The organism is bacterium (assembly GCA_035945995.1).
GTDB lineage: Bacteria > Sysuimicrobiota > Sysuimicrobiia > Sysuimicrobiales > Segetimicrobiaceae > DASSJF01.
In genome coordinates, this window is the sequence record DASYZR010000023.1 from 1 (window position 1) to 52775 (window position 52775).

The 52775-nt window shown below is 71.5% G+C and carries 53 protein-coding genes and 1 rRNA gene; 45 read left to right on the forward strand and 9 right to left on the reverse strand.

Going from position 1 to position 52775, the window contains the following annotated elements; genetic code table 11:
- The first annotated feature begins 325 nt into the window (after window positions 1-325).
- From VGZ23_02020 to pxpB, 17 genes are all read left to right on the forward strand, one after another.
- Window positions 326-838 carry a helix-turn-helix domain-containing protein gene (locus VGZ23_02020; GenBank protein HEV2356377.1) on the forward strand — a complete coding sequence of 171 codons (513 nt, stop codon included), beginning with the start codon at window positions 326-328 and terminating at the stop codon, window positions 836-838.
- Window positions 835-1176: a HepT-like ribonuclease domain-containing protein gene (locus VGZ23_02025; protein ID HEV2356378.1), complete on the forward strand. Its 342-nt coding sequence runs from the start codon at window positions 835-837 to the stop codon at window positions 1174-1176. Before VGZ23_02020 ends, VGZ23_02025 begins: the two co-directional genes overlap by 4 nt.
- 97 nt (window positions 1177-1273) lie before the next feature.
- The gene (gene rplM, locus VGZ23_02030; GenBank protein HEV2356379.1) at window positions 1274-1726 is read left to right on the forward strand and encodes a 50S ribosomal protein L13; all 453 of its coding nucleotides are present in this window, start codon (window positions 1274-1276) and stop codon (window positions 1724-1726) included.
- A 23-nt stretch (window positions 1727-1749) separates the two neighbouring features.
- A complete protein-coding gene (rpsI, locus tag VGZ23_02035; protein ID HEV2356380.1) occupies window positions 1750-2124 on the forward strand; it encodes a 30S ribosomal protein S9 in 375 nt (124 codons plus the stop codon).
- A 172-nt stretch (window positions 2125-2296) separates the two neighbouring features.
- Window positions 2297-3343, forward strand: a complete 1047-nt coding sequence (locus VGZ23_02040; GenBank protein ID HEV2356381.1) for an NlpC/P60 family protein — start codon at window positions 2297-2299, stop codon at window positions 3341-3343.
- A 71-nt stretch (window positions 3344-3414) separates the two neighbouring features.
- Complete coding sequence (gene argF / locus VGZ23_02045; GenBank protein ID HEV2356382.1) at window positions 3415-4341, forward strand: ornithine carbamoyltransferase; 927 nt, start codon at window positions 3415-3417, stop codon at window positions 4339-4341.
- Between the two features lie 41 nt (window positions 4342-4382).
- Window positions 4383-5258: a diadenylate cyclase CdaA gene (cdaA, locus tag VGZ23_02050; GenBank protein ID HEV2356383.1), complete on the forward strand. Its 876-nt coding sequence runs from the start codon at window positions 4383-4385 to the stop codon at window positions 5256-5258.
- Window positions 5255-6442 carry a CdaR family protein gene (locus VGZ23_02055; GenBank protein HEV2356384.1) on the forward strand — a complete coding sequence of 396 codons (1188 nt, stop codon included), beginning with the start codon at window positions 5255-5257 and terminating at the stop codon, window positions 6440-6442. The genes cdaA and VGZ23_02055 overlap by 4 nt, the downstream gene beginning before the upstream one ends.
- Window positions 6443-6446: 4 nt before the next feature.
- Window positions 6447-7820, forward strand: coding sequence for a phosphoglucosamine mutase (gene glmM, locus VGZ23_02060; GenBank protein ID HEV2356385.1), 1374 nt, complete (start codon window positions 6447-6449; stop codon window positions 7818-7820).
- A 514-nt stretch (window positions 7821-8334) separates the two neighbouring features.
- A complete protein-coding gene (glmS, locus tag VGZ23_02065) occupies window positions 8335-10164 on the forward strand; it encodes a glutamine--fructose-6-phosphate transaminase (isomerizing) (protein ID HEV2356386.1) in 1830 nt (609 codons plus the stop codon).
- Complete coding sequence (locus VGZ23_02070; GenBank protein HEV2356387.1) at window positions 10161-11108, forward strand: NAD-dependent epimerase/dehydratase family protein; 948 nt, start codon at window positions 10161-10163, stop codon at window positions 11106-11108. The genes glmS and VGZ23_02070 overlap by 4 nt, the downstream gene beginning before the upstream one ends.
- A 12-nt stretch (window positions 11109-11120) precedes the next feature.
- Window positions 11121-11309 (forward strand): Trm112 family protein, encoded by a 189-nt coding sequence (locus VGZ23_02075; protein ID HEV2356388.1) that lies wholly within the window; start codon window positions 11121-11123, stop codon window positions 11307-11309.
- 32 nt (window positions 11310-11341) lie between these two features.
- The gene (gene acpS, locus VGZ23_02080; GenBank protein ID HEV2356389.1) at window positions 11342-11713 is read left to right on the forward strand and encodes a holo-ACP synthase; all 372 of its coding nucleotides are present in this window, start codon (window positions 11342-11344) and stop codon (window positions 11711-11713) included.
- Between the two features lie 10 nt (window positions 11714-11723).
- Complete coding sequence (locus VGZ23_02085; GenBank protein ID HEV2356390.1) at window positions 11724-13304, forward strand: NAD(P)H-hydrate dehydratase; 1581 nt, start codon at window positions 11724-11726, stop codon at window positions 13302-13304.
- Window positions 13294-14487, forward strand: coding sequence for an alanine racemase (alr, locus tag VGZ23_02090; GenBank protein HEV2356391.1), 1194 nt, complete (start codon window positions 13294-13296; stop codon window positions 14485-14487). The genes VGZ23_02085 and alr overlap by 11 nt, the downstream gene beginning before the upstream one ends.
- A 73-nt stretch (window positions 14488-14560) precedes the next feature.
- A complete protein-coding gene (gene pheA, locus VGZ23_02095) occupies window positions 14561-15388 on the forward strand; it encodes a prephenate dehydratase (GenBank protein ID HEV2356392.1) in 828 nt (275 codons plus the stop codon).
- The gene (pxpB, locus tag VGZ23_02100) at window positions 15385-17046 is read left to right on the forward strand and encodes a 5-oxoprolinase subunit PxpB (GenBank protein HEV2356393.1); all 1662 of its coding nucleotides are present in this window, start codon (window positions 15385-15387) and stop codon (window positions 17044-17046) included. Before pheA ends, pxpB begins: the two co-directional genes overlap by 4 nt.
- Window positions 17047-17107: 61 nt before the next feature.
- Here pxpB and VGZ23_02105 read toward each other — a convergent pair whose 3' ends face one another.
- Both VGZ23_02105 and VGZ23_02110 read right to left on the reverse strand, forming a co-directional pair.
- A complete protein-coding gene (locus VGZ23_02105; GenBank protein HEV2356394.1) occupies window positions 17108-17527 on the reverse strand; it encodes a PIN domain-containing protein in 420 nt (139 codons plus the stop codon).
- Window positions 17524-17787 (reverse strand): ribbon-helix-helix protein, CopG family, encoded by a 264-nt coding sequence (locus VGZ23_02110; GenBank protein ID HEV2356395.1) that lies wholly within the window; start codon window positions 17785-17787, stop codon window positions 17524-17526. The genes VGZ23_02105 and VGZ23_02110 overlap by 4 nt, the downstream gene beginning before the upstream one ends.
- 182 nt (window positions 17788-17969) lie before the next feature.
- Between VGZ23_02110 and VGZ23_02115 the strand changes: the two genes are divergently transcribed.
- From VGZ23_02115 to VGZ23_02170, 12 genes are all read left to right on the forward strand, one after another.
- Complete coding sequence (locus tag VGZ23_02115) at window positions 17970-18818, forward strand: gamma-glutamyl-gamma-aminobutyrate hydrolase family protein (GenBank protein HEV2356396.1); 849 nt, start codon at window positions 17970-17972, stop codon at window positions 18816-18818.
- Window positions 18808-19863 carry an asparaginase gene (locus VGZ23_02120; protein ID HEV2356397.1) on the forward strand — a complete coding sequence of 352 codons (1056 nt, stop codon included), beginning with the start codon at window positions 18808-18810 and terminating at the stop codon, window positions 19861-19863. The genes VGZ23_02115 and VGZ23_02120 overlap by 11 nt, the downstream gene beginning before the upstream one ends.
- On the forward strand, window positions 19860-20681 hold the full coding sequence (locus VGZ23_02125; protein HEV2356398.1) for a M55 family metallopeptidase: 822 nt from the start codon (window positions 19860-19862) through the stop codon (window positions 20679-20681). Before VGZ23_02120 ends, VGZ23_02125 begins: the two co-directional genes overlap by 4 nt.
- A gap of 41 nt (window positions 20682-20722) precedes the next feature.
- Window positions 20723-22090 (forward strand): nodulation protein NfeD, encoded by a 1368-nt coding sequence (locus tag VGZ23_02130; GenBank protein ID HEV2356399.1) that lies wholly within the window; start codon window positions 20723-20725, stop codon window positions 22088-22090.
- A complete protein-coding gene (locus VGZ23_02135) occupies window positions 22087-22872 on the forward strand; it encodes a slipin family protein (GenBank protein HEV2356400.1) in 786 nt (261 codons plus the stop codon). The genes VGZ23_02130 and VGZ23_02135 overlap by 4 nt, the downstream gene beginning before the upstream one ends.
- Window positions 22873-22909: 37 nt before the next feature.
- Complete coding sequence (gene tsaE, locus VGZ23_02140; protein ID HEV2356401.1) at window positions 22910-23380, forward strand: tRNA (adenosine(37)-N6)-threonylcarbamoyltransferase complex ATPase subunit type 1 TsaE; 471 nt, start codon at window positions 22910-22912, stop codon at window positions 23378-23380.
- Window positions 23362-24105, forward strand: coding sequence for a tRNA (adenosine(37)-N6)-threonylcarbamoyltransferase complex dimerization subunit type 1 TsaB (gene tsaB, locus VGZ23_02145; protein ID HEV2356402.1), 744 nt, complete (start codon window positions 23362-23364; stop codon window positions 24103-24105). The genes tsaE and tsaB overlap by 19 nt, the downstream gene beginning before the upstream one ends.
- Window positions 24102-24650 carry a ribosomal protein S18-alanine N-acetyltransferase gene (gene rimI, locus VGZ23_02150; GenBank protein HEV2356403.1) on the forward strand — a complete coding sequence of 183 codons (549 nt, stop codon included), beginning with the start codon at window positions 24102-24104 and terminating at the stop codon, window positions 24648-24650. The genes tsaB and rimI overlap by 4 nt, the downstream gene beginning before the upstream one ends.
- Window positions 24628-25716: a tRNA (adenosine(37)-N6)-threonylcarbamoyltransferase complex transferase subunit TsaD gene (gene tsaD / locus VGZ23_02155; protein HEV2356404.1), complete on the forward strand. Its 1089-nt coding sequence runs from the start codon at window positions 24628-24630 to the stop codon at window positions 25714-25716. Before rimI ends, tsaD begins: the two co-directional genes overlap by 23 nt.
- Before the next feature lie 193 nt (window positions 25717-25909).
- Window positions 25910-26221, forward strand: coding sequence for a co-chaperone GroES (groES, locus tag VGZ23_02160; protein HEV2356405.1), 312 nt, complete (start codon window positions 25910-25912; stop codon window positions 26219-26221).
- A gap of 21 nt (window positions 26222-26242) precedes the next feature.
- A complete protein-coding gene (gene groL / locus VGZ23_02165) occupies window positions 26243-27856 on the forward strand; it encodes a chaperonin GroEL (protein ID HEV2356406.1) in 1614 nt (537 codons plus the stop codon).
- A 124-nt stretch (window positions 27857-27980) separates the two neighbouring features.
- Complete coding sequence (locus VGZ23_02170) at window positions 27981-29441, forward strand: hypothetical protein (protein ID HEV2356407.1); 1461 nt, start codon at window positions 27981-27983, stop codon at window positions 29439-29441.
- 105 nt (window positions 29442-29546) lie between these two features.
- Here the strand turns inward: VGZ23_02170 and VGZ23_02175 are convergent, their stop codons facing one another.
- The 6 genes from VGZ23_02175 to fabF form a co-directional block, all read right to left on the reverse strand.
- Window positions 29547-30602 (reverse strand): phosphate--acyl-ACP acyltransferase, encoded by a 1056-nt coding sequence (locus VGZ23_02175; GenBank protein ID HEV2356408.1) that lies wholly within the window; start codon window positions 30600-30602, stop codon window positions 29547-29549.
- 14 nt (window positions 30603-30616) lie between these two features.
- Window positions 30617-31381: an SDR family NAD(P)-dependent oxidoreductase gene (locus tag VGZ23_02180; protein ID HEV2356409.1), complete on the reverse strand. Its 765-nt coding sequence runs from the start codon at window positions 31379-31381 to the stop codon at window positions 30617-30619.
- A gap of 91 nt (window positions 31382-31472) precedes the next feature.
- Window positions 31473-32318 carry a CoA-transferase gene (locus VGZ23_02185; protein HEV2356410.1) on the reverse strand — a complete coding sequence of 282 codons (846 nt, stop codon included), beginning with the start codon at window positions 32316-32318 and terminating at the stop codon, window positions 31473-31475.
- 121 nt (window positions 32319-32439) lie between these two features.
- Window positions 32440-33303 carry a CoA-transferase gene (locus VGZ23_02190; GenBank protein HEV2356411.1) on the reverse strand — a complete coding sequence of 288 codons (864 nt, stop codon included), beginning with the start codon at window positions 33301-33303 and terminating at the stop codon, window positions 32440-32442.
- A gap of 11 nt (window positions 33304-33314) precedes the next feature.
- The gene (locus tag VGZ23_02195; GenBank protein ID HEV2356412.1) at window positions 33315-34133 is read right to left on the reverse strand and encodes an SDR family oxidoreductase; all 819 of its coding nucleotides are present in this window, start codon (window positions 34131-34133) and stop codon (window positions 33315-33317) included.
- 24 nt (window positions 34134-34157) lie between these two features.
- A complete protein-coding gene (gene fabF / locus VGZ23_02200; GenBank protein ID HEV2356413.1) occupies window positions 34158-35435 on the reverse strand; it encodes a beta-ketoacyl-ACP synthase II in 1278 nt (425 codons plus the stop codon).
- A 253-nt stretch (window positions 35436-35688) separates the two neighbouring features.
- Here fabF and purD point away from each other — a divergent pair, with 253 nt between their 5' ends.
- The 15 genes from purD to VGZ23_02275 all read left to right on the forward strand — a co-directional run bounded on the left by purD (window position 35689) and on the right by VGZ23_02275 (window position 51500).
- Window positions 35689-36978: a phosphoribosylamine--glycine ligase gene (purD, locus tag VGZ23_02205; protein ID HEV2356414.1), complete on the forward strand. Its 1290-nt coding sequence runs from the start codon at window positions 35689-35691 to the stop codon at window positions 36976-36978.
- Window positions 36975-37577 carry a 5-(carboxyamino)imidazole ribonucleotide mutase gene (gene purE / locus VGZ23_02210; protein ID HEV2356415.1) on the forward strand — a complete coding sequence of 201 codons (603 nt, stop codon included), beginning with the start codon at window positions 36975-36977 and terminating at the stop codon, window positions 37575-37577. Before purD ends, purE begins: the two co-directional genes overlap by 4 nt.
- 1 nt (window position 37578) lies before the next feature.
- The gene (locus tag VGZ23_02215; GenBank protein ID HEV2356416.1) at window positions 37579-38865 is read left to right on the forward strand and encodes an adenylosuccinate synthase; all 1287 of its coding nucleotides are present in this window, start codon (window positions 37579-37581) and stop codon (window positions 38863-38865) included.
- Window positions 38862-40202, forward strand: coding sequence for an adenylosuccinate lyase (gene purB, locus VGZ23_02220; GenBank protein ID HEV2356417.1), 1341 nt, complete (start codon window positions 38862-38864; stop codon window positions 40200-40202). Before VGZ23_02215 ends, purB begins: the two co-directional genes overlap by 4 nt.
- On the forward strand, window positions 40195-41139 hold the full coding sequence (locus VGZ23_02225; GenBank protein ID HEV2356418.1) for a phosphoribosylaminoimidazolesuccinocarboxamide synthase: 945 nt from the start codon (window positions 40195-40197) through the stop codon (window positions 41137-41139). Before purB ends, VGZ23_02225 begins: the two co-directional genes overlap by 8 nt.
- Complete coding sequence (gene purS, locus VGZ23_02230; protein HEV2356419.1) at window positions 41139-41396, forward strand: phosphoribosylformylglycinamidine synthase subunit PurS; 258 nt, start codon at window positions 41139-41141, stop codon at window positions 41394-41396. The genes VGZ23_02225 and purS overlap by 1 nt, the downstream gene beginning before the upstream one ends.
- A gap of 43 nt (window positions 41397-41439) precedes the next feature.
- Window positions 41440-42186 (forward strand): phosphoribosylformylglycinamidine synthase subunit PurQ, encoded by a 747-nt coding sequence (gene purQ, locus VGZ23_02235; protein ID HEV2356420.1) that lies wholly within the window; start codon window positions 41440-41442, stop codon window positions 42184-42186.
- Between the two features lie 2 nt (window positions 42187-42188).
- Window positions 42189-44399: a phosphoribosylformylglycinamidine synthase subunit PurL gene (gene purL, locus VGZ23_02240; GenBank protein ID HEV2356421.1), complete on the forward strand. Its 2211-nt coding sequence runs from the start codon at window positions 42189-42191 to the stop codon at window positions 44397-44399.
- Entirely contained in the window at window positions 44396-45844 is a 1449-nt protein-coding gene (gene purF, locus VGZ23_02245) for an amidophosphoribosyltransferase (GenBank protein HEV2356422.1), read from the forward strand. Before purL ends, purF begins: the two co-directional genes overlap by 4 nt.
- Before the next feature lie 7 nt (window positions 45845-45851).
- Complete coding sequence (gene purM, locus VGZ23_02250) at window positions 45852-46988, forward strand: phosphoribosylformylglycinamidine cyclo-ligase (GenBank protein HEV2356423.1); 1137 nt, start codon at window positions 45852-45854, stop codon at window positions 46986-46988.
- Complete coding sequence (gene purN, locus VGZ23_02255; GenBank protein ID HEV2356424.1) at window positions 46981-47691, forward strand: phosphoribosylglycinamide formyltransferase; 711 nt, start codon at window positions 46981-46983, stop codon at window positions 47689-47691. Before purM ends, purN begins: the two co-directional genes overlap by 8 nt.
- Entirely contained in the window at window positions 47688-49295 is a 1608-nt protein-coding gene (gene purH / locus VGZ23_02260) for a bifunctional phosphoribosylaminoimidazolecarboxamide formyltransferase/IMP cyclohydrolase (GenBank protein ID HEV2356425.1), read from the forward strand. The genes purN and purH overlap by 4 nt, the downstream gene beginning before the upstream one ends.
- A gap of 49 nt (window positions 49296-49344) precedes the next feature.
- The gene (locus tag VGZ23_02265; GenBank protein ID HEV2356426.1) at window positions 49345-49938 is read left to right on the forward strand and encodes an HAD family hydrolase; all 594 of its coding nucleotides are present in this window, start codon (window positions 49345-49347) and stop codon (window positions 49936-49938) included.
- 353 nt (window positions 49939-50291) lie between these two features.
- Window positions 50292-50834 carry a GNAT family N-acetyltransferase gene (locus VGZ23_02270; protein HEV2356427.1) on the forward strand — a complete coding sequence of 181 codons (543 nt, stop codon included), beginning with the start codon at window positions 50292-50294 and terminating at the stop codon, window positions 50832-50834.
- Between the two features lie 36 nt (window positions 50835-50870).
- A complete protein-coding gene (locus VGZ23_02275; GenBank protein ID HEV2356428.1) occupies window positions 50871-51500 on the forward strand; it encodes a cation transporter in 630 nt (209 codons plus the stop codon).
- Here the strand turns inward: VGZ23_02275 and VGZ23_02280 are convergent.
- Complete coding sequence (locus VGZ23_02280) at window positions 51489-52235, reverse strand: DUF92 domain-containing protein (GenBank protein HEV2356429.1); 747 nt, start codon at window positions 52233-52235, stop codon at window positions 51489-51491. The genes VGZ23_02275 and VGZ23_02280 overlap by 12 nt on opposite strands.
- A gap of 403 nt (window positions 52236-52638) precedes the next feature.
- Here VGZ23_02280 and VGZ23_02285 point away from each other — a divergent pair.
- A 16S ribosomal RNA gene (locus VGZ23_02285) occupies window positions 52639-52775 on the forward strand; the annotation flags it as partial.

Consider the following 52775-nt stretch of genomic DNA (forward strand, 5'->3'; position numbering starts at 1 on the left):
TGCGCGCGTTGACCGTGTCGAGGGACGCGTAGACCACCTCGAGGGGCGTGTGGGTCGCGTTGACGCGCGTGTCGACATGGCTCTCTATGGTCTTGTCGTCGCGATCCTGGTGCCGATCTTCCTGCGGGTGTTCTTCCATTAGCGCCGGGCCCGCCCGTTAACGCGCGCGGCCGGGGGAGACACAGACCACCGTACACTACCTGTTTCAGTGCGCGGCCATCCCCCTACATAGCATCTATGCTATACTGAAGACGGGATAATTATGGGGCACGGACGCAGCCGAACGACGACAGCATCGACGGAGACAGCCCGGACCGGTTCGAGGTTGCGTGACTCCTTTCGTCGTGCACTCGCCGAGGCGCGCCGCGCGGCCGGTCTGACACAAGCTGAGCTCGCCGCCAGGCTCGGCACCACGCAGTCGGCCATCGCCCGGCTTGAGCGCGGCGAAGTGGTCCCGAGTGTCACAACCCTCGCGAAACTCGCGGACGCTCTCGGCATCGAATTCGAAGTCCGTCCCCGGTCCGGTGTCGTCATTCGCGAGCCGTCATCGGCGTTGAGGCTCGTCGACCTCCGCGCCCGCCGAGAAGAGCTGCTTGCCATAGCGGCAAGATACGGAGCACGGAACGTTCGAGTGTTTGGTTCGGTGGCCCGAGGAGACGCACGGCCCGATAGCGATGTTGACTTTCTCGTCGAGCTGGAACCCGACCGGACGGTCCTTGATCTCAGCGGTCTCGTCCTCGATCTCGAGGAAGCACTGGGTCGCAAGGTCCATGTGGTCGAGGTACACCGCCCATCAGATGCCGCCCAGCGAATCGACCATGAGGCCGTTTCTTTGTGATTCATGATTCACGGGAGCACGCTCGGCTCCGGTACATTCGCGAGTGCATCACCCTTATCGAACAGTACACACGCGGCGGTCGCAGGGCGTTCTTCGCCGAGACAATTATTCAGGACGCTGTGCTCCGTCGCCTCGAGACGCTGACGGACGCCATCGGTAAGCTCTCCAACACCCTCAGGGCGCGGCATCCGACGATTCCATGGCGGCAGGTCTACGGCTTTCGAAACATCGCGGCCCACGCGTATGCGGAGATTGACCTGACACGGGTGTGGGAGATTGTTGAGGACTATGCGCCGATGCTCAAATCGGTTGTCGACCGGGAACTCGACACCCGGTAGTGGGTCAGTGGACCCAGTGCCCGACACCCCGGGCCGTTGACGGGTCGCTCCCGCGCCCCGTATAATGAACCCCTGCCTTGCTCGAGGAGGGCATTGAATGCGCACCGAGGTGGTTATTTCCGGCGTCCCGAAGCGGTGGTTTCTGGTTGACGCCAAAGGCCAGGTGCTGGGCCGCCTGGCGAGCCAGGTGGCGGCCGTGCTCAAGGGCAAGAACCGGCCGACGTACGCGCCGTCGACGACAGGGGACTACGTCGTGATCGTGAACGCCGACAAGATCCGGCTGACCGGCCGCAAGGCGCAACAGAAGATCTATTACCGGCACTCCGGCTATCCGGGAGGCCTCCGGGCCACGGCGGCCGGCACGATGCTGCAGCGGCGTCCGGAGTACGTGATCCGCGAAGCGGTGCGGGGCATGCTGCCCAAGAACGTGCTGGGGCGCGCGTGCCTGCGCAAGCTCCGGATCTACCGCGGCGACGGGCACCGGCACGCGGGGCAACAGCCGGCGGCGCTCGCGCTCGCCGGACGCACAGCGAAGGGACGTGACGCGTGATGATGCAGACAGGCCCCGCGGTCATGGCGTCCGGAGGGCGAAAGACGTCGGAGGCTCGGGTGCGTCTCGTGCCGGGGACCGGCGCGATTACCGTCAACGACCGGCCGCTCGAGCAGCACCTTCCCAGGGGACCGTTGCTGACCATCGTCCGCCAGCCCCTGGCCGTCGCCAGCGCCGAGGGGCGGTTCGACGTGATCGTGAGCGTCACGGGCGGCGGCGTCGTCGGTCAGGCCGGCGCGATCCGGCTCGGCATCGCGCGGGCGCTCGTCGCGATCGACCCGGAACTGCGCTCGCCCATGCGGAAGGCCGGGTTTCTCACCCGTGACCCGCGGAAGAAGGAACGGAAGAAGTACGGCCACAAGCGGGCCCGGAAGGGCTTCCAGTACTCCAAGCGTTAGATCGGCGCACCGGGTAGGCCGCGCCGGCCGGGAGGCCGGCGCGACGCAACTCTTACCGTAGGCACAGCACGGGTCGTCGCAGCAGAGGTCGTCGTAGCGCGGCTCCAGTCTGAAGGGCGTTTCTCCCGGGCATACAGTCTGTCGCCTGAGTGAAACGCCGGGGGGGCGGAGCGTGCACCTCGTCGGAGCAATTGTCGTCGCATTGATGCTCGCGCTGGCCGCAGCCGGTCCGGCCGCGGCGGCGGTGCGCTATACCGTGGCGCCGCACGACACCCTTTACAGCATCGCCCGCCGCTTCGAGGTGCCCCTCGCCCTCCTGGTCCGCGCGAACGGGATTCAGGATCCATGGCACATCCGCGTGGGCGAGGTCCTCGTGATCCCCGACCGGCCGGCCGGCACGACGGCGAGGGGAGCCGTGACGAGGCCGGCCGCGCCCCCTGACGCGGGCAGGCCGGCGGCCGCTGCCCCGCCGATGCCCGCTGCGCCGATGCCCGCCGCACCCCCTGACGAGGGCAGGCCGGCATCCCTTTCGTCCCCGCGGGGGGCCTCCGGCGAGATTGCCTGGGCCGGGGGTGCGGGCGGGGAGTCGTACATCGTGCAGCCGGGCGACACACTCTACCACCTCGCCCGCGTGCACGGCACGACGGTGGGGGCGCTCCAGGCGGCCAACGGCCTCGGCTCCACGGCGCTCATCACCGGCCAGGTCCTCCGCTTTCCCGCACCCGGCCCGGGGACGGCGCTCCCCGCGATCCCCCAGTCCGGTGAGAACGCCGTCCGGGGCCTCCCGGTGCCCGGCCCATGGGCGCCTGCCGCCGGGCGCGACCGCCTCAACGGGGCGACACGCCGCGCAGACCTCGCCGCGCGTATCACGGCCTCGGCCCTGCGGTACATCGGCACGCCGTACGTGTGGGGCGGTACCAGCGCCTCGGGCGTCGATTGCTCGGGCCTGGTGGTGCTGGTGTACTCGCCGTACGTGCCCGATCTGCCCCGCCGGTCCTACGATCAGTGGGCGGCCGGCGCGGCGGTCGATGTCGCCGATCTTGCGCCGGGCGATCTCGTCTTCTTCAACACGGACGGTACCGGCGCATCGCACGTCGGCATCTACATCGGCGACGGCCGGTTCGTGCACCCGGCCGCCGGCGCTCAGCGCGTCACCGTCGATCGCCTCGACGCCCCGTACTACGCCGCGCACTATCTGGGGGCGCGGCGCGTCTTATAGCGCGATCCGCCGCGCCTCTTCTGCGGCCGGCCGCAAGGGGCGGGCCGGCCGGCCCCGAAGCGTCCTACAGCATGGGTCTGCGTGGACGGGACTTCACCGGCATTCTGGACCTCAGCGCGGACGAAATCCGTACGCTGATCGAGGCGTCCGTGGACCTGAAGGTCCGCGCGCGGGCGGGAGACCGCCCGCCGCTGCTCGCCGGCAAGGTGCTGGCCCTCGTCTTCGAAAAGCCGTCGCTGCGCACCCACGTCACGTTCGCGACCGGGATGCTGCAGCTCGGCGGGCACGCCGTCTACCTCGGTCCCCGGGACATCGAGATGGGCAGCCGTGAGTCACCCTCCGACGTCGCCGCGAACCTCGAGCGGTGGGTGGACGGGATCGCCGCCCGGACCTTCGCGCACGAGACCATTCTGGAATTGGCCCGCGGCGCGCGCGTGCCGGTCATCAACGCGCTCTCGGACTTCGAGCACCCCTGCCAGACGCTCGCGACGCTGCTCACGGTGCGCGAGCGCTGGGGGCGCCTCAGCGACGTCCGGATCACCTGGGTGGGGGACGGCAACAACGTCCTGCGCTCGCTCGCGTTCGCCGTGGGGAAATTGGGGCTGTCGCTGACGATCGCGAGCCCGCAGCCCTACGGGCTCGATCCGGACAGCCTCGCGCGGGCCCGGGCCGATGCCGCGCGGACCCATGCCACCATCGACGTGACGGACGATCCCGGCAAGGCCGTCGCGGCGGCCGACCTCATCCTCACGGACGTTTGGACGAGCATGGGCCAGGAGCAGGAAGCCGTCGCCCGCCGGCGGGCGTTCGCGCCGTTTCAGGTCAACCCGGCGCTGCTCGCCGCATCCCCGCCCGGGGCGGTCGTGTCGCACTGCCTGCCCGCGCACCGCGGCGAGGAGATCACGGACGAGGTGATGGACGGGCCGCGGTGCGTGGCGTTCGACGAGGCGGAGAACCGGCTTCATTCGCAGAAGGCCCTTCTCGCAGCGATCCTGTAAAGGCACCCGGTCCGCCGGGTGCGCTTGCCCGAGGTGACGGCGTGGCGTGGCCGTTCCCGTTTAGGATCTGGGATCTCGTCGACATCCTCGTCGTCGCGTTTGTCGTCTATCAGATCCTCATGCTCATCCGCGGAACGCGGGCGGTCCAGCTGGTCACGGGCCTGGGGCTGCTCTTTCTGGCCTACGTCGTCAGCCGGTGGCTCGGCCTCTACACCCTGCAGTGGCTGTTGAGTTACGTCGGCCTGGTCGTCCCAATCGCCCTCCTCGTGCTCTTCCAACCGGAGCTCCGCCGGATGCTCGAACAGTTGGGCCGCGGCAGCGTGCTCCTGGTCGGGTTTACGCCGCACGGACTGGACCGCGAGGCGGCGATCCGGCTCATCAACGACGTCGCCCGGGCGGCCCGGATCCTCGGCTCCCGCAAGATCGGCGCGCTGATCGTGCTGGAGCGCCTCGTCGGGCTGGAAGATTTCATCGAGACGGGGATCCGGGTCGACGCCGTCGTCACCGTGCAGCTCCTGATCAACGTCTTCTACCCGAACACGCCCCTGCACGACGGGGCCGTGATCATCCGCGGCAACCGGCTTGTCGCCGCGGGGTGTCTCCTGCCGTTGAGCGAGCGGCCCGGCATCGCCCGGCCGCTCGGAACCCGGCACCGCGCCGCGATCGGCCTCTCCGAGGTGACGGACGCGCTGGCCGTGGTCGTCTCGGAGGAAACCGGCACGCTCTCGCTCGCGGTGGAAGGCCGCCTGGAGCGCGGGCTCACGGAGGAAGAGTTGAAGGCCCGGCTGCTCACGCTGGCCGCGCTGCCGGGCGCCGGCGGCCGCAACCTCCACGTGCCGGTGGTTCGGGTGCCGCCGCTGCGGGTGCCGGCTGCGTGGGCGCGCCGGCCCGCGCCCACCCGAGGGCGCGAGACATGAATCCGCGCGAGCGCCTTCTCTACATGATCCTCTCGCTGGCCGTGGCCGCCGTGGCGTGGCTCTACGTGGCCACCGCGCAGAACCCGGTCGTCGAGCGGTCCATGACCGTCGATCTCCACGTCCGGGGACTCAGCACCAACCAGGTCCTGGTCCAGCCGCCCCCGTCGCGGGCGCAGGTCCGCCTCTCCGGTCCGCGGTCGGCCGTTGCGCTGCTGTCCCCCGCGCTGCTGGACGCCTCCATCGACCTGAGCGGCCTCCGTCCGGGCGAGCACCGGGTCCCGGTCGTCGTGGCCGCGCCCCCGGAAGTGCGGGCGGTGGCGCAGACACCGCAGGAAGTGCTGGTCGTCCTCGACGCCGTGTCGCGTCAACGGCTGCCGGTGGAGGTCAGCCTGATCGGGAACCTCCCCCAGGGCGTGACCGTCGGGACGCCGCATATCACCCCGCGGTACGTGACCGTCACCGGCGCCGCGACCCAGCTCGACGAGATCCGGCACGCAATCGTGACCGTCGATACAACGAACCTGCGCCAGCAACTCTCGACCTCGCTGCAGGTCCATCTCGTGGATGCGAACGGCCAGGAGATTCGCGGTCCCACCGTCGAGCCGCCCCTCATCACGGCGGAGCTGGCGGTGCGGGAAGGCGTCATCACGAAGGTCGTTCCGGTGGTGCCGGCGATCATGGGCACGCCGGCGCCACCGCTGGCCGTCACGGGGATTTCCACGGATCCGGCGACCGCGACGCTGCGGGGTCCCAGCCTCGCGCTGCAGGACGTCACCGCGGTGCCCACCGCCCCGATCGATTTGCGCCTGGCGCGGGGCGATGTTCAGGAGCAGGTGGCCCTGCAAATCCCCGCCGGCGTGACGTCGTCCGTCGCCCGCGTCCGCGTGGCGGTGTCGATCGGCGGCGGTTCGTTGAGCACGATCTTTCGCGGGGTGCCGGTGCACGTCGTCGGCCTCCGTCCGGGTGTTCGGCCGCGCGTCGAGCCGCCGGCGATCGACGTGCAGATCGAGGGCCCGACGAACGTCGTCGCGCGGCTGACCCCGCAGTCGATCCACGTGGTCGTGGACGCCGGCGGCCGTGGCGCGGGGCGGTATCAGGTCACGCCGCGGGCACAGCTGCCCAGCGGCGTCCGGATCCTGAACTTCCATCCGACGCTGGTCCTCGTGATCCTCACGACCTCGTAGCCCCGTGGGACGTCTCTTCGGCACCGACGGCATCCGGGGCGTGGCGAACGCCGATCTGTCGACAGAACTCGTCGACCGCGTCGCCCGCGCCGCCGTGCACGTGCTGGCCCCCGGGCGCCGGGGCCGGATCGCGATCGGCCGGGACCCGCGGATCTCGGGAGATCTGCTCGAGGCGCAGTTCGCCGCCGGGCTGTGCTCCGCCGGCGCCGACGCGATCCGGCTCGGGGTGCTGCCGACCCCCGGCGTGGCGCTGCTGGCGCGCCGGCTCGGCGTGGATGCCGGCGTCGTGATCTCCGCCTCCCACAACCCGGTCGAGGACAACGGGATCAAATTCTTCGCGCCGACCGGCTTCAAGCTGCCCGACGCCGTCGAAGACGAGATCGAACGGCTGATGGAGAGCGCGGCGGGCCTGACGCGGCCCTCGGGGACGGCGGTCGGCCGGATCACCGACGTCCCCGACGCGCCGGAGCAGTATCTCGAGTTTCTCGCCGGGCACGCGCACGCCCGTCTGGACGGCTGGCGGGTCGTCGTCGACTGCGCGAACGGCGCGACGAGCGCGCTCGCGCCCGGCTTATGGGAGCGGCTCGGCGCCACCGTCACGGCCATCTGCGCCCGGCCGGACGGCACCAACATCAACGCGGGCTGCGGCTCGACCCATCCCGAGGTCGTGGCGGAGGCGGTGGTGCGGGCCGGCGCGGACCTCGGATTTGCACACGACGGGGACGGGGACCGGGCCATCGCCGCGGACCGTCACGGCCACGTCGTGGATGGTGATGCGATCATGGGCATCGCGGCCCTGCATCGCGACGCGCGAGGCGCCCTGCCCGGCCGCGCGATCGTCGCGACCGTGATGACGAACCTCGGCCTCGAGGTGGTCCTGCGGGGCGCCGGCATCCGCATCGAACGCGCGCGCGTGGGCGACCGGTACGTCCTCGAGCGGATGCTCGAGACCGGCCTGACTCTCGGCGGGGAACAGAGCGGGCACGTCATCTTCCTCGATCATGCGACCACCGGCGACGGGCTGCTCACGGCCGTACAGATCGCCAACGTGATGCTGGAGACGGGGCGCAGCCTCGACGACCTCGCGGCGCGGTTCCACCGCTACCCCCAGGTGCTCCTCAACGTCCGGGTGCAGGCGCCGGACCGGTGGGTGGACGATCCGGAAATCCTCGCCGCCGTCGCGCGCGCGGACCGTCACCTCGGAGAGCGGGGCCGCGTGCTGGTGCGCGCGTCGGGGACCGAACGCCTCGTGCGGGTGATGACCGAATGCGAGACCGCGACCGAGGCCGAATCCCTGGCACGGGAACTGGCGGATCTGGTGGCGGCCCGCCTCGGCGGGGCGGTGGTCGTGCGGTCGGGCGTCCTCGAGGCAAAATGACGCCTGCGGCTCAGGCTGGCATGCCCGGGGGCGCTGTGGGATAATCCGACACAGGCGGCCGGCCCGCAGGCTCGGCCGGCCGCCGGGCTCGCCAAAGGGGGGTGCGGGGGCGCACACGGTACGCGAAGCGCCGGAACTCGCCGGCCGGGCGTCACGACACGCGGCGAGTTGACGAGGTAGGGGATCTCGAGCAGCGGAGCGGGGATGCACGATTCACGGATCCGGTCGGGCGTCGCGCTCCCATTCGGCGGGTGACCCTAGGTCTGGTCCGGACCTGTTTGAACGCCGCCAAAACCCGGAGGCGACTCGGGGGACAAAAGGCGTTCAGGACGCACACCTCAGGCAGCGGGCGGTACGCGGGGCGCCCCGCCCCCGTACGGCCGGAGACGCGCGGGCGCGGCCCGCCGCTGTCCGAACCCCGGTCCCGAAGGGTCGTGACAACCCGGTCGCGTCCCCGCGGCGCGTGGCCCCGCGGGCGTCGCCGCATCCCGACCCGGGACCTCCGGAGGCATGTATGTGCGGGATCATGGGCTATATCGGGGACCGGCCGGCGGTGCCGGTCCTCTTGGACGGGTTACGCCGGCTCGAGTACCGCGGGTACGATTCCGCCGGCCTTGCCGTGATGAACGGCGGCGGCATCGTCATCCGCAAGGCCGCCGGCAAGATCACGCGGCTGGCGGAGCTCATCGCGCGCTCGCCCGTCGACGGGATCGTCGGCATCGGCCACACCCGGTGGGCGACGCACGGCCATCCCTCGGATGAAAACGCGCATCCGCACGCGGACTGCCGCGGCCGGATCGTGGTGATTCACAACGGGATCATCGAAAACTTCCTCGACCTCCGCGCCGCCCTCGCCGCGCGCGGCCACACGTTCCAATCCGACACCGACACGGAGGTGCTCGCGCACCTGATCGAGGAGGCGTACGAGGGCGACCTGCCGGCGGCGGTCGAGCGCGCCGTGTCGCAGGCCACCGGCGCCTACGCACTGGTGGTGCTGGCCGCGGACGAGCCCGACAAGATCGTGGCGGTACGGATGATCAGCCCCCTCGTCGTCGGGTTGGGACAGAACGAGATGCTCCTCGCCTCGGACGTAACGGCGCTGCTTCCGTACACGCGGGACGTCGTGATCGTGGAGGACGGCGAGCTCGCCGTGATCACGCGCGGCGGCGTGCGGCTCGCGCGGATCGGCGGCGGGGCCGTCGCGCGGGCGCCCATGCGCATCACGTGGGACGCCGCGGCCGCGGAGAAGGGCGGCTACACCCACTTCATGCTGAAGGAGATCCACGAGCAGCCCCGGGCGCTGCAGGAAACGATGATGGGCCGGCTGCCCGACCACCGGCACATCGTGCTCGACGGGGTTGCGCTCACGCCGGAGGCCGCCGGCGCGGTCGACAAGGTATGGCTCCTCGCCTGCGGCACCGCCTATCACGCCGGGCTGGTCGGCCGGATCCTGATCGAGCAGCTCGCGCGCGTCCCCGCGGAGGCGGATCTCGCGAGCGAGTTCCGGTACCGCGACCCGCTCGCCGGCCCTCGCACGCTCGCGCTGGCCGTCAGCCAGTCGGGCGAGACCGCGGACACGATCGCGGCGGCGCGCGAAGCCGCGGCCCGCGGCGCCCCGACCGTGGCCGTCGCGAACGTCGTCGGCAGCACGCTGGCCCGCGAGGCGTCGCACGTCCTCTACACCCGCGCCGGTCCCGAGATCGCCGTGTGCTCCACGAAGGCGTACGTGACGCAGCTCGCGGCCATGGCGATGTTCGCCGCGGCCCTCGGCGACGCGCGCGGGACGCTCGCCGCGCCGGCCGTCACGTCGCTCATCCGGGGCCTGCGCGCGCTGCCGGCCCAGGCCCAGGCCGTGCTGCGGCTCGAGCCGGAGCTCATCCGGCTCGCGGAGCGCCTGCACGCGATCGAGGACGTCTTCTTCATCGGCCGCGGCCTCGACTACCCCGTGGCCATGGAGGGCTCCCTCAAATTCAAGGAGATCAGCTACATCCACTCGGAGGCGCTGGCCGGCGGGGAGCTCAAGCACGGCACGCTCGCGCTGGTCGTCCCGGGCGTCCTCATCGTCGCCCTGGCGACGCAGCCCGCGCTCGTGGACAAGATGGTCAGCAACATCCAGCAGGTGCGGGCCCGCGGGGCCGACGTCGTCGGCGTCGCGACGGCCGCGACGGCCGGTGCGGTGCGGCCGCACGTCGACACGCTCCTCGAACTGCCGGCGACCGAGCCGCTCCTCGCGCCGGTGTTGAGCGTGATTCCGCTGCAACTCTTCGCCTATCACGTGGCGCGGCTGCGGGGCAACGACGTCGACCAGCCCCGCAACCTCGCGAAGAGCGTGACCGTCGAGTGAAGATCCTCGTGACCGGCGGCGCCGGGTTCATCGGCTCGCACGTGGCCGAGACCTACCGCGCCGCCGGGCACGACGTTGCCGTGGTCGATATCGTGACCGGGCTCGATCGCACGCCCCCCGGCATCCGGTGTCACCGCGTAGACATCGCCCGCCCCGAGCTCGACGCGGTGTTCGCGGGCGAGCACCCCGACGCGGTCTCGCACCATGCCGCGCAGGCGAACGTCCGGCGGTCCCTCGCCGATCCGGCCGCCGACGCCGCGACGAACGTGCTGGGGACGCTGCGCGTGCTGGAGGCCTCGGTCCGGCACGGGGTCCGCCAGGTCGTCTTCTCCTCGACCGCCGGCGCGCTCTACGGCGACCCGCGCCGGCTGCCGGTCCGCGAAGACGATCCCGTGCTGCCGACGTCGCCCTATGGGCTGCACAAGTATCTCGGCGAGCAGTACATGGCGTACTATCGCCGGATCCACGGGCTCAACACGACGGTGCTGCGCTACGCCAACGTCTACGGACCGCGCCAGGACCCGTCGAGCGAAGCCGGAGTCGTGGCCATTTTCAGCGAGGCGATGCTCCGGGGCCGGCGGGCCACGATCTTCGGCGACGGGACCCAGGTGCGGGACTTCGTGTACGTGGGCGACGTCGCGGACGCCAACCTCCGGGTCCTCGGGCGCGCGCTCCAAGAGCCGCTCCACGTCGGCTCGGGGGCGGGCACGTCGGTGAACGACCTCGCGGATCGGCTCCGGGCGCTCACCGGATCGGACGCGGCACCCGGCTACGGGGCGGCGATTCCCGGCGAAGTCCACCGGATTTTCCTCGACATCGGTCGGATCCGCGAGACGCTCGGGTGGGAGCCGCGCGTCTCGCTGGAGGACGGGCTCCGGCGTACCGTTGAGTGGTTCCGGGCGCGGGTGCCGGAGGGGGCACCGGCGGACCGTCGAACACCGTAGGAGGCCCACGCCATGCCGCGTCAAGGAGCCGTGCCGATGATCGACCAGGAACTGCTCGACATTCTCGCGTGTCCGGTCTGCAAGACGCCGGTGCGACAGGAGGGCGACCGGCTCGTCTGCGTACAGTGCGGGCGCCGCTATCCGATCCGGGACGGCATCCCGGTCATGCTCATCGACGAGGCGGAGCCGCGCCCGGCCTAGGCGGCGACGGGCGTCTCTTTCCGGCGGGTACGATGATTCGCGGCATCGGCATCGACATCATCGAGGTGGACCGCATCCGGCGCGCCACCGTCCGGTGGGGTGATGTGTTTCTCTCCCGGGTCTTCACGCCGCGCGAGCGCGGGTACGCTGGCGCGTCGCGCTCCGCCGCGGAACGTCTGGCCGGACGGTTCGCGGCGAAAGAGGCGGTGATGAAGGCCCTCGGGCTCGGCTTGCGCCGCATGGCGTGGCGCGAAATCGAGATCGAAGGCGATCCCCTCGGACGCCCCGTGGTCCGGCTGTCGGGTGGAGCGGCCGAGGCCGCGGCCCGGCTCGGGGTCCAGGCGTGGTTCGTGTCGATTTCCCACACGCGAGACCTGGCCGTCGCGCACGCCGTAGCGGAGTGACGCGGGCGGGATGAAACTCCCGACGCCGCAGGAGATGGCGGCGCTCGATCAGCGCACGCAGGAGACCGGCGTGCCCATTGCCGTGCTGATGGAGCACGCGGGCGCCCGGACGGCCGACGTCGCGCGGCGGCTGCTGGAGGGCCGAGGCGGCCGTCGCGTCGTGGTGCTGGCCGGCAAGGGGAACAACGGCGGCGACGGGCTCGTCGCCGCCCGCGATCTCGCCGGGGACACCCGGGTGACCGCGCTCCTCGCCGGGCCCGCCGCCGAGTTCGGCGGCGGGCCCGCGGCACATCTGGCGTCTCTTCGGCAGCGTCACATCCCGGTCGTCGAGGCCGCGGGTGTGACGCCGTCCGACATCGAGGCCGCCCTTCGCGACTGCGATCTCATCGTGGACGCGCTCTTCGGCACGGGCTTTCACGGGCCGGCCCGCGGCGTGCCCGCGGCCCTGATCGACGCGGCGAACCGGTCCGGGACGCCGATCCTCGCGGTCGACGTGCCGTCGGGCATCGACGCCGCGACGGGCCGCGCCGATCCACCGGTGATCCGGGCGGCGGCGACCGTCACGATGGGACTCCCCAAACTCGGGCTCGTGCAGTACCCCGCCGCCGCGTGCGCCGGCCGGCTCTTCGTCGCGGACATCGGCATTCCCGAAGCGGTGATCGATGCGGCGCCGATCCGCGCCGAGCTCATCCGCGCGGCGTGGGTCGACCGGATGGTTCCGCGCCGCGGTCCGGACAGCCACAAGGGCACGCACGGCCACGTCTTTGTCGTGGCCGGCGCGCGAGGGTTCGCGGGGGCCGCGGTGCTGACCGCCCGGGGCGCGATCCGCGGCGGCGCCGGGCTCGTGACGATCGCGATGCCGTCGTCGCTCGGCGCCGTCCCGACCACGTCCCTGCCGGAGGCGATGACGCTGCCGCTGCCGGAGACGGGCGCGGGCGCGCTCGGGGCGGCCGCAGAGGCCGTGATCCGCGACGCGGCCGCGGCGGCGGGCGGCACGCACACCGTCGTCGCCATCGGCCCGGGCCTCACGACCCATTCCGAGGCGGCCGCAGTCGTGCGGCGTCTCGTGCCGTCGCTGGCCTGTCCCCTCGTCGCGGACGCGGACGCGCTTAACGCCCTGGCGGAGGACGCCTCCCCCCTGCGCGACGCGCGGGGCCCCGTCGTCATTACGCCGCATCCGGGAGAACTGGCCCGGCTGATGGGCTCGTCGGTCGGCGAGATCCAGCGCGATCGCGTCGCGGCGGCGCGGTCCGCGGCGTCGTCGTTTGGGGCGGTGACCGTGCTCAAGGGCGCCCGGACGGTCGTGGCGGCGCCGGACGGCCGCGCCGGCATTATTCCGAGTGGCAACGGCGCGATGGCGACAGGTGGAATGGGCGACGTGCTGACCGGTGTGGTGGCGGCGCTCCTCGCACAACATCTGCCGCCGTGGGAGGCCGCGGCGTGCGCGGCATACCTGCACGGTCTGGCCGGCGATCTCGCCGCGCCCGGGGAGTTGGGATTGCTGGCCCACGAGGTCGCCGACGCGGTTCCTCGGGCGCTCGCGGCGGTCCGCGCCGGGTCGATCGACGACGGCATCGGCTATGTCGGATAGAGGCGCGCTGCGCGCCGGGTGGGCCGAGATCGACCTCGACGCGATTCGCCACAACGTGACCGCGTTGCGCGAGGTGCTGGTGCCGCCGGCGCGGCTCATGGTGGTGGTCAAGGCCAACGCCTACGGACACGGGGCCCTGGAGATCGCCCGGGCGGCGGCCGAGGCGGGGGCGTGGGGATTCGGCGTCGCCACCGTGGACGAGGGTGAGGAACTCCGGCGCGCTGGCGTCCGCGAACCGGTGGTCGTGCTCGACCTCACGATGCCCGACGAGGCCGGCCGCGTTCTGGCGTACGACCTCGCCGCGGGCGTCGCCGACCTTGAAGCCGCGCGGGCGTTGAGTGGTGCGGCGGCGGCCTCGGGGCGCGCGGCGCGGGTGCACCTCAAAATCGACACGGGGATGGGCCGGGCCGGGTGTTCGGCGGGCGAGGCTCCGTCCCTCGCCCGGGCGATGGCGGCCCTGCCGGGCATCGTGCTCGAAGGCGCCTACACGCACTTCCCCGCGGCCGATGACCCGGACCTGGAGCCGACGCGCGAGCAACTCCGCGTGTTTGCGGACACGCTCGCGTCGCTGCGCGCGGCCGGGATCACCGTGATGCTGCGCCATGCCGCCAACAGCGCCGGCGTTCTCGCCCTGCCCGAGGCGCATCTCGATCTCGTCCGGTGCGGGATCGCGGTCTACGGCATTGCGCCGGCGCCTCACCTTGGGCCCCGCGTGCCGCTGCGCCCGGCGATGCGGCTGTGCGGCCGCCTGGTCCAGACGAAACGCGTGCCCGCCGGCACGGCCGTCGGCTACGGCCGCGAATACCGCGCCCCGCGTGAGACGACGATTGCGACGGTTCCGCTCGGCTACGCGGACGGCTATCCGCGCGCGGCCTGGCGGCGGGCGGCCGTGCTCCTGCACGGCCGCCGCGTCCCGATTGCCGGCCGGGTCAGCATGGATCAGTTGACGATCGACGCCGGTGACCTGGACGTGCACAGGGGCGACGAAGCTGAATTGTGGGGATCGGCCCTGCCCATCGAAGAGGTCGCGGCCGCCGCCGGAACGATTCCCTGGGAGTTGCTCGTGCGGGTCGCCGCGCGCGTGCCGCGGGTGTTCGTGAGTGGGGGCGCGGTGCGCGCCGTTCGGACGCTGGTCGCCGGATGGGAGACGGCCGGCGAGGTGCAGGGCCGGACCACGTCCTAGGAGACGGCCGGCGCGGTCGTCGTCGCATGCCCGCGGGCGGTTCCACGAACGTGGCGGGGGAGGGGGAGTCGTCGTGCGTGTCGCCTTTCAGGGCGAACCGGGGGCCCATAGCGAGGAGGCCGTCTTCCGTGTCTTCGGCGAGCACGTCGAGCCGGTCCCGTGCCGCGACCTGGTCGAGACGTTCGAGGCGACGGTCTCGGGCCGCGCGGAGACGGCGGTGGTCCCCGTGGAGAACTCCCAGGCCGGCAGCATCAACGAAACCTACGACCTGCTGCTCAAGCACGATCTGGTGATCGTGGGCGAGTACGACCTGCGCGTCCACCAGAATCTTCTCGCGCTGCCCGGCCGCTCCCTCGACGAGATCCGCCAGGCGTACTCGCACCCGCAGGCGCTCGCCCAATGCGACGCGTTTCTCCGGCACCACCGGATCGAGCCGCTGGTCTACGGCGACACCGCCGGCAGCGCGAAGATGCTGGCCGAGGAGCGCCCGCCCGGGGCGGCGGCGATCGCGTCCCGGCGGGCCGCGCAGCTCTACGGGCTCGCGGTCCTCGCCGAAGCGATTGAGACGAACCCCAACAACTACACGCGGTTCCTTGCGCTCGACCGGTCCCCGGCGCCGCGCACCGACCGGAGCAAGACGTCCATCGTCTTCGTGGTCGAGAACCGTCCGGGTACGCTCTATCTCGCGCTCGGCGCGCTCGCGACGCGCGGCATCAATCTCGCCAAGATCGAATCCCGGCCGGGCCGCGAGCGGCCCTGGGACTACGTGTTCTACGTGGACGTGGACGGACACGCCGACGACGACGCGATGCGCGCCGCGCTCGATGAGCTCGGGCGCCATACGTCGTTCCTGCGGGTGCTGGGCTCCTATCCGAAGGCCTCACCGCCGGCGGTCGCGTGACGGTTCCCACGCTGCGGCCGCTCGGCGACGCGGGCGTGGTCGCCGAATTCGGCGGCGACGAGATCTCCGACGCGGCGAACGCGGCGGTGCTCGCGTTGCGGCAGGTCATCGAGGCCGAGCGCCCGCCCGGCGTCGTGGAGGCCATTCCGACGTACCGCTCGCTGCTCGTGGTGTTCGATCCGCTGCGCACGACGGCGGCGGCCGTCCGCCAGGACATCCTGGGGGCGGCGTCACGGGCCGATCCGTCTCACCTGCCCGCCGGCCGCCTCGTGGAGATCGCGACCGCCTACGGCGGCGTCCACGGTCCGGATCTCGCCCCGCTCGCCGCCGAGGTGGGACTGTCCGAGCAGGACGTCATCGCGGCGCATGCGAGTCACGAGTATCGCGTCTACATGCTGGGCTTCTCACCGGGGTTTCCATACATGGGGATCCTGCCCGAGGCGCTGCGCGTGCCGCGGCTGCGATCGCCGCGAACCTACGTGCCGGAGCGCACCGTGGCGCTCGCCGGCCAGCAGACCGGCGTGTACCCGATCGCCACGCCTGGCGGATGGCGGCTCATCGGACGCACGCCGCTGCGCATCTACGATCCGGCCCGCGAGGCGCCGTTTCTCCTGGACGCGGGGGACCGCGTGCGCTTCGTCGCGATCGGTCCCGACGAGTATGAGCGGCGGGCGCCTCGCGATGGGCCGCCGCCCGCGCCGCCGCGGGCGGCGGCGCCGGACCTCGTGGTCGAGCGGGGCGGACTGTGGACCACGGTGCAGGACCTGGGGCGCCCGGGCTACCGCCATTTCGGCCTGCCGCAGAGCGGCGCGATGGATCCGCTGTCCCTTCGCATCGCCAATCTGCTGCTCGGCAATCCGCCCGGCGCGGCCGCGCTCGAGCTCACGGCGCCGGGGCCCCGCCTCGTCGTGGCGCGGCGGACCGCGATCGCCGTGACGGGCGCCGATCTCTCGCCATCGGTGAACGGGCGGCCCGTGGCGGGCTGGAGCGCGCTGTCGATGCGGGAAGGCGACGTGCTCGAGTTCGGCGCGCCGCGGTCGGGGCAGTGGGCCTACGTGGCGGTGCCCGGCGGCATCGACGTCCCCCCCGCCCTCGGGAGCCGCGCCACCTATGCGCGGGCGGCGTTGGGAGGGTACGGCGGCCGCCGGCTGGCGGACGGCGACGCGCTGGCCTGCGGGCGCCGGGCTCCCGGGGCGCTGCTCCGCCTGGCAGACGAAACGCGGCCGTCCGTGGGCGGCGCCCGCACCGTCCGCATCGTCCTTGGGCCGCAGGAATCGTATTTCGCGGAGGCGGCTGTGGCGGCGCTGCTCGACGAAGAGTTCTCACCGGGGGTGCACGCCGACCGCGTGGGGTACCGGCTCGACGGTGCGCGGCTCGAGCACCGGTCGGCCGCGGAACTGCTGTCGGACGGCCTGCTGCCGGGCGCGATCCAGGTGCCGGCCGGCGGCCAGCCGATCGTCATCATGGCGGACGGCCCGACCGCGGGCGGCTATCCGAAGATCGCCGCGGTAGCGCGGGCGGACCTGCGGCTGGTGGCCCAGGCGCGGCGCGGGGACCCCGTTCGCTTTCGCGCGGTGGCATGGGACGAGGCCCACCTGGCGGCGCGCGAGGCGGCGGCCGCCGCGGCGAGTCTCCGGTTCGAGCGGGTTGGCGAGTAGACGCGTCTCACCGGCGTCGAGTGTCGCCGCGGAGGCGATGCCCGCGTTGGACGGCGGCGCCTTATGGGATGATCGTGAACGTCTCCTGGCGCCCGATTCGGTAGATTTCGAAGTCGCGGCGGTCAAGCGTGAACACCTGCCGGATGCGCTCCCGTTCCGCCAGGCGCACAAGCGTGGCATCGGCGAGATCCATCGGCAGCTCGCGGTACTTCCGGATCAGGGCCCGGACCCGTGGGATATCCTCGCGGCTGAGCTCGGCAATCGCGATCAGCCGGCGCTCCAGCGCGACCAGCAAGGCATCCTGTGACTCAAGAGGATTCGTCGTCTGCCCGAGCAGATACGCGGCCTCGGTGATGACGGTCCATGTTGTGAGCGGCGGATCAACCAGCCGTTTCAGCTCGTCGACGCAGCGGCGGTGATCGCCATCGCTCTCATCGATGATGGCGACAAGAGGCCCGGCGTCAACCAGGATCCGCTTCACCGACGTCCTCGCCGGCGCGCGAACAGGCCGCGCAGGATCTCCTCCGACCGGGACGCCAAGTCCGGCGGTCCGCCGTGTCCGATGCCGATGAGGTCCGCCATCCGATCATACAGGGTACTTCCCGGGTTCGGCTCAGCGTGGTCCTCGGACAGCCTGAGGATCGCTTCGCGAATCACGGACGATTTTGTACGGCCGGTCTTCCGGGCGAGGCGCTGCACGATCGCTTCCGTCTCGGGATCCAACCTCACGGTTGTCGGCACTGCGGTATCTCCCGGCGATTTGTCATACCAAACTGTACTACATGGGCGCCGGCAAAGCAAATCGAAATCGACGCCGCCGGCGTTTTCGGCTACGGACGGATTTTCCGCGGACCGCAGGACCCTGAGCCCACGGGCCGCGAAGCACGCTGTGCCACAGCGGCTGAAGCCCAAGGAGTGATTCCGTGACCGGGGACCGTCCCCGCATCGGCATCGTCGGCGCGACGCGCAAGGAAACCGAAGAGAAGGCGTTCCAGGCCTATGTCGGGGCCATCGAGGACGCCGGCGGAACGCCCGTGCCGATCCTCCCGGGCAGCGGCGCAGACGTCCTCGAACGGGTGGACGGTCTCGTCCTGACCGGCGGACTCGATGTCGATCCACAGGCATACGGCCGGGACGTCGACCCTGTGATGTCGGTCGAGATTGACGCCGAGCGGGACGCCCTCGAACTTCCCCTGGTCCGTGAGGCCGTTCGGCGCGACCTGCCGATCCTGGCGGTCTGCCGCGGGATCCAGGTGCTCAACGTCGCCCTCGGCGGCACCCTCATCCAGGACGTCGACGTGGCCCGCACGGGCCGGCAGACGTGGAGCCATCAGCAACGGAAGGCTCAGCCGGAGGCGCCGCTCGACGCGGCGATGCACGAGGTCGACGTGATGCCCGGCAGCCGCCTTCGCGCGATCGCCGGAGCCGACCGCCTCGGCGTCAACACGTTCCATCACCAGGCGATCGAGCGCGTCGCGCCGGGTCTCGTCGTGACCGCGCTCGCGGTCGAATCCGGCCTGCCCTCTACCGGGGGCGGGCCGGCGCTGATCGAAGCCGTCGAGGCCCCGGGCTGCCGGTGGGTGCTCGGCGTGCAGTGGCATCCCGAGCGCATGTGGCACAGCGCGCCGGCGCAGCGGCGTCTCTTCGTCGAGCTTGTCCGGGCCGCCGGTCGCGGGCGCGACGGTGGTGTCCCGCGTACGCCGGCGGGCGAGCAGCTCGGGGGCGAGGACGCCGCTGCCGGCCACCCTGCGGGCGGCCTCCGTGCCGGGTAGCGTCCCGCTCGCCGCGGTCGAACGGGGCGGGCGGGTGGAGAGCGTCCACCGCGGCGCCGTCGCCGTCGCCGATCGCTTCGGCCGGGTGCGTTACGCGGCCGGCGATCCCGCGCTGCCGCTCTACTTGCGGTCGGCCTGCAAGCCTCTCCAGGCGCTGCCGTTCGTCGAAGGCGGGGGCGTCGAGACGTTCGGGTTCACCGGCGCCGAGCTCGCGGTGATCTGTGCGTCGCACGCGGCCGAGCCGGTGCACCTCGACGCGGTCCGGTCGATCTTGTCCAAGATCGGCCTCGGCCCGTCCGCGCTGCGGTGCGGTCCCCACATGCCCTTCGACCCGGCGACGGCGGCGGCGCTGGCGCGCGCGGGACGGGCGCCGGAGGCGATCCACAACAACTGCTCCGGCAAGCACGCCGGGATGCTGGCCTCGTGCCGGCTCTACGAGTGGCCGACCGAGACCTACCTGGAGCCGGCGCATCCGCTGCAGCGCAGGATCGCTGCGATCATCGGCGAGTTCTGCGCGAACGGCGATTCGCTGCCGCAGGCCACCGACGGATGCGGCGTGCCCACCTTCTACGCCACGGTCGGAGGGCTCGCCCACGCCTTCGCCCGCCTCGCGGATCCGGGCGATCTGGCGGCTCCGCGCGCCGTCGCGGTCCGCCGCATCGGCGACGCGATGGCCGCGCACCCGGTCATGGTCTCGGGCACGGGACGGCTCGCGACGTCCCTGATGGAAGTGCTCGGCAGCCGGCTGTTCTGCAAAGGCGGCGCGGAGGGCGGGTTCGGGATCGCGCTCCGCAGCCAGGGGCTCGGCATCGCCGTGAAGATCGACGACGGCAACGCGCGTGCGATGGGGCCGGTGCTGGTGGACGTGCTGCGGCAGCTCGGCGTCGCCGGTCCGGCGGAGGTCGCGGCCCTCGCCGCGCACGCCCGGCCCGACGTGCGCAATACGCGCGGGCAGGTCGTGGGCGCGATCCGGTCGCTGGTCCATCTCGAGGAAGTGTCTCTGCACGGCACATCGCGGCAACCGGCCCAAGGGGGGAGCGCATGAAGATCTTCATCTCCGCGGACATGGAGGGGACCGCCGGCGTCACCGATTGGGACCAGGTGCTGGCGGGCCGGCCCGATTACGCGCGGTTTCGCCGGCTCATGACCGAAGAGGTCAACGCCGCGATTCTCGGCGCCCTCGAAGCCGGCGCCAAGGAAATCGTGGTCAACGACTCGCACGCGACGATGCGCAACCTGCTGATCGAGGAACTCCATCCCCAGGCCCAGCTCATCAGCGGCAGTCCCAAACCCTACAGCATGATGCAGGGCATCGATGCGTCGTTCGACGCCGTGTTCTTCACCGGGTACCATGCCGCGGCCGGCACGCAGGACGCGGTCCTGGATCACAGCTACAGCAGCGGATCCGTCCGCCAGATCAAACTCGGCAACCTCGTCGTCGGCGAGGCCGGGCTGAACGCCGCGCTCGCGGGCCAGTTCAAGGTCCCCGTCGCGCTCGTCACCGGAGACGCGACGGCGGTGGCGCAGCTCCGGAAGCTCGTTCCCCAGGTCGAGGCCGTCGCGGTGAAGGAGGCGATCGGCCGGCTCGCCGCGCGTTCGTACCAGCCCGTGGAAGCCCGCCGCCGGATCAAGGACGGCGCCGCGCGGGCGCTCAAACGGGCGCGCGATCTCAAGCCGTTCGCGGTCCCGAAGCCGGTCGCGCTGGAGATCGACTGGCTCTACACTTCGATGGCCGATCGCTGCATGCTGATCCCGGGCATGACCCGGGTGAGTCCCCGGGCCACGGCCTTCAAGGCCAAGGACGCGGAGCAGGCCTTCTCGGTCACGGTCGCCTGCCTCGTCCTGGCGCGGTCGGTCGTGTAGGAGGGCACAGGACCCTCTCGGCAAGCGTAGAACAGCACGCCATGGCATGCGGCCGGCGGAGCCCCGCCGTTTCAATCAGCGCCCGCCTGCTCCTCGCCGTGCTGCTGGCCGCCGCAGCGGCCGGCGGGACCGTCGTGGCCGGGATGCCCGCGTTCGGCGCGCCGGCGCCGGGTCAAGGCACGCCTCAGGTCGACGTGGTGCAGCTCGACGGTATTATCGGTCCGGCGACCGCCCGCTACGTGCTCCGCGGCCTTCGGCAGGCCTCCGCCGACGGCGCGGAGGCGCTGATCATCGAGCTCGACACCCCCGGCGGTCTCCTGACCTCCATGGACCAGATCGCGAAGGCCCTATTGGCCTCGTCCACGCCGACGATCGTCTACGTGTGGCCGAGCGGCGCCCGCGCGGCGTCGGCGGGCGTGTTTGTGACCTACGCCGCGGACATCGCGACGATGGCGCCAACGACGCACCTCGGGGCCGCGCATCCCGTGAACGTGGCACCGGGCAACAGCCCCGAGGACAAGACGATGATCGCCAAGGTCACCAACGACGCGGTGGCCGAGATCCGGGGGTTCGCGGCGCGCCGCGGCCGGAACCCCGACTGGGCGGAGCGTGCGGTCCGCGAGAGCGTCTCGATCACCGACCAGGACGCGCTGCGCCTCCACGTGATCGACCTCGTCGCCGCCGATCCGGAGGCGCTGCTGGCCGCGGTCGACGGCCGCCGGGTGCAGCTGCCGGCCGGCGCGCGGGTTCTCCACACCCGGAACGCGCGGCTCGTCGGCATTCCGATGGACGTCACCGAGCGGCTCCTGCTGCTGCTCGGCGACCCGAACATCGGCTTCATCCTCATGACGATGGCGATCTACGGCATCATTTTCGAGCTCAGCAACCCCGGTTCGGTCTTTCCGGGCGTGATCGGCGGCCTCGCCCTGATCCTCGCGCTGGCCTCCTTTGCTGTCATCGAAGTGAACCTCGCGGGCCTGCTCCTCATCGGATTCGCGCTCATCCTTTTCATCGCGGACCTCAAGGTGCCGAGCCACGGCATCCTCACCGCAGGCGGCCTCGCCGCGTTCATCCTCGGGGCGTTGCTGCTCACCGAGCGGCAGGCGCCGTTTCTCCGGATTTCGATCACGCTCATTTTGACGATGGCGGGCCTGACGGCGGCGTTCTTCGCGTTCGCCGTGGGCGCCGGGATCCGGGCTCAGGCGCAAAAGGTGCACACCGGCCGCGAAGCGTTGCTCGGCGCCACCGGGGTGGCGCGCAGCGACCTCGGACCGTCGGGCACGGTGTTCGTCGAGGGCGAGTTGTGGAGCGCGGAGTCGGAGGACGGGACGATCCCGGCCGGCCAGCGCGTCCGGGTCGTCCAGGTCCGTGGGCTGCACCTCGTCGTGCGCAAGGAGGAGAGGAAATGATATCGTACATCGCGCCGCTGCTCGTGGCTGTGATCCTCGTCGCCTTGTCGCTGCTCGGTTCGACCATCAAGATCGCGCGTGAATACGAGCGGGGCGTGGTGTTCCGCCTCGGCCGCCTCGTCGGGGCGCGCGGCCCGGGGGTCATCATCCTTATCCCCGTGGTCGACCGCATGATCAAGATCGACCTGCGGGTGGTCACGCTGGACATCCCGCGGCAGGAGATGATGACGCGCGACAACGTGCCGGTGACGGTCGACGCGGTGGTGTACTTTCGGATCGTCAACCCCGAGGACGCGATCGTCAAGGTCGAGAACTTCAGCCGCGCGACGTATCTCGTCGCCCAGACGACGTTGCGCAGCACGCTCGGACAGCACGAGCTCGACGACCTCCTCGCCCAGCGCGACAAGATCAACCAGCAGCTTCAGCGTGTGATCGACGAAACCACCGAGCCGTGGGGCATCAAGGTCACGCTCGTCGAGGTGCGGGACGTCGTCCTGCCGGAGAGCATGAAGCGCGCGATGGCGCGGCAGGCCGAGGTCGAGCGCGAGCGGCGAGCCAAGGTCATCAACGCCGAAGGCGAATTTCAGGCGGCGGAAAAACTCGTGGAGGCGGCGGCCAAGATCTCCAAGCAGCCGATCGCCCTTCAGCTGCGGTACCTGCAGGCGCTGACCGAGGTCGCCTCGGAGCAGAACTCGACGACGATCTTTCCGGTGCCGATCGATCTCCTCACGCCGTTTCTCAAGCGCGGCGGCGGCGACGGCGGCCCCGCCGGCGCTGGCTAGCTCGACCCCCGGCGCGTGCGGCCCCGGCGCGCTGGTCATTCAGACGGGGAGTCCGGAGAAGACGCGGGCGCTCGGTGAGGCGCTCGGCCGCGTGCTTCGCGAATGCGACGCGCGCGGGGCGGTGGTGGCACTCACCGGACCGCTCGGCTCCGGAAAGACGTGCTTCGTGCAGGGGCTCGCCCGGGGGCTCGGCGCCGGCGGGTACGTCCGCAGCCCGACGTTCATGCTCGTTCACGAGTACCCGGGCCCGCTGCCCCTTCATCACGTCGACCTGTACCGGATCGGTCCCGCCGAAGTCGACGCGCTCGGCCTCGAGGAGATCCTGGAGGGCGACGGCGTCACCGCGGTCGAGTGGCCCGGGTCCGAAGGGTTCCTGCCGCCCGACCATGTGTCCGTGGAGATGTCCTATGGGGAGGGCGAGAACGCGCGGGCCGCGCGCGTCACGGCCCGCGGCGATCGGTCACGTCGGATCGTGGACGGGCTGCGCGGGTGCGTGTCCTCGCAATAGAGACCGCGACCCCCGTGGCGAGCGTCGCGCTCGTGGATGCCGCCGGCGTCGCGGCCTCGCGTACGCTGCGGGCCCCGATGCGGCATCTCGAGTGGGTGGCGGCCGCGATCGACGGCATGCTGCGGGATCTGGGGTGGGGCCCCGAGGCGGTGGACGCGGTCGCGTCCGGTCGAGGACCGGGCGGCTTCACCGGCCTGCGAATCGGGATCGCGACGGCCGCGGCCTGGGCCCGTGCGCGCCACACCCCGCTCCTCGGCGTGGACACCCTGGAGACGCTGGCGTGCTCGGCCGCCGCGGGCGGGCTCGTCGTCCCGGTCCTCGACGCGCACCGGGGCGAGGTGGCGGCCGCGCTCTACCGCTGCGCTCCGCCGTTCGAGCCGGTGTGCCTGCTGCCCGCCGTCGTCGCCGTCCCCGACGTGGTGGTGGCCGAGATACGGGGGACACTCCAGGCGGAAGGCGCGGTGCCTGACGGACTCGTCGTGGCCGGGGCCGGTCTCGCGCGGTACCGGGAGCAACTCGCGGCGCTCCTCGGGGCGGCCGGCGTCCGGCAGGTCATCGAGCGGCCCGACGCGCATCCGCGCGCCGAGACCGCGGGGCTTCTCGCGCGGCCGCGCCTGCTTCGCGGTGTTCGGGACGAGGCGGCCCGGTTGCTGCCGGCGTACGGACGGCGTCCGGTGGCGCGGTTGTGGCAGGAAACATCTCCGCGGCCGGGAAGCGGGGGATGACCATGGTCATCGCGAACGAGCGGCTCTCCATCGGCCCGATGCGCGAGGAAGACATTCCCCGCGTGCTGGAGATCGAGCAGGCGTCGTTCCCGTCGCCGTGGCCGCGCGACGCGTATCTTCGGGAGTTGCGCGACAACCGTCTGGCCTGCTACCTGGTCGCCCGCGGCGCCGACGCCGTCGTCGGCTACACGGGAATGTGGATCATCCTCGACGAGGCGCACGTGACGACGATCGCGGTGGCCCCGGAGAGCCGGCGGAACCGGATCGGCGAGCGGCTGCTGGTCGCCCTCATCGCCGAGGCGATGCGCCGGGGGGCGCGGTGGATCACGCTCGAGGTCCGCCGCACCAACGGCAACGCGCAGGCGCTGTACCGGAAATACGGCTTCAAGGAGATCGGCGTCCGCAAAGGCTACTACAGCGACAACCGCGAGGACGCCATCGTCATGTGGACCGGCAACGTGTACGAGCCGGCATTCCAGGAGCGCTTCACGCGCAACCGGGGCCTCCTCGACGCGGCCACGGGTGGGACGAATCCCGGCGCGTAGCTCCTTCGTGCGCATCCTCGGCATCGAGACCTCCTGCGACGAAACCGCCGCGGCCGTGCTTGACTGGCCCCTGGTCAGGGTGCGCTCGAGCGTCGTGGCGTCCCAGGTGGACCTGCACGCCCGCTACGGGGGCGTCGTCCCCGAACTCGCCTCGCGCCGGCACCTCGAGCGGCTGGGGCCGGTGATCGACGAGGCGCTCGACCGCGCGGCGACGTCCCTCCAGGAACTGGACGCGATCGCGGTGACGTGCGGTCCGGGCCTCGTCGGAGCCCTCACGGTGGGCGTCGCGGCGGCCAAGAGCCTGTCGCTGGCGCTTGCCCTCCCGCTGATCGGCGTGAACCACGTCGAAGGGCACATCTACGCGGCGTTCCTCGATCACCCGGATATCGTGCTGCCGGCCGTCGTCCTCATCGTCTCCGGGGCGCACACGGACCTGCTCGTCATGCACGGTCGCGGCGCCTACGAAATGCTGGGCCGTACCCGGGACGATGCGGCGGGAGAGGCCTTCGACAAGGCGGCCCGCGCGCTCGGGTTCGCCTATCCGGGGGGCCCTGCGATCGAGCAGGCCGCGCGCCTGCCCCGCGCGAGCCGGGGCGCAGGCCGGACCGACGCCGTCGCGCTGCCGCTCCCATTTCCCGATGAGGCAAGCTTCGACTTCTCCTTCAGCGGCCTCAAGACTGCGGTGCTGCGGGCGGCGGGGCGCTCCGCCGGGTCGCCCGCCGACATCGCGGCGGCCTTCCAGGACGCGGTCACGCGAGTGCTCGTCGACAAGACGATGCGCGCCGCCCGTACCCGGGGCGCGCGCACGATCATCGTCACCGGCGGCGTGGCCGCCAACGCCCTGCTGCGGTCGCGAATGGCGGAGGCGGCCGGCCGGGCCGGCATTCCGCTCCACGTCCCGCCGCTCGCGCTGTGCACCGACAACGCCGCGATGATCGCGGCGGCCGGGGCCGATCACCTGAGCCGGGGCGAGTGTTCGAGCCTGCGTCTCGGAGCGTATGCCGACATGGACATTACCGCCCCGATACCCGAGACCCAGGTCGGCGTTCCGCGGAACGGGGGATAGTATGGCGGCATGGCACGGAAAATGAAGCAATGTGGCGATATAGCGCGATCCGAAGAGCATTGATAACATAATCACCACTTTTCCGGTAGATTCGAGATTACCGCCTGCTGCCGAGTTCCCCTATAGTTGACGGTGGTGGTTAGCACTCGGCCGAATGGAGTGCTAAGTCCAGAATCTCGCAGGGAGGGAGCCAATGAACCTGAAGCCGCTTGGGGATCGCATTGTCGTCAAGGTTGTCGAGGAGCTCGAGCGCACGAAGGGCGGTATCGTTCTGCCCGACACTGCGAAGGAGAAGCCGCAGGAGGCCGAGGTGGCGGCCGTTGGACCGGGCGCGCGCAACGAGAAGGGCGACCGCATCCCGATGGAGGTCAAGGTCGGCGATCGCGTGGTGTTCCAGAAGTACTCGGGCACGGAGTTCAAGCTGGACGACGAGGAGTACCTGATCCTCCGTGAGAGCGACGTGCTCGCGATCGTGACCAAGGAAAAGGCCAAGGCGCGCGCGTAACGGCGCGCGAAGGGGGAGCCCATGCCATCGAAGATGCTGCTGTACAACGAGGAAGCGCGACGGGCGCTCGAGCGCGGGGTGAACCGGCTCGCGGACGTCGTCAAGATCACCCTCGGCCCGAAAGGCCGCAACGTGGTGCTGGAAAAGAAGTACGGCTCGCCGACGATCACGCATGACGGCGTGACCGTGGCGAAGGAGATCGAGCTCCAGGATCCGTTCGAGAACGCCGGCGCGCAGTTGGTCCGCGAAGTCGCCACCAAGACCAACGACGTGGCGGGCGACGGCACGACCACCGCGACGGTGCTCGCGCAGGCGATCGTGCGCGAAGGCCTCAGGAACGTCGCCGCGGGCGCGAACCCGATGGCTCTCAAGCGCGGCATCGATCGGGCCGTGGACGCGGCGGTCGCGGAGTTGAAGCGGATCGCCAAGCCCGTGGAAACCAAGGGCGCGATCGCGCAGGTCGCGAGCATCTCGGCGCACGACGAGACGATCGGGCAGCTGATCGCCGACGCGATGGAAAAGGTCGGCAAGGACGGCGTGATCACGGTCGAAGAGTCCAAGGGCATCGAGACGACCGTGGAGACGGTCGAGGGCATGCAGTTCGACAAGGGCTACATCTCGCCGTACATGGTGACTGACGCGGAGAAGATGGAAGCCATCCTCGAGGATCCGTACATTCTCATCACCGACAAGAAGATCAGCGCCGTAAAAGACCTCCTGCCCGTGCTCGAGCGGATCGTCCAGATCAACCGGCCGCTTGTCGTCATCGCGGAGGACGTCGAGGGCGAAGCGCTCGCGACGCTGGTCGTGAACAAGCTGCGCGGGACGCTCCAGGCCGTCGCCGTGAAGGCTCCCGCGTTCGGCGACCGGCGGAAGGCGATGCTGCAGGACATCGCGATCCTGACCGGCGGCCAGGTCGTCACCGAAGAGCTCGGCCTGAAGCTGGAGTCGGTCGAGGTCCAGCAGCTCGGGCGGGCGCGCCAGGTGAAGATCGGCAAGGAGGAAACGATCGTCGTCGGCGGCGCCGGCAAGCAGGCGGACATCCAGAAGCGCATCGGAGAGCTTCGCCGGCAGATCGAGGAGACCGAGAGCGACTACGATCGCGAGAAGCTCCAGGAGCGGCTCGGCAAGATGGTGGGCGGCGTAGGCGTGATCAAGGTCGGCGCGGCTAGTGAGACCGAGCTCAAGGAGAAGAAGCATCGCGTGGAAGACGCGCTGTCGACGGCCCGCGCAGCGGTCGAGGAAGGCATCGTCCCGGGCGGCGGCACCGCGCTCATCAGCACGCTCCCGGCGCTGGAGAAGCAGGAGCGGGACGGCGATGAGTCGATCGGATTCGGCATCGTGCGCCGGGCGCTCGAAGAGCCGCTGCGGCAGCTGGCGCGCAACGCCGGTCACGAGGGCTCGATCATCGTGGAGAAGGTGAAGGGCCAGAAGCCGGGCTTCGGGTTCAACGTCCTGAGCGGCGAGTACACCGACATGTACAAGGCCGGGATCGTGGACCCGTGCAAGGTGACGCGGTCGGCGCTGCAGAACGCCGCGAGCGTCGGCTCGATGGTGCTCACGACCGAGGTGCTGGTGGTGGAGAAGCCGGAGGAAGAGAAGGAGCCGGCGATGCCGCCGACCCCGCCGATGTAGCGGCGGACCGCGTGGCGCCGGCGCGCTGGCGCGCCGGCCCGTGAACTCAAAGGGGGAGGCAGCACCGGCCTCCCCCTGTGCTTTTGCGCCGGCGGATTTCGCGGGCCGACGAGAGGGGTGGGGCGTGCGCCCGATGTGGACGGAGGGGAGCAGGTGGGGTCGCACCCCGCGCCGGCTCGCGCTCGTCGTGTTCACGTTCGCTCCGGCCGCCGCCCTCTTCTTTCTGCCGCTCGCGGTGTACAAGCTCCCCCTGCGCCTGTACCTGTACGACCGCCTCGTGTTCGTGCCGACCGGCGCTGTGTTGACCGCGCTGCTGGCCTGCGGCGCGTGGTTCGCCGTCGCGATCGGCGTCGTGCTGTGGCCGGCGACGGCGCGGGCGCCGGCGCGGTCGTGGAGTCCCGGAGCTCTCGCCGCGGCGTTCGCCGGAGGTTCGCTCGCGGGGAGCGCGGCGACGCTGGCGACCTCGTTCTGCGCCATTCCGAGACCGGTGGCGGAGCTGGTGCACTGGCTCGCCTTTGCGCCGGTCGCGGCGATCGTCCTCGGCGCATATCTGCTGCGCGGGTGGGCCGGGCAGGGTTGGCCGTTCCGTCCGTGGCTGATCTGGGGTCTGATCGGGCTCGACTTCACGGTGAAGGTGCTGCTGCCGCTCGGACTCGCCGCGGTCGGCCCGGCGGCGTTTGCCGTGATCGCCCTGCTCTACGGATTCAACGCGATGGGCCTGCCGGCGCGCACGCAGCTGGGTGCGCTCGCCGTGCTGTGCTGTCTCATCCTGGTGGCGCTGCCGCTCAAGGAGGTTCTGAGAGCGATCATGTACCGCGGGGATGCGTTCGCCGTACGCGCGTGTGTGGTCACAGGCGGGGCGGGCGGCGCCCCGGCGAAGCCGCCCGCGGGTACACCGGCGTCACGGGAAGGCTACTCCACCGCTCTGCGCGCTTATTCGTCTCAAGTCGCCACGCACCCGCCGGAAACGTTCGGATTGTGGTGGCCCCGGTTGCCGGGTTCGTGGGGCGTCGTCGAATACATGGCCGCGCGGACGGTGAACCGTCTCAATCATCTGGGCGACTTCGCGTACGTGGTGGCGACGACGCCCTCGCGCGTACCCTATGCGCATGGCGTCACCTACGCACCGATCGCGGGGCTGCTCGTCCCGCGGGCCCTGTGGGCCGGGAAAGCGCCCAACGACGGGGGCGGCCAGTTTTACGGGCACCGGTACGGATTCCTGGACCCTGCGGACACCGTGCACAGCGTGAATCTGCCGATCATCACCGAGGGCTGGCTCAACGACGGATGGCCCGGCGTGCTCCTCTCGGCCGTCGTGGTCGGCGCGGTGCTCCGGGTGATTTGGTACGGGTGGATCGGCGAGAGTCCCGCCCCGGGCAACGTCGTGATCGGCATGGCGGTAGTGTCCGCCGCGGCCGATCAAGAATCGAGCCTCGCGTTACTGCTGGGAGGCGTGTTGCACGCGTGGGTGCTCTACGGCCTATTCGACTATCTGATGCGACGCTTTGGAAAGGTCGGAGCGGGGCCGGTCGCCGGCGATGCCCTGGGGCCGGCCCACGCGCCGCCGGTTTCTACGGCGCGGTAGCCTGCGCGGGCGTGCCGAAGACCGACGGGACGATTAGCCCGGGGGGTGACGACGCGACCGACGATCCGGGGTCGCCTCTTGTGCCTCGCGGACGCCGCGGATCGATCAGCCAGGGGGTGACGACGCGACCGGGCCGCTGAGGCGGGCGCGGGTCTCTGCGAGCGCCGTCCGCAGCGTGTCGACGAAGCGCGCGCGCACCGCCTGGACCGCCTGGCCGATCGCCGCGTGAATCGCGCGACGGTCCGACGCGCCGTGCGCCATGACGACGTTGCCGCGCACGCCGAGGAGCGGTAGGCTGCCGTGCAGCTCGATCGGGTTCGTCCACTCGATCAGGCGGCCCGTCACCGCCGCCAGGCGCGCGGCCGGAAGGTCGCCGGCCAGTTCGCGCGTGAGCCATCCGGCGATCTCCCGGCCCAGGCCTTCGATGCTCTTCAGCACGGCGTTGCCGACGAAGCCGTCGCAGACGACGACGTTCGCCGCGCCGGCCACGAACTGGTGCCCCTCGACGAGTCCCACGAAGTTCAGGCCGCTCCGCCCGAGCAACCGCGCGGCCTGCTTCACGACGCGGTTGCCCTTTCCGGCCTCGCGGCCGTTGCTGAGCAGCGCGACGGTGGGCTCGGGGATCCGCCCGAAGACCCGCATGTACGTGCTGCCGATCACCGCGAACTCGAGGAGGTGCTGCGGCTCGCAGTCCAGCGTCGGGCCGAGATCGATGAGGAACGTCTCCGGGTGCAGACCGACGATGGAGCGGCCGACGCACGCCCGGCGAACGCCCTCCAGCATCCCCAACTCGCGGACCGCGGCCAGGAGGGTCGGACCGGTGCTGGCCGCGCTGACGGCCGCGTCGGCCCGGCCCAGGCGGACCTGCCGCATCGTGATCGTCATCGACGCGTCCGGCCGCGCCCGCAGCGAGGACAACGGCGGGGCGCCCTCCGGGACGGCGGGACCGCTCGGCACGACTTCGACCGTGCCGGGTCCGTCCGGGGCTTCCGCGCCGGACGGGAGGAGGGGGCGGAGCGTCTCGGGCACGCCGACGAGGAGCACGTGGAGTGCGAGCGCGCGCGCCGCGAGCAGCGCTCCGGCGACAGTCTCGGCCGGCGCGTGGTCCCCGCCCATGCAGTCGACGGCGATGCGCAGCGCCGTCCCGTCAGGGTCCGTCACCACGGGATCTTTCCTCACACCATGGTCAACCCGCCGGAGACGCTCAGCACCTGCCCGGTGACATACCGGGACGCGTCGCCGCAGAAGAACGCGATCGCGTCGGCGATTTCGTCCGGCTGGCCGGTCCGGCGCATCGGGATCAGACGGATCATCCGCTCGATCCGGCCGGCCTGGCCGGGATCGCCGCGATTCTCGGCGAGCACCTCGGTCTCCGTCGGTCCGGGACACACGCAGTTCACGCGGATGCCGCGGGACGCGACTTCGCGGGCCAGCGAGCGGGTAAACGCGATGACCCCGCCCTTGGCGGCCGCGTAGACGGTTTCGCCCGAGGTCCCGACCCGCCCGGCGTCGCTCGCGACGTTGACGATGACGCCGCCGCCGTGCTCGGTCATCCACTCCAGCGCGACGCGGGAGCAGAAGATCGTGCTCCACAGATTGCTGTCGACGACGCGCCGCCAATACTCCTCCGCCTCTTCGAGAAACGGCGACGTGAGGGTCCACCCCGCGTTGTTGACGAGGATGTCGATGCCGCCGAGCGTCCGGCACACCGCGTCGATCGCCCGGCGGCAGGCGGAGTAGGTCGCCAGGTCGGCCGCGACGGCGAGTGCGTGGACACCGTGGCGCTCGATTTCGCCCGCGACCGCGTGGAGTTGGGGGCTCGTGCGGGCGATCACCGCGACGTCCGCGCCGAGTTGGCCGAGGCGCAGCGCCGTCGCGCGGCCGATGCCCCGCCCCCCGCCGGTGACGGCGGCGCGGCGGCCGGAAAGAACCCTGTTCACCCGGGGGGCTCGGGGCCCCCAAGCATTCGCATCACGACAGCGAATTCTTGGGGTGAGCCGGCGGCCCGCCAGACGCTCCCGGCATCGGGGGCTAGTGGCGCCGGCGCGGCCACGCCGCGTGCAGCGCCTGGCGCTCCCGCTCGTAGATCGTCGCGAATTTTTCCGCCGACTCGGGGCCGGCCAGCAGCTCGAGCTTGCGGACCTCGAGCGGATCGGCGGCACGGATGATCCGGATCTCCTCCTCGGTCGGCGGCGGTGTCGTGCCGATCCCGGAGGGAATCTCGAGGTGAAAGCCGGTCCGCTCCTGGACCTGCTCCGGCGGCACCCCGGGGTGCAGGGTTCGCGGGACGAGCCGCCCCGCCGCCGGGTCGAAGCCGAACACGCCGAGATCGGTCACCAGCCGCGTCGGCGCGCCGTAGTGGCCGAGGTACTTCCGGCGTTCCTCCGTGTACCCGGCGCCGCTGACGAAGTCCACCTTGGCCACGACCGCCCGCGGCGTGTGCTGCGTCAGGTAGTAGAGGCCCTGCGAGAGATGGCTCGTGTCCTCCGGAATCCCGCGCGAGCCGACGAGCGCGACCTTCGGCTTCTCCCAGGCGCCGATGACGGAGATGTTCACGCTGCCCTGCTCGTCGATCTGCGCGGGGTTGATCCAGATGCGGAACCGGTCGGAGAAGATCGCGTCGAAGATGTCCTCCATCGTCAACGGGATCGCCCGCTGATTGTCCGTCAGGAACTGCCCGAGGGTCAGGGTGGGAAGGGCCGCCACGTCCATGCCCGATTCCGGGGTCGCGAGCACCGCGAGCTCCGGCGAGTGCGTGCTCCGCGCCAGGTGCGCGGCGAGGGCGCCGAACGCCGTGACCGAGCTCACGAGCACCTCGCCGCGGAGCTCCCGGCCCATGCACGTGATGATCAGTTCATCGATCGTGTAGTCGGGCATCGCGGTCCTCCCCATCTGAATGCGTCGGACGGCTGCGTCTGACGATCCACTGCCGCCGGGACGTACTGGCTCACGCCGTAGGCGTCAACTGCGCGATCTGTTCCGCTCGTTTGAACGCGTCCTACACGCGCAGCCGCTCGCCGAGGGTGTGTTCGCCGCCGAGCCGCCGGGCGTACTCCCGGTCGTCGACGTACACGTACTTCTCGAGGTACTCGTGCCAGGACGACCGGTCGCGCGCCGCGGTCAGGTATTCGCGGACGTGGTTGAGGTCCGCCCGGTACTCCGGCGCGCATCCGGTGAAGTGGGCGCCCCACCGCGCCTCCACGACGCCGGTCACGACCGTGCGAAAGATGTGGACGTCGCGGCCGTATGTCTGCAGGCGTTCGGGGAGCAGGATCTGCTCTGCCGAGAGAAACGTCTGCGCGGCGGCCTTGGCGCACAGTGCGTCCATGTGCCCGTCGCCCAGCACGACGCCGTTGCCCTGCGGGTCGGCCAGGTTCACGTGCAGCAGCGCGACGTCGGGGCGCAGCGCCGGGACCGCGACGAGCGTCTCGCCGCCGAACGGGTCCTGAAACATCTTGAACGCCGGGTTGACCCGGAGCAGATCGGTGGCCAGCCCGGAGCGGGTCGGCAGGAACGGCAGTCGCTTGATCGTCGCGTCGAGGCCCGCCATGATCGTGAACTCGGACCATTCCTGGAAGCGGACGGATCCGTCCTGGCGGGCGCGGCGGAAGTGCGGGGCGAGGCCCATCACTTCGAATCCGACGAAGGCGTAGATGACCTGCGCGACCTTGCCGGTGCCGATCAGGAGGTCCACCTCGGGCCCGCCGACGTTCACGATGAGGCGCAGATCACGGCGGTCGCTGCGCGCCAGCGCGCGGACCAGCGCCATCGGTTTGCGGGACAGGGAGGAGCCGCCGATCGCGATGAGCGCGCCGTCGGGGATCCGGGCCACGACGTCGTCGCTGGTGAGAACTTTGCTCATGGCCGTGCCTCCTAGTCGGAACGACCTTCGCCGCGCTGCCGCCTCCGGAACTGCTCGAACGGCGCGGCGACGAGGCCGAGGCCGCCGTCGACGACCACGGTCTGTCCGGTGATGAACCGCGCCGCGGGGCTGCACAGGAACACGACGGCCGCCGCGACGTCCTCCGGCGCGCCCATCCGGCCCGCCGGCGTGTAGTCCGAGACCAGGCGATCGAACTCGGCGTAGCGGTCCCCGCCGTAGAATCGCGCGGAATCCGTGGCGATCACCCCGGGGCTCACGCAGTTGGCCGTGATCCCCCGGCCGGCCAGCTCGTACGCGAGGTACCGCGTCCACGTCTCCATCGCGCTCTTCGCCGACGCCAGGATCGCATAGTTGGGCAGGCACTCGACCGTCCCCTGCCCGCCGATCGTGACGATCGCGCCCGCCCGGCCCGCCATCAGCGGGACCGCGCGCTGCGCGCACAGGGCGAGCGAGCGCACGATCAGGTCGAAGGTCCGCTGCAGATGGTGCGGCTTCGTCTCCAGGGTCGATTTGAACGCGGTGGCGGCGTGGTTGGCGACGAACGCATCGAGCGCGCCGAACCGCTCGGCCGTCTCGTCGAAGAGGCGGGTGATGTCCTCGGGCTTCTCGAGATCGGCCGGGATCGCCGCGGCGCGGCGGCCGCGCGCGGCGATCCCGGCCGCGACCTCCTCCGCGGCCTCGCGGCTGCGGTTGTAGTGCACGACGATGTCCGCGCCGGCGTCCGCGAAGAGCCGCGCGGTCGCGCGGCCGATGCCGCGTCCGGCCCCGGTGACGAGCGCGACCTTCCCTGTGAACGCTCCCGTGAACACCGCCGTCCCCCCTCTGCGCCCGCCCTACCGGTCTTCCCCGCGGGGAGGCGCGGCCCGTTCGCGGGCCCGGGCCGTCGCGCGGACGGCGACCACGCAGTTCTGCCCGCCGAAACCGAAGGCGTTGGCGAGGGCGAGCCGGATGGTCGCGGGGCGTGCCTCGCGCGGCACATAATCGAGGTCACACGCCGGATCGGGATGGTCGAGATTGATCGTGGGCGGGATGATGCCGTCCCGGATCGCCAGCACGCCGACCATCGCCGCGAGCGCGCCCGCCGCCCCGATGAGGTGGCCCACCATGCTCTTCGGCGCAGTGACGGGAATCGCGCGGGCGCGGTCGCCGAGCGCCGCCTTGATGGCGCCGGTCTCCGCGACGTCGTTGAGCGGTGTGCCGGTCCCGTGCGCCACGACGAGGTCGACGTCGTCCGGCCGGGCGTCCGCCGTCCGAAGGCTCCCCGTGATGGCGCGGGCCGCCGCGATTCCGTCGGGGTGCGGCGCCGTTTCGTGATACGCGTCGCTCGTGAGCGCCGCGCCGGCGAGCTCGGCATAGATACGCGCCTCGCGCGCGCGCGCCAGGTCCTCGCGCTCGACGGCGAACACGACCGCGCCTTCGCCGAAGACGAACCCGTCGCGGTCCCGGTCGAACGGGCGGCTGGCCTGCGCGGGCGCCTCGTTGCGCCGGCTGAGGGCGCCGAGCGAGCAGAGGGCGGTCCAGACCGCGGGGGTGAGGGCCGCTTCGGTGCCGCCGGCGAGGACGCAGTCGGCGTCCCCGGCCAGGATCCACCGGCGCGCCTCCATGAGCGCGATCGTGCCCGCCGCGCAGGCGCCGACCGACGCGTTGGACGGCCCGCGCGTGCCGAAGCGGATCGTCACGGCCGACGCCGCCATGTTGCCGATCAGCATCGGCAGTAGAAACGGCGTCACGCGATCCGGGCGGCCGCCGTAGAGATGCGGCGCTTCGCGATCGACCATCTCGATGCCGCCGAGCGCGGTCGCGATCGTCACGCCGACGCGGTCGCGGTTGTCGGGGCCGACGTCGAGGCGGGCGTCGAGCAGCGCTTCCTGCGCGGCGCCGATCGCCAGCTGCGCAAAGCGGGCGGTGCGCCGGGCCTGCTTGCGGCTCATGACGGCGAGGGGGTCGAAGCCCGACACTTCCGCCGCAATCCGGACCGGGTAGTTCGACGCGTCGAACCGCGTCACCGGTCCGACGCCGCTCCGGCCGGCCAGGAGGCCGGCCCACGTTTCGGGCGCCGAGAGACCGACCGGGGTGAGCGCCCCGATTCCGGTGATGACCGCCTTCGTCACGAACCCTCCGCCATCGGCATCGAACACCTTTCGGCTCTACTTTCGGCTCCACACTACGTGTTTCCTTAGCGTCTTCCCTTGGCTGGTGCGCCCGGGAGTCGGCGAAAACACGAACATTCACGTGGCACTTGGCAGATTCTTCCGGGCGTGATACAGTATCGATGAAATCATTCGCCGTTTTCTTCGTAGCAGTGACCGCGGAATCCGAACATTCCAACTCGCCGCGCCGTGATGCGCGACGTGGAGCGCCGGAATGGCCGTCCTGGTTGTCGGGTCGGGTGGCAGGGAGCACGCGTTGGCGTGGGCCCTCGCGCAAGAAGACCGGACGACCATACCCTATTGCGCTCCGGGAAATCCCGGCATCGCGTCCGTCGCAACGTGTCTTCCGTGCGCCCCCCTTGATTTTGACGCGCTCGCCGGCGAGGCCGTCCGACACGGCGTCGATATCACCATCGTCGGCCCCGAGGCGCCGCTGGCCGCCGGACTCGTGGACGCGTTCGCCACGCGCGGGCTTCGGGCGTTCGGCCCGACGCGGGCGGCCGCCGCGATCGAGTCCAGCAAGAGCTTCATGAAAACATTGTGCCGCCGCTACGAAATCCCGACGGCGCGGGCGCGCACCTTCGATGACCCGTCGGCGGCGCGTGACTATGTCCGCAGCGCCGGCCGTCCGCTGGTGGTCAAGGCCGACGGGCTCGCCGCGGGCAAGGGGGTCGTGATGGCGCGCTCCGCGGACGAGGCCGTCGCGGCCGTTGAGGACATGATGCGCGGCGGCCGGTTCGGCGAGGCCGGCGCCCGTGTGGTGGTCGAAGAGTGGCTCGAGGGCGACGAGGTCAGCATCTTTGGCCTGAGCGACGGAGTGCACATCGTCCCGCTGCTGCCGGCGCGCGATCACAAGCGGTTGTTCGACGGCGATCGCGGTCCCAACACCGGCGGGATGGGCGGGTACGCCCCGGCGCCGTCGGTCGACGACGCGCTGCTCGGCCGGATCACCGACGAAATCCTCGAACCGGCGATCTGGGCCATGGCGCAGGAAGGGCGTCCCTATCGCGGGGTGCTGTACGCCGGGCTGATGCTTACCGGGGACGGGCCGCGCGTGCTCGAGTTCAACGCACGGTTCGGCGACCCTGAAGCCCAGCTCCTGATGCCGCTGCTCGCGTCGGGACTCCGCGACGCGGCGGACGCCGTCCTGGCCGGGCGCGTCGACCGGTGGCGTCCGCGCTGGCACGAGGGATACGCGGTGGGGGTGGCGCTCTGCGCGGGCGGCTATCCCGACCGCCCCGAAGGCGGGATGCCCATCGACGGCATCCCCGCGGCGCGGGCGCTCCCCGGCGTGCTCGTGTTCCATGCCGGCACCGCCCTGCGCGACGGCCGGCTTGTGGCCTCGGGCGGCCGCGTGCTCACCGTGGTCGGCCTGGGCTCGACGCTCGGGGAGGCGCGCGATCGCGCATACCGCGCGGCTGATCTCATCTCGTTCGAAGGCAAGACGCTCCGGCGCGACATCGCTTGTGCCGCCGGCGCACATCGCGAGGTGACACAGGCATGACGTCCGCCGCAGGAGGCCGCGCAGCGGCCGGAGGTCCCGCGCCAGACGGGGGGCCCCGTGTGCTCATCCTGATGGGCAGCGATTCCGATCTGCCGGTGATGCAGGAGGCCGGGCGCGTGCTCGGCGAGTTCGGCGTCCCCTTTGAGATCACGGTGGCGTCGGCGCACCGCTCTCCCGATCGCGCCGCAACGTACGCCCGCGAGGCCGAGGGCCGCGGCGTCCGCGTGATCATCGCCGGGGCGGGCGGGGCGGCCCACCTGGCGGGCATCCTGGCGGCCCACACGCCGCTCCCGGTGATCGGCGTGCCGCTCGGCGGCTCCGCGGTGAATGGGCTCGACGCGCTGCTCGCCACGGTGCAGATGCCGGCCGGCGTGCCGGTCGCCACCGTCGCGATCGGCGGCGCGCGCAACGCGGCGCTGCTCGCCGTGCAGATCCTTGCGACGGCGGACGACACTCTGCGGGATCGCTACCGCGCGTACAAAGCGCGCCTGGCCCGCGAGGTGGAGGAGAAGGCCGCGCGGATCACCACCGCCGCGACGGGCGGGTTCGGCATGGCGCCGCCGCGCGCGGGCGATTCGGCGCGGCCGGAGACGCGCTGACATGCCGGTCACCGCCGTGGTCGGGGCGCAGTGGGGCGACGAAGGGAAGGGCAAGGTCGTCGACACGCTGGCGAACCACGCCGACCTCGTTATCCGCTACAACGGGGGGAACAACGCCGGCCATACGATCCAGAACCAGCACGGGACCTTCCGGCTCCACCTGCTGCCGTCCGGCATCTTCCATCCGGCCGCGCAGTGCGTGATCGGCCCCGGCGTCGTGGTCAACGCGGACGTCCTCCTCGCCGAAATCGCGGAGGTCGAGCGCGTCGGCGTCTCCACCGTCGGCCGCCTCTGGCTCGACGAGCGGGCGCACCTCATCTTCCCGCACCACATCGTGACCGACGAGCTCGAGGAAGCGGCGCGCGGCGGCCGGCCGCACGGGACGACCAAGCAGGGCATCTGGCCGGTCTACGGCGACAAGGCGGCGCGCATCGGCATCCGCCTGGGAGATCTCGTGGAAGAGGCGCACCTCGCGGAGCAACTGCAGTTCATCGCCGCGCGCAAGAGCGCGCTGCTGCGCGGCGTCTACCGCCACGAGCCGGTCGAGCCCGGCACGCTCATCGCCGCCTGCGCGCGGTGGGCCGACCGCCTGCGGCCGTACATCACCGACACCCATCCGATCATCCAGGAGGCGCTCCGCGCCGACCGGGCGGTGCTGCTCGAAGGCCAGCTCGGCGTGATGCGCGATCTCGACTGGGGCCTCTATCCGTTCGTCACATCGTCGACCACGCTGCCCGGCGGCGCGAGCGCCGGCGCCGGCGTCCCCCCGGCGAGGATCACGCGCGTGCTCGGGGTGGCCAAGGCGTACACGACCGCCGTCGGCGCGGGCCCCATGCCGACGGAGATCGCCGACGAGACCGGCGACCGCCTCCGCGAGCTGGGGCAGGAGTACGGCGCGACGACCCGCCGGCCGCGGCGGTGCGGCTGGTTCGACGGCGTCGCGGCGCGATTCGCCGCCGAGGTCGCGGGATTCACGCACCTCGCCGTGATGAAGCTCGACGTCTTCGACACCTTCGAGACGGTGCGGCTGGGCGTCGCCTACCGGCTCGGCGACCGGACCATCCACGGCGTGCCCCACACGGCCGTGATGGCGCGCGTGGCCCCGGTCTACGAAGAGCTGCCGGGCTGGCGCCGCCCGACGCACGGGGCGCGGCGGCCGACCGACCTGCCGGTCGAGGCGCGGACGTTTCTGCGCCGGATCGAAGAAATCGTCGGCGTGCCGATCGCCATGATCGGGGTCGGGCCGGAGCGCTCGGACGTGATCTTCGGTCAGGAGGGCTTCCAGTGATCCCGCGCTACACCTCGCCGGAGATGGCGGCCCTGTGGAGTCCCGAGACGAAGTTTGCGACCTGGCTCGAAATCGAGCTGCTGGCGGCTGAGGCTCAGGCCCGGCTCGGAGAGATCCCGGCCGACGTGCCGCCGCGCCTCCGGGCCCGGGCGGGCGTGCCGAGCGCCGCCCGGATCGACGAGGTCGAGCAGGTCACCCGGCACGACGTCGTCGCGTTTCTGCGCGTCGTCGGCGAGACGGTGGGCGACGACGCGCGCTATCTCCACCGCGGCCTCGGATCGTCCGACGTGGTGGACACGGCGCAGTGCGTGCTGATGGTCCGCGCGGCGGACCTCATCCACGCGGCCCTCGGGCGGCTCCACCAGGCGCTGGCCGTGCTGGCCCGAACCCACAAGCGGACGGTGATGGCCGGCCGGACCCACGGCATCCAGGCCGAGCCGATCACGCTCGGGCTGAAGGCGGCGCTGTGGTACACGGAGGTGGGCCGGGACCTGGAACGAATCGGGCGCGCGCGCGAGGTGATCGGCGTCGGGAAGCTCTCCGGCGAAGTCGGCACGTTCGCGCACACGCCGCCGGCCGTCGAAGCCTACGTGTGCGCGCGTCTCGGGCTTCGGCCGGCCCCGGTCTCGTCCCAGGTCATCCAGCGCGACCGGCACGCGGAGTACCTCGCACATCTCGCGGTCGCCGCGGGGACGCTGGAAAAGATCGCGACGGAGATCCGATCGCTGCAGCGCACCGAGATCCGGGAGCTGGAGGAACCCTTCCGGACCGGGCAGACCGGGTCGTCGGCGATGCCGCACAAACGCAACCCGGTGACCTGCGAGCAGATCGCCGGACTCGCGCGCGTGGTCCGCGGCTGCGCCGTGGCCGGCCTGGAGGACATCGCGCTGTGGGGCGAGCGTGACATTACCCACTCGTCCGTGGAACGGGTCGTCGTCCCGGACGCGACGACGGTCCTGGAGTACATGGCGCGCCGGCTCGCCGGGGTGATCGAGGGCCTGCGCGTGTACCCGGAGCAGATGCGCGCGAACATGGAGCGGACCGGCGGGCTCGTCTTCTCGCACCGCGTGCTGCTCGCGCTCCTCGCGCGGGGACTGAGTCGCGACGAGGCCTACCGCATCGTGCAGACCGCCGCGATGCAGGCGTGGGACGGCGGCGGGAACTTCCGCGATCTGATTCGCGCCGCGGGTGTGCTCCCGGAGCCGGAGCTGACGGCGTGCTTCGACCCCGCGCCGGCGCTCCGGTACGTCGACGAGATCTTCGTCCGAGCCGGCCTCGAGCCGGCCCGCGGCGATCCGGCAGCGCGGACGGAGAAGGAGGGGACACGCCATGGATGACACGAGCCGCAGCGATACCCGCTCGCCGGCGGTCATGGAGACGCACCTCGACCTGCCGCTCATGGGCCGCGGCAAGGTCCGCGACATGTACGAGGCGGGCAGGTACCTGCTGATCGTGGCGACCGACCGCCTGTCCGCGTTCGACTGCGTGCTGGCGACCGGGATCCCGGACCGCGGGCGCGTGCTGACCGGGCTCTCCGCCTTCTGGTTCGAGCGGCTCCGCGGCATCGTCCCGAACCATTTCGTCACGATCGACCCCGCCGCGTTCCCGCCGGAGGCGCAGGCGCACCGGGAGATGCTGGACGGCCGCGCGATGCTGGTGGAGCGCTGCCGGCGCGTCGACTTCGAGTGCGTCGTCCGCGGCTACCTCGCCGGGTCGGCCTGGAAGGAATACCGTGACAGTGGAACGGCGTGCGGGATCCCGCTGCCGGCCGGGCTCGCGCTCGGGAGCCGGTTGCCGCACCCGATCTTCACGCCGGCGACCAAGAACGATCGGGGCCACGACGAGAACATCACGGCCGCGGCGATGGCGGTCCGCATCGGCGAGCCGCTGGCGCGCCGGCTGGAGGCGGCGAGTCTCGCCCTGTACGGCGAGGCCGCCGCGGTCGCGGACCGGGCCGGCTTCGTGCTGGTGGATACCAAGTTCGAGTTCGGCATCCCGTCTGCCGCGGGACGAACGGCGCGGGGCGACGAGGTCGTGCTGATCGACGAAGCCGTGACGCCGGACTCGTCCCGGTTTTGGGACGCGCGCACGTACGCGGCCACCGGGTCGACCGAGAGCTACGACAAGCAGGTGGTCCGGGATTACCTCGAGCAGAGCGGATGGAACAAGCAACCACCGCCCCCGGCGCTGCCCCCCGACATCGTCGAGGCGGCCCGAAGCCGGTATCTTGACGTGTACCGGCGTATCACGGGCCGGCGGCTGGAGGAGCGCTGATGGCGCCGACGGCCACGGGGGTGCGCACCGTGCGCGTGACGGTCCAGCTCAAACCCGGCGTGTTGGACGCGCAGGGCCAGGCGATCCAGAAGGGCCTGGACGCGCTCGGCCACACCGGCGTGCGCGCGGTGCGCGCCGGCCGGTACTTCGAGCTCGAAGTCGAGGACGGACCGGATTTGGACGCGCGGGTCCGGGCGATGTGCGACGGATTGCTCGCCAACACACTGATCGAGGACTTCCGGTACGACATCGCATGAGGGCCGTCGCACGCTCGACGTCGCATGACGCGGAGGGGCTGAGGTGAGGATCGGCATCGTGGTGTTTCCGGGCAGCAACTGCGACGCGGATACGTACCATGCCGTCCGCGACGTCCTGGGACAGCAGGCGGTCTACGTGTGGCACCGGGAAACCTCCCTCGACGGCCTCGACGCGGTGATTCTCCCGGGCGGCTTCTCCTACGGGGATTACCTTCGGGCCGGCGCCATCGCGGCCACATCCCCGGTGGTGCGCGCGCTGCCGGCGTACGCGGCGGCCGGCCGGCCGGTGCTCGGGATCTGCAACGGGTTCCAGACGCTGGTCGAGACGCGCCTCCTCCCCGGGAGCCTGCTGCTCAACGCGTCCGGCGAGTTCCGATGCCGGGACGTCCACGTCCGGGTCGAACGCACGGACACGCCCTTTACATGTGCGATGCGGGAGGGTGAGGTGTTGCGCGCGCCGATCGCCCACGCCGAGGGCCGGTACCACGTGACGGAGCGGGCGCTGGCGCGGCTCACGCTGGAACGGCAGATCGTGTTCCGCTACTGCGACCCGGCCGGGCAAGTCACCCTGGCCGCCAACCCGAACGGCGCCGTGGACAACATCGCGGGCGTCGCGAGCGTGTCCGGTACCGTGGTCGGACTCATGCCCCATCCCGAGCGGGCCAGCGAGGCGATCGTGGGGAGCGCGGACGGCCTGCGCGTCTTCGAATCGCTCATGCGGTGGGTGGCCGCGCCGCCTCGTTCCGAGGCGGCCGCGGCCGCATCTCCCGGGGCGGCGGGGGACCGGTGACGATGGTCGTCGAGTCGACCGCGACACCGGAGCGGGCGCTCGGCGCGCTCCGGCCCGACGAGTACACCGAGGTATGCCGGCGGTTGGGACGCGATCCCACGCCCGCGGAACTCGGCATGTTCGGCGTCATGTGGAGCGAGCACTGCGCGTACAAGCACTCTCGCGCGGCGCTGCGCCGGTTGCCGGTGACGGGGCGGGGCGTCCTGCGCGGGCCCGGGGAGAACGCCGGGGCCGTCGACGCGGGCGAGGGGTGGGCCGCCGTCTTTAAGATCGAGAGCCACAACCACCCGAGCGCGGTGGCGCCGTTCCACGGCGCCGCCACCGGGGTGGGCGGCATCATCCGGGACATCCTGGCCATGGGCGCGCGTCCGATCGCGCTCCTGGACTCGCTGCGGTTCGGGCCGCTCGACGATCCGGCGGTCGTCCCGCTCGCCCGCGGCGTCGTCGCGGGGATCGCCGCGTATGGGAACAGCATCGGCGTCCCGACGGTCGGAGGGGAGTTGCGGTGCGCGCCGTGTTACCGCGGGAATCCGCTCGTCAACGTCGCCTGTCTCGGGCTCGTCCGGGCCGACCGTCTCATGACGTCTCGCGCGGCCGGTCCGGGGAACGCGGTCGTCTACCTGGGGGCGCGGACGGGGCGGGACGGCATGCAGGGCGCGGCGTTCGCGTCGGCCGAGCTCGCCGGCAATCCGACCGACCGGTCCGCCGTGCAGATGGGCGATCCGTTCACCGGGAAGCTGTTGATCGAGGCCACACTGGAGGCCATCGCCACCGGCGCGGTGGTGGCCCTGCAGGATATGGGCGCCGCGGGCCTGACGTGCGCTCTCTCGGAGATGTCGGCCCGCGGCGGCGTGGGCATGGACGTCGACGTGCGGCTCGTCCCCCGGCGCGAAGAGGGCATGACGCCGGAGGAGGTCCTGCTGTCCGAATCGCAGGAGCGGATGCTGCTGGTCGTGGCGGCCGGCCGCGAGGACGATGTGCTCGGGGTCGCCCGGCGCTGGGACCTGCCGGCGGTCGTCATCGGGCGCGTCGTCGCCGAACCGGTCCTGACCGTCCGCGACGGGGAGCGGACCATCGTCCGGCTCGATCCGCGGCACATCACCGATGCCCCGGTGTACGCGCCGGCGGCGGCGCCGCCCGCCTATCTCGAAGAGGCGCGGCGTCTCGATCTCGAGACGATTCCGGTCGCCGACCCCGCCGCGTCCCTGCTGGCGCTCCTGCGCGCACCCGGCACGGCGAGCGCCCGGTGGGTGTTCCGGCAGTACGATCACATGATCCAGACCAACACCGTCGTCGCGCCCGGCGCGGACGCGGCGGTGCTGCGCCTCAAGGGCGCGCCGCCCCGCGGCCTCGCCCTCGCGGTGGACGGGAACGGGCGGTACAGCTACCTCGACCCGTACGCGGGCGGTATGCTCGCGGTCCTCGAGGCCGCGCAGAACCTCGCGTGCGCCGGCGCGGCGCCGGCCGCGGTCACGGATTGCCTCAACTTTGCGAGTCCGGAGCGGCCCGAGGTCTTCTGGACGTTCAGCCAGACCGTCGACGGCATCGCGCGGGCCTGCGAAGCGCTCGAGGTGCCCGTCGTCGGCGGGAACGTGAGCTTTTACAATGAGGCCGGCCAGACGATCTATCCGACTCCAATCGTCGCCATGCTCGGCTGTGTGGAGGACGTGCGCCGGCACGCCACGCCGGGCTGGAAGGCGGAGGGCGACGTCGTCGTGCTCCTCGGCGACGGCCTGCCCGCCCTCGACGCCTCCGAGTATCTCGAGGTGGTGCACGGCCGTGTCGCGGGCCGCCTGCGGGAGCCGGATGTGCTCCGCGTGGCGCACACGATCCGGTGCGTGCGGGACGCGATCGCCGCGGGGCTGCTCCGGTCGGCCCACGACTGCGCCGAGGGCGGCATCGCGGTGGCGCTGGCCGAGTGTTCCGCGTCGGCCGGGCTCGGCGCGCGGGTCGCGCTCCGCGGCGGCCTGCGCGCCGACGCGGCGCTCTTCGGCGAAGCGATCGGGCGCATCGTCGCGTCGGTCCGCGCCGACCAGATCTCCGATCTGCTGAACCTCGCGCGGCGGTTCGACGTGCCTGTCCAGGTCATCGGCACGGCCGGGGGGGACCGCTTGATCGTCGGCGCGGACGGGGTCCCCGAGGGCCGTCCGTGGCTCGATCTGCCGGTGAGGGCGCTCGCGCTGGCCTGGGATTCGACCGACAAGGAGCCGTGAGCGACGTGCTGACGAGTCCCTGGGACAAGCTTCGCGAAGAGTGCGGCGTCTTCGGGATCCGCACGCAGGCCGCCGCGGCGCCGTACGTCCACCTGGGCCTCTACGCGCTGCAGCACCGCGGCCAGGAGAGCGCCGGTATCGCCACCTGGGACGGGTCGCACACGCATTTGGTCAAGGACATGGGGCTCGTGGCGCAGGTGTTCACGCCCGAACGGCTGGCCGGGCTGCCCGGCGGCGTCGGCATCGGGCACGTGCGGTACTCGACGATGGGTGGAGCGCGGCTCGAGAACGCCCAGCCGTTCGTGGAAGAGACGCCGTGGGGGACCTTGGCGCTGGCCCACAACGGCAATCTCGTCAACGCGCCGATGCTGCGGGCCGCGCTCGAGGACGCGGGCTGCCTGTTCCACGCGACGTCCGACACCGAGGTCATGACCAAACTCATCGCCACGGCGCCGGCGGCCACGATCGAGGAAGCGGTCGCCTACTGCATGGACCTCATCCTCGGCGCCTACACGACCGTCGCGCTCATCGGCGAGACGCTGATGGCGTTTCGCGACGCCCATGGGATCCGGCCGCTCGCGATGGGGCGTCTCGGGAACGACATCGTCTTCGCCTCCGAAAGCTGTGCGTTCGATCACGTCGGGGCCGTGGCCGTGCGGGAGGTCGCGCCGGGTGAGCTGCTGCTGGCCGGGCCCGGCGGGCTGCGGTCGATCCAGGTGCTGTCCCCTCAGGGACGGGCGTCGTGCGTCTTCGAGTACATCTACTTCGCGCGCCCGGACAGCGTGCTCGAGTCGCAGAACGTGCACCACGTCCGCCGGCGCATGGGCCGCGTCCTCGCACGCGAGCATCCCGCGGGGGCCGACGCCGTGATCGCCGTCCCGGATTCCGGCACCTCGTCCGCGATGGGCTACGCGGAAACCGTGGGCGTGCCGCACGAAGTCGGATTGATCAAGAACCGGTACATCGGACGGACGTTCATCCAACCCGATCCGTCGATGCGCGACTTCGGCGTGCGGGTCAAGCTGAACGCCGTCCGCGAGGTGATCGAAGGCCGGCGCATCGTGCTCGTCGACGACTCGATCGTGCGCGGCACGACGAGCCGCCAGATCGTGCGGTTGCTGCGGCAGGTGGGGGCGCGGGAGGTGCACGTGCGAATCTCGTCGCCGCCGATCCGGCACGCCTGCTTCTACGGCATCGACACCAGCAACCGCGGCGAGCTCGTGGCCTCCCGCCTGTCCGTGGAGGAGATCCGGCGGGAGATCGAAGCCGACACCCTCGGGTACCTCAGCGTCGAGGGACTGGTCGAGGCGCTCGGCCTGCCGCGGCCGCACTTGTGCCTCGCCTGCCTCACCGGCGCGTATCCGACCGAGACGCCGACCGAAGCGCTGGCCGGACGGCTCGCGCTCGAGCCGCGGGCGCCGGCGATCGGGACGCCGCACGCGTAGTCCCGGCATGCCGGCGCCGCCCGTCAAGCCTGCCCCGCCTGCCCCGCCTGCCCCGCACCAGACGGGGCGCCAGACGGGGCCCGCCCCGCGTCAGTCGGGGTCCCGCATCCTAACCTACCGCGAGGCGGGCGTCGACATCGAAGCCAAGGAGGAAATCCTGGCCGGCGTGCGGGCCCGCATCCGCGCGACGTACGGCGCGGGCGCGCTCGACGCCGGCGACGGGTTCGGCGGGCTGTTCCGCCTCACGGGGTACCGCGATCCGGTGATCGTCAGCTCGATCGACGGCGTGGGGACCAAGACGCGCCTGGCGCTCTGGTCCGGGCGGCCGCGGCAGGCCGGCACGGACATCGTGGCCCACGGGGCCAACGACGTGCTGTGCCAGGGTGCGGCGCCGCTGTTCATGCTCGACTACGTCGCGTCTGCGGCGCTCGATCCGGCGGTGGTGTCCGAAGTCATCGAAGGGATCGCCGACGCCTGCGTGGCCCAGGGCATTGCGCTGCTCGGCGGGGAAACCGCCGAGATGCCCGGCGTCTACGCCCGGAGGGAGCTCGACATCGTCGGGTGCACGGTCGGCGCCGTGGAGCGTGACGACGTGATTACGGGCGCGCGGATCAGGCCGGGCGACGCGGTCATCGGCCTCGGAAGCGACGGTCTCCACACCAACGGCTACACGCTGGCGCGCGCGGTGCTGCTGCCCCGGGGATCGCGCGAGGCGATCCGCCGGGCCCTGGCACGCAAACTTCCGGGACTCGGCGAGACGGTGGGCGAGGCTCTCCTGCGTCCGCACCGGCCGTACGCCCGCCCCGTGCTCGCGCTGCGCCGGCACCTCGCCCTGCACGGCGTGGCGCACGTGACGGGCGGCGGCCTCCCCGGCAATCTCGTCCGCATTCTGCCGGACGGCTGCCACGCGGCGCTCGTCCGCGGCCGGTGGCCGGTGCCGCCGATCTTCACCGTCATCCAGCGGCGCGGGCGGATCGCCGACGATGAAATGTTCCGCACGTTCAACATGGGCCTCGGGCTCGTGCTCGTCGTGCCGCGCGCGTCCGCGGCCGCGGCCGTGCGGCTGCTGGAGACCGCCGGGGAGCGCGCGTGGGTGGTCGGCGAGATCACGTCCGGGATCCGAGGGGTCGAGATCCGTGCCTGAACGCGCCCGGCCCGTCCGCGTCGGGGTGCTCGTGTCCGGAACCGGCACCGTCCTGCAGGCCCTCCTCGACGCGTACGGCCCCGGCGCCGGAGGGCCGGCGCAGGTCGCCGTGGTGATCAGCAACGTGCCGGGGGCCGTGGCCCTGGAGCGGGCCCGCGCTGCCGGCGTGCCGGCGCTCGTGATCGATCACCGCGAGTTTCCGGGCCGGCCCGCGTTTGAAGCCGCGCTCCGGGAGGCGCTCGCGGCGGCCCGCGTGGATCTCGTGTGTCTGGCGGGATTCATCCGCATCCTCACACCGGGGTTCGCCGCGGACTTCGCGGGGCGCATGATGAACATTCACCCGGCGCTGCTGCCGGCCTTCGGCGGGAAGGGGATGTATGGAGAGCGCGTGCACGAGGCGGTGCTGGCCTCGGGCGCGCGGGTCAGCGGATGCACGGTGCATTTCGTCACGAGCGAGACGGACGCCGGGCCGATCATCGTGCAGGCCGCGATCCCGGTGGAGGACGACGACACGCCCGCCACGCTGGCGGCGCGCGTCCGCCGGGAGGAGCTGCGGCTGTATCCGCTCGCGGTCCGGCTCTTCACCGAGGGGCGGCTGCGCATCGACGGCAACCGCGTGCGCCTCCGGCCCCCGGACGGGAGTCCCTCGTCCGGCGCGGGCACGACCGGCGCACCGGCCGTGACGCGGGTGATCACGCCGTGAAGATCCGGCGGGCCCTGCTGAGCGTCGCCGACAAGACGGGCGTCGTGCCGCTGGCGCGCGGGCTTGTCGAAGCCGGATGCGAGATCATCTCGACCGGCGGAACCGCCCGTACGCTGCGCGACGCCGGCGTGCCGGTCACCGCGCTCGAGACGGTGACGGGGTTTCCCGAGATCCTGGGAGGACGGGTCAAGACGCTGCATCCGGCCGTCCACGGCGGCGTGCTCGCCGTGCGCGGCGATGACGCCCACGCGGCGGATCTGTCGCGCCACGGCATCCTGCCGATCGATCTCGTCGCGGTGACGTTGTATCCGTTCGAGGCCGCGCTCGCGCGTGGCTCCGACGAGGCGACGCTCATCGAAGAGATCGACATCGGCGGGGTTACCCTGCTGCGCGCCGCCGCGAAGAACTTCCGCGACGTGGTGGTCCTGAGCGATCCCGCGCAGTACGCGGCGGTCCTCGAAGAGATCCGGCGCACACGGACGGTGGGCCCCGACACCCGCCGGCGGCTCGCCCGGGAGGCATTTGCGCGGACCGGCTCCTACGACCGGGCCATCACCGGCTGGTTCGACGGCGCCGCCGCCTCGGCCGGGGATGGGGAAGGACAGTCGTTTCCGGCGTCTCTCAGCCTGTCATTCGAGAAAATGGCGGAGTTGCGGTACGGCGAGAATCCGCATCAGCGCGGCGCGTTCTATCGTGAAGCCGGTCCCGGGCCAAGCGCGTCCGCGGCCCCGGGGTCGGATGGCGGGGTCGTGCCGAGCATCGCTTCGGCGCGGCGGCTCGCGGGCAAGGAGCTCTCGTACAACAACATCTACGATCTCGACGCGGCGCTCGAGCTCGTCCGGGAGTTCGCGGAGACGGCGGCGGTCGTGGTGAAGCACGGAATTCCCTGCGGCGTCGCGCTGGCCGGAACCGTGCGGGAGGCGTATCTGCGCGCGCGCGACGGCGACCCCGTCTCGGCCTTCGGGGGCATCGTGGCGCTCAACCGGCCCGCCGACGCCGAGACGGCCGAAGCGCTCGGCGAGACGTTTCTCGAGGCCGTGATCGCGCCGGCATTCGACGAAGACGCTCTCGGCGTGCTCTCGCGCAAGAAGTCGGCGCGCGTGCGTCTGCTCGAGACGGGACCGCTCGGCCCGGCCAGGCCGTACGCCGGCATCGACTGGCGGCGCGTCCGCGGCGGCCTCCTCGTGCAGGATCGCGATGCCCTCGATCTGGCGGAGGCGGAGCTCAAGGTCGTCACGGCGCGCACCCCCACCGACCGTGAGTGGGCGGATCTCCGGTTTGCCTGGACCGTCTGCCGGCATGTCCGGTCGAACGCCATCGTCTTCGCGCGCGACAGCCGGGTGGTCGGCGTGGGCGCCGGTCAGCCCAATCGAGTGGAGTCGGTTCGCATCGCCGGCCGTGTGGCGGGCGATCGTGCCGCGGGGGCCTGCATGGCGTCGGAAGCGTTCTTCCCGTTCGCCGATGGGGTCGAGGCCGCGGCCGCCGTGGGGATCACCGCCGTGATCCAGCCCGGCGGCTCCCGGCGCGATCCCGAGGTGATCGCCGCCGCGGAGGCCGCGGGAATGGCGATGGTCACGACAGGGATCCGGCACTTCCGGCATTGACCCGCGCCGGCGAGGCTGCACGGCCGGAAGCACCCGGACCACGCGTTCTGTGAGTGCGCGGCGCCGGGCCGTCTTTCTCGACCGCGACGGTGTCGTGGTCCGCGACGTGGACCATTTGACCTCGGCGTCGCAACTCGACATTCTTCCGGGTGTGCCGGAATCACTCCGCCGGTTGCGCGACGCGGGATGGGCTGTCGTGGTCGTGACGAACCAGTCCGTGGTGGCGCGTGGGTGGGTGACGGAGGAGGGCCTGCGCGAGATTCATTCGGACCTCGAGGCGCGCCTGCGTGCGCGCGGAGCCGCATTGGACGCGATCTATTACTGTCCGCACCATCCCGACGGCGCGGTGGCGGCCTATCGCGTCGCGTGCGACTGCCGGAAACCCCAACCCGGGCTGCTGCTCCGCGCCGCGGCCGACCTCGGGATCGATCTCGCCGCATCCGTGATGGTGGGCGACGCAGCCTCGGACATGGAAGCGGGCCGCCGGGCGGGGTGTCGCACGGCTCTGATCCGCTCCGCCTCCCCGGGGCGTATGCCTGTTTCACGCGATCCCGGAGAGGACCGCCCAGCGCCGGACTATGTGGCGGCCACCCTGGCGGATGCCGTGGAATGGATTTTGCATCTACCCGGTGAGTCGGCTTGATGCCTCATCCGCGGGGTACCGGAACGGTAGTATTGACTTTGTGCTGGGTCGTGATAAAATGGTGGTAGCAGAAGCCGACCAGGCGAGTCCAACGGGGCAATGCTGAGTGCCGATTCCGAAGGGGGTCGGCCTTAATTTTTTGCGCGAAAAGCTGCGCCGGCGCGGGCGGGAAGGGCTCTTTGCCCGCCAAGTCGGTTTGACAGAGCGCCACCCGGTGGTATAATTCGCGTGACATTGCTGACCAGGCAAGATAGTCCAGGGGCGTGTCAGGAGCCGATTCCGAGAGGGGTCGGCTTTTTCTTCTTGTGGCGCTCCGCCGATGCCGGCGGAGTCGGGACGCCCGGCGCCAAGGTGTGAGCGTGTACGAGATCCGCAGCGTTGCCCCGGAACAACTGGACGAGGACCTCGCGGCGTTTGTCGCGCTCCTGCAGGACGCCGTCGACGGCGGGGCGTCGGTGGGATTCGTGCCGCCGCTCGACAAGGACGACGCCCGCCGGTACTGGGCCGGCGTGCGGGCCATGGTCGGCGCGGGTACTCGAATCTTGCTTGCGGCCGTGGACGAGGGCGAGATGTTGGGCTCCGTGCAACTCGACCTCGCGACGATGCCCAACGCGCGGCACCGCGCCGAGGTGATGAAGCTCATGGTGCACGGCGCCGCCCGCCGTCGCGGCATCGGCCGCGCGTTGATGCTGGCCCTCGAAGACGCGGCGCGCCGGGCGGACCGGCGGTTGCTGGTGCTCGACACGAGAGTGGGGGATCCCGCGGAGCAACTGTACCTTGCTCTGGGGTACGCGCGGGCCGGGGTGATCCCGCGGTATGCGCTGAGCGCGGCCGGGACGCTCGACGCGACCGTCTACATGTACCGTGAACTGGCCGCTGACCGGCGGGACGGGTGAGTCCGTCGAGAGGCGCGCCGGGGGCGCGAGGCGTTCATGAACGAGAGGGCGGCGCACCTTCGGGCGGGGATTCGGGTCGAATGGTTCACGGTCGGATGGATGCTCCTCGAATCGATCATCGGCATCGGCGCGGGGGTGGGGACGCGAAGCATCGCACTCACCGCGTTCGGTCTGGACAGCGTCGTCGAGCTCGTGTCCGGGACCGTCGTGCTGGCGAGACTGCGGGCGGAGAGCGGCGCCCCGAACCTGACGGCGGAACAGGTTGAGCGGATCGAGCGGCGCGCGTCCCGGATCGTCGGCTGGAGCTTGTTTGCCCTCGCGGCCTACGTCGTGATTCAGTCCGCGTACAATTTGCTGACGCACGCCGCCTCAGAGGCGTCGGCCGCCGGCGCCGCGCTCGCCGTCGCCGCGCTCATCGTGATGCCCGGCCTCGCGACCATCAAGCGGAAGCTTGCGTCGGCGCTCGACAGCTCCGCCCTTCGCGGTGATGCCGCCGAGGCGGTGGTCTGCGCGTACATGGCGGCGACCCTGCTGGCGGGGTTGGTGCTTCGGATGGCGTTCGGCTGGTGGTGGGCCGACCCGGTGGCGGCGTTCGGCATCGTGTACTTCATCGTGCGCGAGGGGCGCGAAGCTCTTGAAGGAGAGGGTGCCGGCTCAGAGTCGTGACGTGGTGACGTAGAGCATTACCGCGGCACCCGAAGCGGTGGCCGCGACGTTGACCATGTCGTTGTCGAGCCAGCGCCACCGGCCTTCGACCGTCGCGCCGAGGATGCTGTCGAGAAGGGAGCCGGTGATCCCCGCGACGGTGATCCATGCCGCCCACGCGAAGCGCGGGTGCGTGCCGCCCACGTCCCCGGCAGGCGGCGTCACGGGCAGGGAGGCGGCGACGGCGGCGATGAGCAACGCGCCGGCGACCGACGCGAGGGTTCCCGTCGGCGTGACGCCTCCCGATGCGCCCGGCGTGACCGGCCGTCCGGTCGTGATCAGTCGCGGCCGCGTGCGGCTCCATCGGCCGAGTTCCGTCGCCCACGTGTCGGCGGTGGCGGCCGCGACGGCGCCGGCCGCCACCCCGAAGCCCTGCGGCCATCCCGTCGCGGCGTAAAGCACGGCCGCCAGCGTGGCGATGCCGCCGTTCGCGGCGACCTGCTGCCAGCGGCGTCCTACGCGATCGTGGGAGTGGGGCGCATCGACGCCCGGCGGGTCCAGATGAGTCACGATCGAGGACGTGATGAAGAACACGCCGACCAGTGCGAGCCAATGCCATCCGGCGAGGACGAGCACTGTGCCGGTCAACGCGGCCGCCCAGGCGCCCGACTCGGTGAGCGCGCCGCGGCGGTGGGCGACGAAGGCGACGCCGGCGCTCAAGAATCCCCCGGCGATCACACGGATGACCCATTCCACGCTGGCGTCTTCGAGCGCGAAAGGACGGCGCCTTCCCGGCGGTCGCGGTTTGCGCGCATCTACGATCTATTGACAACCATCACGGGCAAGCGTAGAGTAAGTGAGGTAGTGGAACCGTCCGCAGCACCTTAACAACGCAACGCCTCGATCACCGGCCTCCCTCATCGACGCAACGATCGAGTTCATGGCGCACGTGAGGCGCCGGGGCGACGGGTTGCATTGTCTTGACAGGTGCGGCAGCGACTGGTATAAGTGAGTGTCGTGGTCGGGCGATCCCGCTACGCGGGATCATCCGGCCGCGATGATTCTTACGAACCTTGAAAACTGCATAGTGGCAAGGGGAACGCGACAGTCCGGACGAGTTTTGGGATCCGAGAGAGCAATCTTTCGGGACCCGAAAATTCCGATGGAGAGTTTGATCCTGGCTCAGGACGAACGCTGGCGGCGTGCCTCAAACATGCAAGTCGAGCGTGGCTTCATCCTCTCGCAAGAGAGGGTGAAGTCTAGCGGCGAACGGGTGAGTAACACGTGGGAAACCTG

Excerpts from the sequence above, each read along its gene's own strand:
- rplM (HEV2356379.1), top strand. The coding sequence starts at position 1,274 with ATGCGCACCGAGGTGGTTATTTCCGGCGTCCCGAAGCGGTGGTTTCTG.
- rpsI (HEV2356380.1), top strand. The coding sequence starts at position 1,750 with ATGGCGTCCGGAGGGCGAAAGACGTCGGAGGCTCGGGTGCGTCTCGTG.
- argF (HEV2356382.1), top strand. The coding sequence starts at position 3,415 with ATGGGTCTGCGTGGACGGGACTTCACCGGCATTCTGGACCTCAGCGCG.
- VGZ23_02055 (HEV2356384.1), top strand. The coding sequence starts at position 5,255 with ATGAATCCGCGCGAGCGCCTTCTCTACATGATCCTCTCGCTGGCCGTG.
- glmS (HEV2356386.1), top strand. The coding sequence starts at position 8,335 with ATGTGCGGGATCATGGGCTATATCGGGGACCGGCCGGCGGTGCCGGTC.
- VGZ23_02075 (HEV2356388.1), top strand. The coding sequence starts at position 11,121 with ATGCCGCGTCAAGGAGCCGTGCCGATGATCGACCAGGAACTGCTCGAC.
- acpS (HEV2356389.1), top strand. The coding sequence starts at position 11,342 with ATGATTCGCGGCATCGGCATCGACATCATCGAGGTGGACCGCATCCGG.
- VGZ23_02085 (HEV2356390.1), top strand. The coding sequence starts at position 11,724 with ATGAAACTCCCGACGCCGCAGGAGATGGCGGCGCTCGATCAGCGCACG.
- alr (HEV2356391.1), top strand. The coding sequence starts at position 13,294 with ATGTCGGATAGAGGCGCGCTGCGCGCCGGGTGGGCCGAGATCGACCTC.
- VGZ23_02125 (HEV2356398.1), top strand. The coding sequence starts at position 19,860 with ATGAAGATCTTCATCTCCGCGGACATGGAGGGGACCGCCGGCGTCACC.
- VGZ23_02130 (HEV2356399.1), top strand. The coding sequence starts at position 20,723 with ATGGCATGCGGCCGGCGGAGCCCCGCCGTTTCAATCAGCGCCCGCCTG.
- VGZ23_02135 (HEV2356400.1), top strand. The coding sequence starts at position 22,087 with ATGATATCGTACATCGCGCCGCTGCTCGTGGCTGTGATCCTCGTCGCC.
- rimI (HEV2356403.1), top strand. The coding sequence starts at position 24,102 with ATGACCATGGTCATCGCGAACGAGCGGCTCTCCATCGGCCCGATGCGC.
- groES (HEV2356405.1), top strand. The coding sequence starts at position 25,910 with ATGAACCTGAAGCCGCTTGGGGATCGCATTGTCGTCAAGGTTGTCGAG.
- groL (HEV2356406.1), top strand. The coding sequence starts at position 26,243 with ATGCCATCGAAGATGCTGCTGTACAACGAGGAAGCGCGACGGGCGCTC.
- VGZ23_02185 (HEV2356410.1), bottom strand. The coding sequence starts at position 32,318 with ATGCCCGACTACACGATCGATGAACTGATCATCACGTGCATGGGCCGG.
- VGZ23_02190 (HEV2356411.1), bottom strand. The coding sequence starts at position 33,303 with ATGAGCAAAGTTCTCACCAGCGACGACGTCGTGGCCCGGATCCCCGAC.
- purD (HEV2356414.1), top strand. The coding sequence starts at position 35,689 with ATGGCCGTCCTGGTTGTCGGGTCGGGTGGCAGGGAGCACGCGTTGGCG.
- purE (HEV2356415.1), top strand. The coding sequence starts at position 36,975 with ATGACGTCCGCCGCAGGAGGCCGCGCAGCGGCCGGAGGTCCCGCGCCA.
- VGZ23_02215 (HEV2356416.1), top strand. The coding sequence starts at position 37,579 with ATGCCGGTCACCGCCGTGGTCGGGGCGCAGTGGGGCGACGAAGGGAAG.
- VGZ23_02225 (HEV2356418.1), top strand. The coding sequence starts at position 40,195 with ATGGATGACACGAGCCGCAGCGATACCCGCTCGCCGGCGGTCATGGAG.
- purS (HEV2356419.1), top strand. The coding sequence starts at position 41,139 with ATGGCGCCGACGGCCACGGGGGTGCGCACCGTGCGCGTGACGGTCCAG.
- purL (HEV2356421.1), top strand. The coding sequence starts at position 42,189 with ATGGTCGTCGAGTCGACCGCGACACCGGAGCGGGCGCTCGGCGCGCTC.
- purM (HEV2356423.1), top strand. The coding sequence starts at position 45,852 with ATGCCGGCGCCGCCCGTCAAGCCTGCCCCGCCTGCCCCGCCTGCCCCG.
- VGZ23_02275 (HEV2356428.1), top strand. The coding sequence starts at position 50,871 with ATGAACGAGAGGGCGGCGCACCTTCGGGCGGGGATTCGGGTCGAATGG.